Source organism: Streptomyces sp. NBC_00440 (assembly GCF_036014215.1).
Taxonomy (GTDB): Bacteria; Actinomycetota; Actinomycetes; order Streptomycetales; family Streptomycetaceae; genus Streptomyces.
Genome location: NZ_CP107921.1, coordinates 1781102 through 1838772, shown reverse-complemented (window position 1 = coordinate 1838772; position 57671 = coordinate 1781102). Strand labels below are relative to the sequence as shown.

The 57671-nt window shown below is 70.6% G+C and carries 51 protein-coding genes (2 of these 51 running past the window's edge); 35 read left to right on the top strand and 16 right to left on the bottom strand.

Annotation, left to right across the window (positions count from 1 at the left end; genetic code table 11):
* The 3 genes from OHB13_RS08250 to OHB13_RS08240 all read right to left on the bottom strand — a co-directional run.
* Window positions 1-920: the 5' portion of a DUF58 domain-containing protein gene (locus OHB13_RS08250; RefSeq protein WP_328376566.1), read on the bottom strand. Its footprint begins 514 nt before the window's first position; 920 of the gene's 1434 nt are visible here — the first part of the coding sequence; it begins with the start codon at window positions 918-920; its stop codon lies off the left edge, out of view.
* On the bottom strand, window positions 920-1915 hold the full coding sequence (locus OHB13_RS08245; RefSeq protein ID WP_266857906.1) for an AAA family ATPase: 996 nt from the start codon (window positions 1913-1915) through the stop codon (window positions 920-922). Before OHB13_RS08245 ends, OHB13_RS08250 begins: the two co-directional genes overlap by 1 nt.
* A 256-nt stretch (window positions 1916-2171) precedes the next feature.
* Window positions 2172-2753: a beta-class carbonic anhydrase gene (locus OHB13_RS08240; protein ID WP_328376564.1), complete on the bottom strand. Its 582-nt coding sequence runs from the start codon at window positions 2751-2753 to the stop codon at window positions 2172-2174.
* A 424-nt stretch (window positions 2754-3177) separates the two neighbouring features.
* On the opposite strand from OHB13_RS08240, the gene rsmH reads away from it, so the two are divergent.
* The 16 genes from rsmH to OHB13_RS08160 all read left to right on the top strand — a co-directional run bounded on the left by rsmH (window position 3178) and on the right by OHB13_RS08160 (window position 21013).
* Window positions 3178-4134 (top strand): 16S rRNA (cytosine(1402)-N(4))-methyltransferase RsmH, encoded by a 957-nt coding sequence (gene rsmH, locus OHB13_RS08235; protein ID WP_328376562.1) that lies wholly within the window; start codon window positions 3178-3180, stop codon window positions 4132-4134.
* Window positions 4131-4634, top strand: coding sequence for an FtsB family cell division protein (locus tag OHB13_RS08230; RefSeq protein ID WP_266857911.1), 504 nt, complete (start codon window positions 4131-4133; stop codon window positions 4632-4634). The genes rsmH and OHB13_RS08230 overlap by 4 nt, the downstream gene beginning before the upstream one ends.
* A 4-nt stretch (window positions 4635-4638) precedes the next feature.
* Window positions 4639-6591, top strand: a complete 1953-nt coding sequence (locus OHB13_RS08225; protein WP_328376560.1) for a peptidoglycan D,D-transpeptidase FtsI family protein — start codon at window positions 4639-4641, stop codon at window positions 6589-6591.
* A 13-nt stretch (window positions 6592-6604) separates the two neighbouring features.
* Complete coding sequence (locus tag OHB13_RS08220) at window positions 6605-8278, top strand: UDP-N-acetylmuramoyl-L-alanyl-D-glutamate--2,6-diaminopimelate ligase (protein ID WP_266857915.1); 1674 nt, start codon at window positions 6605-6607, stop codon at window positions 8276-8278.
* A gap of 4 nt (window positions 8279-8282) precedes the next feature.
* Window positions 8283-9704: a UDP-N-acetylmuramoyl-tripeptide--D-alanyl-D-alanine ligase gene (locus OHB13_RS08215; RefSeq protein ID WP_266857916.1), complete on the top strand. Its 1422-nt coding sequence runs from the start codon at window positions 8283-8285 to the stop codon at window positions 9702-9704.
* Window positions 9701-10771, top strand: a complete 1071-nt coding sequence (mraY, locus tag OHB13_RS08210) for a phospho-N-acetylmuramoyl-pentapeptide-transferase (RefSeq protein ID WP_266857918.1) — start codon at window positions 9701-9703, stop codon at window positions 10769-10771. The genes OHB13_RS08215 and mraY overlap by 4 nt, the downstream gene beginning before the upstream one ends.
* Window positions 10772-10803: 32 nt before the next feature.
* Window positions 10804-12177, top strand: a complete 1374-nt coding sequence (gene murD / locus OHB13_RS08205; protein ID WP_405945380.1) for a UDP-N-acetylmuramoyl-L-alanine--D-glutamate ligase — start codon at window positions 10804-10806, stop codon at window positions 12175-12177.
* A 182-nt stretch (window positions 12178-12359) separates the two neighbouring features.
* Complete coding sequence (gene ftsW / locus OHB13_RS08200) at window positions 12360-13688, top strand: putative lipid II flippase FtsW (RefSeq protein ID WP_328376557.1); 1329 nt, start codon at window positions 12360-12362, stop codon at window positions 13686-13688.
* Between the two features lie 6 nt (window positions 13689-13694).
* Window positions 13695-14789: an undecaprenyldiphospho-muramoylpentapeptide beta-N-acetylglucosaminyltransferase gene (gene murG / locus OHB13_RS08195; protein WP_266857922.1), complete on the top strand. Its 1095-nt coding sequence runs from the start codon at window positions 13695-13697 to the stop codon at window positions 14787-14789.
* Between the two features lie 17 nt (window positions 14790-14806).
* A complete protein-coding gene (locus OHB13_RS08190) occupies window positions 14807-15613 on the top strand; it encodes a cell division protein FtsQ/DivIB (RefSeq protein ID WP_328376555.1) in 807 nt (268 codons plus the stop codon).
* Window positions 15614-15887: 274 nt separating this feature from the next.
* Window positions 15888-17096, top strand: coding sequence for a cell division protein FtsZ (gene ftsZ, locus OHB13_RS08185; RefSeq protein ID WP_266857925.1), 1209 nt, complete (start codon window positions 15888-15890; stop codon window positions 17094-17096).
* Window positions 17096-17857 (top strand): peptidoglycan editing factor PgeF, encoded by a 762-nt coding sequence (gene pgeF, locus OHB13_RS08180; RefSeq protein ID WP_328376554.1) that lies wholly within the window; start codon window positions 17096-17098, stop codon window positions 17855-17857. The genes ftsZ and pgeF overlap by 1 nt, the downstream gene beginning before the upstream one ends.
* Before the next feature lie 6 nt (window positions 17858-17863).
* The gene (locus OHB13_RS08175) at window positions 17864-18583 is read left to right on the top strand and encodes a YggS family pyridoxal phosphate-dependent enzyme (protein ID WP_266857929.1); all 720 of its coding nucleotides are present in this window, start codon (window positions 17864-17866) and stop codon (window positions 18581-18583) included.
* Window positions 18584-18723: 140 nt separating this feature from the next.
* Entirely contained in the window at window positions 18724-19338 is a 615-nt protein-coding gene (locus OHB13_RS08170) for a cell division protein SepF (protein ID WP_164264969.1), read from the top strand.
* A gap of 72 nt (window positions 19339-19410) precedes the next feature.
* Complete coding sequence (locus OHB13_RS08165; protein ID WP_250303709.1) at window positions 19411-19695, top strand: YggT family protein; 285 nt, start codon at window positions 19411-19413, stop codon at window positions 19693-19695.
* 49 nt (window positions 19696-19744) lie between these two features.
* Entirely contained in the window at window positions 19745-21013 is a 1269-nt protein-coding gene (locus tag OHB13_RS08160) for a DivIVA domain-containing protein (protein WP_266857931.1), read from the top strand.
* A gap of 453 nt (window positions 21014-21466) precedes the next feature.
* Here the strand turns inward: OHB13_RS08160 and ileS are convergent, their stop codons facing one another.
* Window positions 21467-24610, bottom strand: coding sequence for an isoleucine--tRNA ligase (gene ileS / locus OHB13_RS08155; RefSeq protein WP_328376549.1), 3144 nt, complete (start codon window positions 24608-24610; stop codon window positions 21467-21469).
* Window positions 24611-25165: 555 nt separating this feature from the next.
* Between ileS and OHB13_RS08150 the strand changes: the two genes are divergently transcribed.
* The 4 genes from OHB13_RS08150 to OHB13_RS08135 all read left to right on the top strand — a co-directional run bounded on the left by OHB13_RS08150 (window position 25166) and on the right by OHB13_RS08135 (window position 28252).
* Window positions 25166-26014, top strand: coding sequence for a TraR/DksA family transcriptional regulator (locus OHB13_RS08150; RefSeq protein WP_328376547.1), 849 nt, complete (start codon window positions 25166-25168; stop codon window positions 26012-26014).
* A 62-nt stretch (window positions 26015-26076) separates the two neighbouring features.
* Window positions 26077-26757 (top strand): signal peptidase II, encoded by a 681-nt coding sequence (gene lspA, locus OHB13_RS08145; protein WP_328376545.1) that lies wholly within the window; start codon window positions 26077-26079, stop codon window positions 26755-26757.
* 38 nt (window positions 26758-26795) lie between these two features.
* Window positions 26796-27743: an RluA family pseudouridine synthase gene (locus tag OHB13_RS08140; RefSeq protein WP_266857939.1), complete on the top strand. Its 948-nt coding sequence runs from the start codon at window positions 26796-26798 to the stop codon at window positions 27741-27743.
* Window positions 27740-28252, top strand: a complete 513-nt coding sequence (locus OHB13_RS08135; protein ID WP_266857941.1) for a GNAT family N-acetyltransferase — start codon at window positions 27740-27742, stop codon at window positions 28250-28252. The genes OHB13_RS08140 and OHB13_RS08135 overlap by 4 nt, the downstream gene beginning before the upstream one ends.
* 43 nt (window positions 28253-28295) lie before the next feature.
* Here OHB13_RS08135 and OHB13_RS08130 read toward each other — a convergent pair whose 3' ends face one another.
* Both OHB13_RS08130 and OHB13_RS08125 read right to left on the bottom strand, forming a co-directional pair.
* Entirely contained in the window at window positions 28296-30608 is a 2313-nt protein-coding gene (locus OHB13_RS08130; RefSeq protein WP_328376544.1) for a glycosyl hydrolase family 95 catalytic domain-containing protein, read from the bottom strand.
* A gap of 75 nt (window positions 30609-30683) precedes the next feature.
* A complete protein-coding gene (locus OHB13_RS08125; protein WP_328376542.1) occupies window positions 30684-32474 on the bottom strand; it encodes a hypothetical protein in 1791 nt (596 codons plus the stop codon).
* Window positions 32475-32733: 259 nt separating this feature from the next.
* Between OHB13_RS08125 and OHB13_RS08120 the strand changes: the two genes are divergently transcribed.
* Window positions 32734-34320, top strand: coding sequence for a Na+/H+ antiporter (locus tag OHB13_RS08120; RefSeq protein ID WP_266857945.1), 1587 nt, complete (start codon window positions 32734-32736; stop codon window positions 34318-34320).
* Between the two features lie 38 nt (window positions 34321-34358).
* On the opposite strand, the gene OHB13_RS08115 is transcribed toward OHB13_RS08120, so the two are convergent.
* Window positions 34359-35459 (bottom strand): mechanosensitive ion channel family protein, encoded by a 1101-nt coding sequence (locus OHB13_RS08115; RefSeq protein WP_266861152.1) that lies wholly within the window; start codon window positions 35457-35459, stop codon window positions 34359-34361.
* A 30-nt stretch (window positions 35460-35489) separates the two neighbouring features.
* On the opposite strand from OHB13_RS08115, the gene OHB13_RS08110 reads away from it, so the two are divergent.
* Window positions 35490-36059, top strand: a complete 570-nt coding sequence (locus OHB13_RS08110) for a dienelactone hydrolase family protein (RefSeq protein WP_328376540.1) — start codon at window positions 35490-35492, stop codon at window positions 36057-36059.
* 34 nt (window positions 36060-36093) lie between these two features.
* Here OHB13_RS08110 and OHB13_RS08105 read toward each other — a convergent pair whose 3' ends face one another.
* The 3 genes from OHB13_RS08105 to OHB13_RS08095 are packed head-to-tail and all read right to left on the bottom strand — an operon-like array spanning window position 36094 to window position 39016.
* Window positions 36094-36903 carry a thioredoxin domain-containing protein gene (locus OHB13_RS08105; protein ID WP_328376538.1) on the bottom strand — a complete coding sequence of 270 codons (810 nt, stop codon included), beginning with the start codon at window positions 36901-36903 and terminating at the stop codon, window positions 36094-36096.
* A gap of 50 nt (window positions 36904-36953) precedes the next feature.
* Window positions 36954-37637: a hypothetical protein gene (locus OHB13_RS08100; protein ID WP_328376536.1), complete on the bottom strand. Its 684-nt coding sequence runs from the start codon at window positions 37635-37637 to the stop codon at window positions 36954-36956.
* Window positions 37638-37690: 53 nt separating this feature from the next.
* Window positions 37691-39016 carry a DUF2252 domain-containing protein gene (locus tag OHB13_RS08095; protein WP_328380240.1) on the bottom strand — a complete coding sequence of 442 codons (1326 nt, stop codon included), beginning with the start codon at window positions 39014-39016 and terminating at the stop codon, window positions 37691-37693.
* Window positions 39017-39161: 145 nt separating this feature from the next.
* On the opposite strand from OHB13_RS08095, the gene dnaE reads away from it, so the two are divergent.
* Entirely contained in the window at window positions 39162-42698 is a 3537-nt protein-coding gene (gene dnaE, locus OHB13_RS08090; protein WP_328376534.1) for a DNA polymerase III subunit alpha, read from the top strand.
* Between the two features lie 57 nt (window positions 42699-42755).
* Here the strand turns inward: dnaE and OHB13_RS08085 are convergent, their stop codons facing one another.
* On the bottom strand, window positions 42756-42944 hold the full coding sequence (locus tag OHB13_RS08085; protein WP_266857955.1) for a hypothetical protein: 189 nt from the start codon (window positions 42942-42944) through the stop codon (window positions 42756-42758).
* A 238-nt stretch (window positions 42945-43182) separates the two neighbouring features.
* On the opposite strand from OHB13_RS08085, the gene OHB13_RS08080 reads away from it, so the two are divergent.
* The 4 genes from OHB13_RS08080 to OHB13_RS08065 all read left to right on the top strand — a co-directional run bounded on the left by OHB13_RS08080 (window position 43183) and on the right by OHB13_RS08065 (window position 47124).
* Window positions 43183-44448: an NYN domain-containing protein gene (locus OHB13_RS08080; protein ID WP_266857957.1), complete on the top strand. Its 1266-nt coding sequence runs from the start codon at window positions 43183-43185 to the stop codon at window positions 44446-44448.
* Between the two features lie 99 nt (window positions 44449-44547).
* Window positions 44548-45519: an ABC transporter ATP-binding protein gene (locus OHB13_RS08075; RefSeq protein ID WP_328380239.1), complete on the top strand. Its 972-nt coding sequence runs from the start codon at window positions 44548-44550 to the stop codon at window positions 45517-45519.
* Window positions 45520-45611: 92 nt separating this feature from the next.
* Complete coding sequence (locus OHB13_RS08070; RefSeq protein ID WP_328380238.1) at window positions 45612-46397, top strand: ABC transporter permease; 786 nt, start codon at window positions 45612-45614, stop codon at window positions 46395-46397.
* Between the two features lie 34 nt (window positions 46398-46431).
* Window positions 46432-47124, top strand: a complete 693-nt coding sequence (locus OHB13_RS08065) for a hypothetical protein (RefSeq protein WP_266857959.1) — start codon at window positions 46432-46434, stop codon at window positions 47122-47124.
* A 10-nt stretch (window positions 47125-47134) separates the two neighbouring features.
* Here OHB13_RS08065 and ybaK read toward each other — a convergent pair whose 3' ends face one another.
* The 4 genes from ybaK to OHB13_RS08045 all read right to left on the bottom strand — a co-directional run bounded on the left by ybaK (window position 47135) and on the right by OHB13_RS08045 (window position 51327).
* On the bottom strand, window positions 47135-47659 hold the full coding sequence (ybaK, locus tag OHB13_RS08060; protein ID WP_266857961.1) for a Cys-tRNA(Pro) deacylase: 525 nt from the start codon (window positions 47657-47659) through the stop codon (window positions 47135-47137).
* 16 nt (window positions 47660-47675) lie between these two features.
* Window positions 47676-48419, bottom strand: coding sequence for an LON peptidase substrate-binding domain-containing protein (locus OHB13_RS08055; RefSeq protein ID WP_266857962.1), 744 nt, complete (start codon window positions 48417-48419; stop codon window positions 47676-47678).
* 5 nt (window positions 48420-48424) lie between these two features.
* Window positions 48425-49483, bottom strand: coding sequence for a hypothetical protein (locus tag OHB13_RS08050; RefSeq protein ID WP_328376531.1), 1059 nt, complete (start codon window positions 49481-49483; stop codon window positions 48425-48427).
* A 251-nt stretch (window positions 49484-49734) separates the two neighbouring features.
* Complete coding sequence (locus tag OHB13_RS08045) at window positions 49735-51327, bottom strand: oxidoreductase (RefSeq protein ID WP_328376529.1); 1593 nt, start codon at window positions 51325-51327, stop codon at window positions 49735-49737.
* Window positions 51328-51451: 124 nt separating this feature from the next.
* Between OHB13_RS08045 and hisD the strand changes: the two genes are divergently transcribed.
* From hisD to hisF, 8 genes are read left to right on the top strand one after another with little or no spacing between them, the layout of a single operon-like run.
* Complete coding sequence (hisD, locus tag OHB13_RS08040) at window positions 51452-52774, top strand: histidinol dehydrogenase (RefSeq protein WP_328376527.1); 1323 nt, start codon at window positions 51452-51454, stop codon at window positions 52772-52774.
* Window positions 52771-53877 (top strand): histidinol-phosphate transaminase, encoded by a 1107-nt coding sequence (locus OHB13_RS08035; RefSeq protein WP_328376525.1) that lies wholly within the window; start codon window positions 52771-52773, stop codon window positions 53875-53877. The genes hisD and OHB13_RS08035 overlap by 4 nt, the downstream gene beginning before the upstream one ends.
* A 5-nt stretch (window positions 53878-53882) precedes the next feature.
* Window positions 53883-54476 carry an imidazoleglycerol-phosphate dehydratase HisB gene (hisB, locus tag OHB13_RS08030; RefSeq protein WP_266861158.1) on the top strand — a complete coding sequence of 198 codons (594 nt, stop codon included), beginning with the start codon at window positions 53883-53885 and terminating at the stop codon, window positions 54474-54476.
* A 2-nt stretch (window positions 54477-54478) separates the two neighbouring features.
* A complete protein-coding gene (locus OHB13_RS08025; RefSeq protein WP_266857967.1) occupies window positions 54479-54646 on the top strand; it encodes a hypothetical protein in 168 nt (55 codons plus the stop codon).
* Window positions 54643-55284 (top strand): imidazole glycerol phosphate synthase subunit HisH, encoded by a 642-nt coding sequence (gene hisH / locus OHB13_RS08020; RefSeq protein WP_405944841.1) that lies wholly within the window; start codon window positions 54643-54645, stop codon window positions 55282-55284. The genes OHB13_RS08025 and hisH overlap by 4 nt, the downstream gene beginning before the upstream one ends.
* Window positions 55284-56027 carry a bifunctional 1-(5-phosphoribosyl)-5-((5-phosphoribosylamino)methylideneamino)imidazole-4-carboxamide isomerase/phosphoribosylanthranilate isomerase PriA gene (gene priA, locus OHB13_RS08015; protein ID WP_328376524.1) on the top strand — a complete coding sequence of 248 codons (744 nt, stop codon included), beginning with the start codon at window positions 55284-55286 and terminating at the stop codon, window positions 56025-56027. The genes hisH and priA overlap by 1 nt, the downstream gene beginning before the upstream one ends.
* The gene (locus OHB13_RS08010) at window positions 56024-56437 is read left to right on the top strand and encodes a RidA family protein (RefSeq protein ID WP_328376523.1); all 414 of its coding nucleotides are present in this window, start codon (window positions 56024-56026) and stop codon (window positions 56435-56437) included. The genes priA and OHB13_RS08010 overlap by 4 nt, the downstream gene beginning before the upstream one ends.
* Complete coding sequence (gene hisF / locus OHB13_RS08005; RefSeq protein WP_266857970.1) at window positions 56434-57189, top strand: imidazole glycerol phosphate synthase subunit HisF; 756 nt, start codon at window positions 56434-56436, stop codon at window positions 57187-57189. The genes OHB13_RS08010 and hisF overlap by 4 nt, the downstream gene beginning before the upstream one ends.
* A gap of 108 nt (window positions 57190-57297) precedes the next feature.
* Here hisF and OHB13_RS08000 read toward each other — a convergent pair whose 3' ends face one another.
* Window positions 57298-57671, bottom strand: the 3' portion of a protein-coding gene (locus OHB13_RS08000) for a TIGR03085 family metal-binding protein (protein ID WP_266857971.1). Its footprint extends 259 nt past the window's final position; 374 of the gene's 633 nt are visible here — the last part of the coding sequence; its start codon lies beyond the right edge, outside the window; its stop codon occupies window positions 57298-57300.

Below are 57671 nucleotides of genomic sequence, written 5' to 3'. Positions count from 1 at the left end.
TCGCCCGGCACCGAGCTGCCCGTGTCCGTCAGCAGCCGTACCGAGAAGCCCCGTTCGAGCACGTGCACCAGCGCCGACGCCGCCCCCGACACGGCCCATTCGAAGGCCGAGTCCGGCCCCGCGCCCTGATAGGCGGTCCGGCGGGTGTCGAGCAGCACCGTGCAGCGGGCCCGCTGCGGCTGCTCCTCGCGGCGCACCATCAGCTCGCCGTAGCGGGCGGTGGAGCGCCAGTGCACCCGGCGCAGATCGTCGCCGTGCCGGTATCCGCGCGGGATCACATCGTCCTCGCCGGCCAGCGCGAGCGAGCGCTGTCTGCCGTCCCCGTACCCGGCCGACTCACCGGTCAGCCGGACCGGCGGCAGCTGCTCGGTCCTGGGAATCACCGTCAGGGTGTCGTGCGCGCTGAACGACCTGGTCAGCTCGCACATCCCGAACGGGTCGGTGAGCCGCAGCTGGAGCGGGCCCAGCGGATACCGCCCGCGCAGATCGGAGCGGACCCGGTACGACACCTCGCGCCGCCCGCCCGCCTCCACCCGGTCCAGGACGAAACGGGGCCGCGGCCCCAGCACGTACGGCACCCGGTCCTGGAGCATCAGCAGCCCCGTGGGCAGCCGCGAGACGTTGTCCATCCGCAGATGGACGCGGGCCTCGGACCCGGCGGGCACCCGGGCGGGGGAGAGCCGCCTGCTGGCCGCGACGCGGTACCGCGTACGGAACAGCACGGCCACGCACACCAGCGGCAGCACGGCGAGCAGCAGCCCCACCCGCAACAGATCGCTCTGGCCCAGGACATACGCGCAGACCGCCGCGGCGACACCTGCCGCGATGAACGAGCGGCCCCGTGTGGTCAGCCCCGACAGCGCGGTCCGCAGCCCGCCGCTGTCCTCGTCGGCGGCGGCCGGAGCACCCCCGACGGCCATCACAGCCGCCGGGCGCCGGGCTGCTGGTTGTTGTACGCGGGAACGGGAGTCCGCTGGAGGATCTCCAGGACGACCTGCTCGGCGGTACGGCGGTTCAACTGGGCCTGGGCCGTGGGCAGCAGCCGGTGCGCGAGCACCGCGACGGCCAGCGCCTGGACGTCGTCGGGCAGCGCGTACTCCCGTCCGCTCAGCGCCGCCGACGCCTTGGCGGCCCGCAGCAGGTGCAGGGTGGCGCGCGGGGAAGCGCCGAGTCTGAGGTCCGGGTGGCTGCGGGTGGCTGTCACCAGCTGCACCGCGTACCGCCGCACCGCGTCGGCGACGTGCACCGCGCGCACCGCGTCGATGAGCTTCAGGATCTCGTGGGCGTGCGCCACCGGCTGGAGGTCGTCGAGCGGTGAGACACCGCCGTGCACGTCGAGCATCTGGAGTTCGGCCTCGGGGCTGGGATAGCCGATGGAGACCCGCGCCATGAACCGGTCGCGCTGCGCCTCGGGGAGCGGGTAGGTGCCCTCCATCTCCACCGGGTTCTGCGTGGCCACCACCATGAACGGGGCGGGCAGCTCGTACGTCTTCCCGTCGATGGTGACCTGGCGCTCCTCCATCGATTCGAGCAGCGCCGACTGGGTCTTCGGCGATGCGCGGTTGATCTCGTCGCCGATCACGATCTGCGCGAAGATCGCCCCGGGCTTGAACTCGAAGTCGCGCCGCTGCTGGTCGAAGATCGAGACACCGGTGATGTCCGAAGGCAGCAGGTCGGGCGTGAACTGGATGCGCCGCACCGAGCAGTCGATGGTACGGGCCAGCGCCTTGGCCAGCATGGTCTTGCCGACGCCCGGCACATCCTCGATGAGGAGATGCCCCTCGGCGAGCAGCACGGTCAGCGAAAGCCGTACGACCTCGGGCTTGCCCTCGATCACACCCTCCACCGACCCGCGGATACGCTCCGCCGTGGTCGTCAGATCCGCGAGGCTCGCTCGATCGTCATAGGTCGTCACCCGGCCCTCCTCGGCCCTACTCCCACGCTCCTGAGAAGCAGGGGATACCCGTCCACGGGCCTGGGCGCTGCGTACGGCCCCGGCCCAACCCCGAACAGCTGACGCCCCGCCCGGAGGGATCCGGACGAGGTGTCGCCCTCGCATTGTTGTTGCCGTTACCGCTTCGTGTCACTCGCATGTGGACAAGTGGGCCGGATATGTCGCAGGTTGCCGTGGTTTCGTCCTGCTCCGAGGGTGCGAACGGCAGCCCGGGACCTCACTCCTGAGGGTTCTGACCGGCCGGGTCGATCTCGCGCAGAAGCCCCGCCCGTACGTCGAAGACGAAGCCCCGGACGTCGTCGGTGTGCAGCAGGAAGGGCGAGGTCCGCACACGCTGCATCGACTGGCGTACGTCCTGGTCGACATCGCGGAAGGACTCCACAGCCCAGGGCGGACGCTGACCCACCTCTTCCTCCAGCTCGATCCGGAAGTCCTCGGTGAGGCTCTCCAGACCGCAGCTGGTGTGGTGGATCAGTATCACGCTCCGGGTGCCCAGGGCGCGCTGGCTGATGGTCAGGGACCGGATGACGTCGTCGGTGACCACACCGCCCGCGTTGCGGATCGTGTGGCAGTCACCGAGATCGAGCCCGAGAGCCTTGTGCAGGTCGAGTCGCGCGTCCATGCACGCGACCACAGCCACCTGGAGTACGGGGCGCGCGTCCATGCCAGGGTCCTTGAACGCCTCGGCGTAGTGGCGGTTGGACTCGACGAGCCGGTCGGTCACCGTTCCGCCGTCGGACACAGCCAGGTGCGGACGGGACGGGGTGGGCTCTGCGGGAGAGTGCGCAGCGGTCGACATGTGTATGACGGTAGCCGCCGTTGATCGAACGGTCCTGCCAGGGGGCCGGAAAAAAAGTGTCAACACGGGCGGTTGTGAGCTAATCCACAGCGGTGATGGCCAGTAACCCGTTCGGGTGAAAGCCGGGGTTCGCGGCGCGCTGGGCGGTTGATTGACCGGGGGGACGAGTGGACTAAAGTGGCGCGAAGTGGGAGGCGTGAGCGTCGTCACGTGCTGTACGGGCGCACTCCTCACGGTCACTCACCGCAGACACATCTGCTTGACGGACACATCCCGCACACCCGCGCATGCGCGGCGTACGTACGGCCCGGCCCTCTCCCGCTCGCCGGCCGGCCGACGCCCTTCCCGGCGCCGGCGGGCCGTCCCCTTCCGAGCGGGCGGGGACCCGGCAGTACGTCCGGCCGCGCCGTACCTGAGAGGGCGCATGAGCCAGTCCCGACATGTCCCGGTGATGCTCCAGCGATGCCTGGACCTGTTGGCCCCGGCGCTCGCCCAGCCCGGTGCGGTCGTCGTCGACTGCACCCTCGGCCTCGGCGGCCACAGCGAGGCGCTCCTTTCGACCTTCCCGGCGGCCCGGCTGATCGCACTCGACCGCGACAAGGAAGCCCTGCGGCTCTCCGGCGAGCGGCTCGCGCCGTTCGGCGACCGGGCCACCTTGGTGCACGCCGTCTACGACGAACTGCCCGAGGTCCTGGACCGGCTGGACGTCCCGCGCGTACAGGGAGTCCTCTTCGACCTCGGCGTCTCGTCGATGCAGCTGGACGAGGCGGACCGCGGTTTCGCCTATGCCCAGGACGCCCCGCTCGACATGCGGATGGACCAGACGACCGGCATGGGCGCCGCGGAGGTGCTCAACACCTACCCGCCCGGCGAACTGGTCCGGATCCTGCGCGCGTACGGCGAGGAGAAGCAGGCCAAGCGGATCGTCTCCGCTGTCGTACGGGAGCGCGAGAGGGAACCGTTCACCAACAGCGCCCGGCTGGTCGAGCTGATCCGCGACTCGCTGCCGCAGGCCGCCAAGCGCACCGGCGGCAACCCCGCCAAGCGCACCTTCCAGGCCCTGCGCATCGAGGTCAACGGCGAACTGACCGTGCTGGAGCGTGCCATTCCGGCCGCCGTGAAGAGCCTCGCCGTGGGCGGGCGCATCGCCGTCCTCTCGTACCACTCGCTTGAGGACCGGCTGGTCAAACAGGTCTTCGCGGCGGGCGCTGCCAACACGGCGCCGGCCGGTCTGCCGGTGGTTCCCGAGCGTTACCAGCCACGGCTCAAGCTCCTCACCCGCGGTGCGGAACTTCCCGCGGAGGAGGAGGTCGCGGACAACAGGCGCGCGGCACCCGCCCGGTTGCGGGGTGCGCAGCGCATCCGCGAGGAGGCGCTGTGAGCAAGCCGCCCCGGCAGTTGAAGGGCCGGGCCGCGCGGCTCGCCGCGCTGATGCCGGCCGGGCCCGGCAGAGCGGCCCGGATGCCCTTCGTGCTGCTGGTCGTGGTGCTGCTCGGCGGTGGCCTGATCACGCTCCTGCTGCTCAACTCGGCGCTGAACGAAGGTTCCTTCAAGCTCAGCAAGGACCAGAAGCAGATCACCGAGCTGACCGACGAGGAACAGGCGCTGCAGCGGGACGTCGACGGCCGCTCCGCACCCGGGGCGCTGGAGAAGCGGGCCCGCGAACTCGGCATGGTGCCGGGCGGCGGCCCCGCCTTCCTCGACCCGGACGGCAAGGTCCTGGGCCAGGCCGCCGAGTCCACGGCGCAGCCCGCACCGCCGCCCCCGGCCACGCCCAAGCCGTCCGCCACCCCTTCGGCACCGGCCGCGACCCCCTCGGGCGGCGCGCCCTCCGCGCCGGCCGGCACGACAGCGGCGCCGACCCATACCCCCGGCAGGTGACGCAGTGCCGTCCAAGGAACCCCCGCGCCGCCGCGTACCAGGACCCGCGCGTCCGGCACGGCCCGCCGCACGGAGCGCACGCCCGGGGCAGCGCCGCCCGCGCCCCGCACGCCGGCCCAGGACACTGCGGCTCGGCAGCCCGCGCCCCCGGCTGCGGCTCGTCAGCCTCGCCCTGGCCCTCGTGATGGCGGTCTTCGTCGTACGGCTGCTCCAGGTCCAGGCCATCGACGCGAGTGCCTACACGGCCAAGGCGGACAAGAACCGCTATCTCAGCCACACGCTGACCGCCGAGCGCGGGGAGATCACCGACCGCAGCGGTGTGGCCCTGGCCGCCAGCGTCGACGCGTACGACATCACGGCCGACCCCACGATGTTCAGCCGGGCCCAGAGCCACGCAACCGACGCCCCCGAGCAGGCGGGCGCTCTGCTCGCGCCGATCCTCGGTGAGGACGCCGAGGCGATCGCGCGGAAACTCAGGACGCCCGACACCCGTTACGTACTGCTGGCGAGCCGGCAGACCCCGCAGGTCTGGAACCAGATCAAGGACCTGAAGAACGTCTTCGCGCAGAAGGCGTCCGCGGACAAGGCCAAGGGCGGCAAGGGTGCCGATGTGATGGCCGGGGTCTTCCAGGAGCCGAGCACCAAACGCGTGTATCCGAACGGCGACCTCGCAGCCGGGGTGCTCGGCTGGGTCAACTCGGCGGGCCAGGGCGCCGGCGGCCTGGAGTCCTCGCTGAACAAGGAGCTGGCGGGCAAGAACGGCAAGATCACCTATGCCCAGTCGGGCGGCCGTACGGTGCCGACCGCCGGGACGAGCGAGAAGCCGGCCGTCCCCGGCTCGGACGTCGAACTGACCCTGGACCGCGACATCCAGTGGGCCGCGCAGAGCGCCATCGCCGCCCAGGTGAAGGAGTCCAGGGCCGACCGCGGCTATGTGGTGGTGCAGGACACCAGGAGCGGTCAGGTCCTCGCCATGGCCGACGCGCCCGGCTTCGACCCCAACGACCTGACCCACGCCGACCCCGCCGCACTCGGCAACGCCGCGGTCCAGGACGCCTACGAGCCGGGCTCCGTCAGCAAGATCATGTCCATGGCCGCCATCATCCAGCAGGGGGTGGCCACCCCGACGACCCATGTCACCGTCCCCAACCGGCTGCACCGCGGGGACCGGCTCTTCAAGGACGACGTCGACCACGACACCTGGTCGCTGACGCTCAACGGCGTACTGGCCAAGTCCAGCAACATCGGCACCATCGAGGCCGCGGGCCAGCTCGGCAAGACGCAGCCCGAGGCCAACAGGGTCCTCTACTCCTATCTGCACAAGTTCGGCATCGGAAGTCCCACCGGGGTCGGCTTCCCCGGCGAGACATCGGGGATCCTGGCCAAGCCGCAGGACTGGTCGACGTCCCAGCAGTACACGATCCCGTTCGGACAGGGGCTCTCGCTCAGCGCGCTCCAGGCGGCCTCCGTGTACTCCACGATCGCCAACGGCGGTGTACGCGTGCAGCCCTCGCTGATCAGCGGCATCAAGGGCCCCGACGGCCGCTTCACCCCGTCGCCGGCCCCGAAGGAGAGCCGGGTCGTGAGCGAGCGGACGGCGAAGACGGTCTCCCGGATGCTGGAGTCGGTCGTCAGCGATGTGGAGGGCACCGGCATCTCCGCCCGTATCCCCGGCTACCGGGTCGCGGGCAAGACGGGAACGGCCAACCGGGTGGACCCGAAGACAGGCCGCTACAGCGGATACACCGCCTCCTTCGCGGGCTTCGCCCCCGCCGACAAACCCCGGGTCACCGTCTACTGCGCCATCCAGAACCCCACCAGCGGAAGCCACTTCGGCGGCTCCACCTGTGGCCCTGTCTACAAAAAGGTCATGGAGTTCGCCCTCAAGACCCTCCAGACCCCGCCGACCGGCAAGAAGGCCGACCCGCTGCCGGTCACCTTCGGCCCTCACCAGTGACTGGGAACCATCAGTGACGACGATCACCCCCGAGCCGGGGAACCGGAACACCGCCGCACCCTCACTTCGCGGGGAGCCCGGTGCGCCCGGTACGCTCACCGCCGTGCCACACGCTGATCAGTACCAAATCGCCCAGAAAGACCTTTCTGTGACCTATCCGGGAGCACCCCGTCCGGCCGAGGTCCGACCGACCCCTCTGGGGGATCTGGCAGGACGAGTGGGCATCGCGTCACCCGGTGCCGCTGAGGTCACCGGCATCACCCATGACTCCCGGGCCGTGCGGCCCGGAGACCTGTACGCCGCACTCCCCGGCGCCCGGCTGCACGGCGCCGACTTCGTCGAGCAGGCGGCAGGCCTGGGAGCCGCCGCGGTGCTCACGGACCCCACGGGCACCGAACGGGCCGAGGCCACCGGGCTCCCCGTGCTGACCGTCCCCGACCCGCGGGCCGTCATGGGCGAACTGGCCGCGGAGATCTACGGCCACCCCGGCCGCGATCTCCTCCAGATCGGCATCACCGGCACATCGGGCAAGACCACCACGGCGTATCTGGTCGAGGGCGGCATCCGGGCGGCCGGGCACCTCAGCGGCCTCATCGGCACGGTCGAGATGCGGATCGGCGACGAGCGCATCAAGTCCGAGCGCACCACCCCCGAAGCCACCGACCTCCAGGCGCTGTTCGCGGTCATGCGCGAGCGCGGGGTCGACACGGTCGCCATGGAGGTCTCCAGCCACGCGCTGGTGCTCGGCCGGGTCGACGCCTGCGTCTTCGACGTCGCGGTCTTCAACAACCTCAGCCCGGAGCACATGGAGTTCCACTCCGGGATGGAGGACTACTTCCAGGCCAAGGCACAGCTGTTCACCCCGCTGCGCAGCAAGGTCGGCGTCGTCAACTACGACGACGAGTACGGCCGCCGGCTCGTCGACGAGGCGACCGTCCCCATCACCACCTTCTCCGCCGAGGGGCATCCGGACGCCGACTGGCGGGCCGAGGACGTCGAAGTCGCCCTGTTCACCAGCACCTTCACCGCCGTCGGCCCGCAGGGACAGCGCATCGCCGCCACCTCGCCGCTGGCCGGCCCCTTCAACGTGGCCAACACCCTCGCCGCGATCGTCACCCTCGCCGTCGCGGGCACCGACCCGCAGACCGCGGCCGACGGCATCGCCGCCGTCCCCGGGGTGCCGGGCAGGCTGGAGCGGGTGGACGCCGGGCAGCCGTACCTCGCCGTCGTCGACTACGCGCACAAGACGGACGCCGTCGAGTCGGTGCTGCGCGCTCTGCGCAAGGTCACCGAGGGCAGCCTGCACATCGTGCTCGGCTGCGGCGGCGACCGCGACAAGACCAAACGCGGCCCGATGGGCGCGGCGGCTGCCCGCCTCGCCGACACCGCCGTACTGACCTCCGACAACCCGCGCGGCGAGGACCCCCTCGCGATCCTCGCCGCGATGATCGCCGGCGCCGCCGAGGTCCCGGTGCACGAGCGCGGCGACGTGCTGATCGACTCCGACCGCGCGGCGGCCATCGCCGCGGCCGTGGCCCGCGCCCGCCCCGGCGACACCGTGCTGGTCGCAGGCAAGGGCCATGAGCAGGGCCAGGACATTGCCGGCGTGGTACGCCCCTTCGACGACCGCCAGGTCCTCCGCGCAGCAATCGAGCGCGCAGCAATCGAGAACAACAGTCAGGGATGACCAAGTGATCGCCCTTTCCCTCTCCGAGATCGCCGACATCATCGGCGGGCAGTCGCACGACATACCGGATCCGTCCGTCCTGGTCACCGGTCCTGTCGTCACCGACTCCCGCGCGGTGCGGCCCGGCAGTCTCTTCGTCGCGTTCGCCGGTGAGCGCGTAGACGGCCACGACTACGCGCGGAGCGCCGTCGAAGCCGGAGCGTCGGCCGTGCTGGCCACCCGGCCCGTCGGCGTGCCGGCCATCGTGGTGCCCGACGTGACCGCCGCGCTCGGGACGCTCGCGCGTACCGTCGTGGAGCGCCTGGGTACCGAAGTCGTCGCACTCACCGGTTCCGCCGGCAAGACGTCGACCAAGGACCTGATCGCCCAACTCCTGGAGCGCAAGGGTCCGACGGTCTACCCGGAAGGAAATCTGAACAACGAGATCGGCCTGCCCCTCACCGCGCTGCGGGCCGACGAGAACACCCGTTACCTGGTTCTCGAAATGGGTGCGCGCTACATCGGCGACATCCGCTACCTCACCGGCCTGGTGCCGCCGAAGACCGGTCTCGTCCTCAACGTCGGGACCGCGCACATCGGGGAGTTCGGCGGCCGCGAGCAGATCGCCCAGGCCAAGGGCGAGATGGTCGAGTCGCTTCCGGAGCACGGCGTCGCCGTGCTCAACGCCGACGACCCGCTCGTACGTGCCATGTCCTCCCGGACCAAGGCGCGCCTCCTGCTCTTCGGAGAGGCGGATGAAGCGGACGTACGTGCCGAGAAGGTCCGCCTGACCGACACCGGGCAGGCCGCATTTACGCTGCACACACCCACCGGGTGCAGCGAGGTGACCTTGCGCCTGTACGGTGAGCACCACGTGTCGAACGCGCTCGCCGCGGCCGCCGTCGCACATGAGTTGGGCATGTCCGCTGACGAGATCGCAACGGCGCTCTCCGAGGCAGGCACGCTCTCCCGCTGGCGCATGGAGGTCACCGAGCGTCCGGACGGTGTGACGGTCGTCAACGACGCCTACAACGCGAACCCCGAATCCATGCGAGCCGCGCTGCGTGCGCTGGCGGCCATGGGCAAGGCCTCACAGGCGAAGGGGGGACGCACGTGGGCGGTGCTCGGTCAGATGGCCGAGCTCGGAGACGAGTCACTCGCCGAGCACGACGCGGTCGGACGGCTGGCCGTCCGGCTCAACGTGAGCAAGCTCGTGGCAGTCGGGGGCAGGGAAGCGTCCTGGCTGCAACTGGGCGCCTATAACGAGGGTTCGTGGGGTGAGGAGTCGGTGCACGTGTCCGACGCGCAGGCGGCCGTCGACCTGTTGCGCAGTCAACTGCGTGAGGGAGACGTCGTGCTGGTGAAGGCGTCCAGGTCGGTGGGGTTGGAGCAGGTGGCGAACGCGCTGCTCGACGGTGGTACCGAGGGCGAGGTCGCCGCCCGATGAAGCAGATTCTCTTCTCGGGAGTCATCGGACTCTTCCTCACCCTGGTCGGCACACCGCTGCTGATCAAGCTGCTCGCCCGCAAGGGGTACGGGCAGTTCATCCGGGACGACGGACCGCGCGGCCACCACGGCAAGCGCGGTACGCCGACCATGGGTGGTATCGCCTTCATCCTGGCCACGATCATCGCGTACCTCGCCACCAAGCTGATCACCGGCGACCCGATGACGTTCTCGGGTGTGCTGGTGCTCTTCCTGATGGCGGGGATGGGTCTGGTCGGGTTCCTCGACGACTACATCAAGATCGTCAAGCAGCGCTCGCTGGGCCTGCGGGCCAAGGCGAAGATGGCCGGCCAGCTGATCGTCGGTATCGCCTTCGCCGTCCTGGCCCTGATGTTCAAGGACTCGCGCGGCTACACGCCGGCCTCCACGAAGCTCTCCTTCGTCTCGGACTTCGGCTGGTCGATCGGACCGGTCCTCTTCGTCGTCTGGGCGCTGTTCATGATCCTGGCCATGTCGAACGGGGTGAACCTCACCGACGGCCTCGACGGCCTCGCCACCGGTGCCTCCGTGATGGTCTTCGGCGCGTACACCTTCATCGGTGTCTGGCAGTTCCAGGAGTCCTGCGCCAACGCGGCGACCCTGACCAACCCCAGCGCCTGCTTCGAAGTCAGAGACCCACTGGACCTGGCAGTCGTCGCATCGGCCCTGATGGGCGCCTGCTTCGGCTTCCTGTGGTGGAACACATCGCCCGCCAAGATCTTCATGGGCGACACCGGGTCGCTGGCGCTGGGCGGCGCGCTCGCCGGGCTCGCCATCTGCTCCCGCACCGAGTTCCTGATGGCCATCCTCGGCGGCCTCTTCGTCCTGATCACCATGTCCGTCGTGATCCAGGTCGGCTCCTTCAAGATGACCGGCAAGCGCGTCTTCAAGATGGCGCCACTCCAGCACCACTTCGAACTCAAGGGGTGGTCCGAAGTCCTTGTCGTGGTCCGCTTCTGGATCATCCAGGGCATGTGCGTGATCGTCGGCCTCGGGCTCTTCTACGCGGGCTGGGCGGCCGCCAAGTGATCTGGCAGGGCAAGCGCGTCACCGTGGCGGGCATGGGCGTCTCCGGGCTTCCGGCGGCGCGCGCCCTGCACGGCCTCGGCGCCGAGGTCACCGTCGTCAACGAGGGCGCGGACGAGCGCGCCCGCGCCCAGGCCGCCGAACTCACCGCGCTGGGCATCACGGTGCGCCTCGGCGACGCGACGACCCTGCCGGACGGCACCGAACTGGTCGTCACCGCCCCCGGCTGGCGGCCGGACAAGCCGCTCTTCCTGGCGGCGGCCGAAGCAGGGGTGCCGGTCTGGGGCGACGTCGAACTCGCCTGGCGGCTGCGGCGTCCGGGCGCCGCGCCCTGGCTCGCGGTCACCGGCACCAACGGCAAGACCACGACCGTACGGATGCTCGCCTCGATCCTGCGCGCCGCCGGGCTGCGCACCGAGGCCGTCGGCAACATCGGCGTCTCGCTCCTGGACGCCGTCCTCGGCGACGAGGAGTACGACGTACTGGCCGTGGAGCTCTCCAGCTACCAGCTGCACTGGGCGCCCAGCCTGCGCGTCCACTCGGCCGCCGTGCTCAACCTGGCGCCCGACCACCTCGACTGGCACGGCTCCATGGCGGCGTACGCGGCCGACAAGGGCCGGGTCTACGAGGGCAACACCGTCGCCTGCGTCTACAACGCCGCGGACCCCGCCACCGAGGAACTCGTCCGCGCGGCCGACGTGGAGGAGGGCTGCCGGGCCATCGGCTTCACCCTCGACACGCCGGGCCCCTCGCAGCTCGGCGTGGTCGACGGGATCCTGGTCGACCGCGCCTTCGTGGCCGACCGCCAGAAGCAGGCCCAGGAGCTGGCCGAGATCGGGGACGTCAACCCGCCGGCCCCGCACAACATCGCCAATGCCCTCGCCGCGGCCGCGCTGGCCCGCGCGTACGGCGTGGCGCCGGCCGCCGTACGCGACGGACTCCGCGCCTTCCGGCCGGATCCGCACCGCATCGAGAAGGTGGCCGACGTCGCGGGTGTCGCGTACGTCGACGACTCCAAGGCCACCAACACCCATGCCACCGAAGCCTCCCTGGCCGCCTACGACCCGATCGTCTGGATCGCGGGCGGTCTCGCCAAGGGCGCGAGCTTCGACGACCTGGTCGGCGGGGCGGCGAAGCGCCTGCGGGCCGTCGTGCTGATCGGCGCCGAGCGGGCGCTCATCGCCGAAGCCCTGGCGCGACACGCCCCGGAAGTACCGGTGGTCGACCTCGACCGGACCGACACTGGGGCGATGTCGGCGGCGGTCCGGGAGGCGGCACGGCTCGCCCGGCCGGGGGACACGGTCCTGCTGGCTCCGGCCTGTGCCTCCATGGACATGTTCGCCAACTACAACAAGCGTGGCGAGGCATTCGCCGACGCGGTACGCGAGTTGGCCGCCGAGAGCGGCTAGTGCCGCGGCAGGCAAGGTTTGCCCGTCAAGGAGCGGCGTTCGGTGCGGCGAGAGTGCGTGCCGGGCGTCGCGACGGGGCAAACGTTGCCTGCCGTGGCACTAGGAGCATGTCTCCTGGCCGGCCGTACGGCCCCGCGCCGGGACCCGGCAGAAGAAGCCGGGCACGAGTGGAGGGGACAGGCATGCCGGTCAAGGACAGAGGCGGGCGTGGCGGTACGGGGACGGCGCGCCGCCCGTCGGCGGTCCGGCGCGGCTCCGCACCGCGCGGCGCGGGCGGCAGCCAGCTGCGCCGCACCTACGAGCAGGCGCGGAGCACCCTGGACCGCCCTCTGACGGCCTACTACCTGCTGGTGGGGTCGGCGCTCCTGATCACGGTGCTCGGCCTGGTGATGGTCTACTCCGCCTCGATGATCAAGGCGCTGGAGATCTCCGAACCCGGCTCCTTCTTCTTCCGTAAACAGCTCTTCGCCGCGGCACTCGGCGGCGGTCTCGCGTTCATCGCGACCCGGATGCCCGTCAAGCTGCACCGGGCCTTCGCCTACCCGCTGCTCGCGGCCACCGTCTTCCTGATGGTCCTCGTCCAGGTGCCGGGGATAGGGCGTTCGGTCAACGGCAACCAGAACTGGATCTCGCTGGGCGGCCCCTTCATGCTCCAGCCGAGCGAGTTCGGCAAGCTCGCCCTGATCCTGTGGGGCGCCGACCTGCTCGCCCGCAAGCAGGAGAAGAAGCTGCTCACGCAGTGGAAGCACATGCTCGTGCCGCTCGTCCCCGTCGCCTTCATGCTGCTCGGACTGATCATGCTCGGCGGCGACATGGGCACGGCGATCATCCTCACCGCGATCCTGTTCGGGCTGCTGTGGCTCGCGGGAGCGCCCACCCGGATGTTCGCGATGGTGCTCGGTATCGCGGCGTTCATGACGTTCCTGCTGATCAAGACCAGCCCGAACCGGATGGGCAGGCTCGCCTGCATCGGCGCGACCGACCCGGGCCCGCAGGACCAGTGCTGGCAGGCGGTGCACGGAATCTACGCGCTCGCGTCCGGCGGCTGGTTCGGATCCGGACTGGGTGCGAGTGTGGAGAAATGGGGCCAACTCCCCGAGCCCCACACCGACTTCATCTTCGCCGTCACCGGGGAGGAACTGGGCCTTGCGGGGACTCTGTCAGTACTCGGCCTCTTCGCGGCTCTAGGCTATGCGGGTATCCGCGTGGCCGGACGCACGGAGGACCCCTTCGTGAGGTACGCAGCGGGAGGTGTGACCACCTGGATCACGGTCCAGTCCGTGATCAACATCGGTGCGGTGCTCGGTCTGCTGCCGATCGCCGGTGTCCCGCTCCCGCTGTTCTCCTACGGGGGCTCCGCCCTGCTGCCGACCATGTTCGCCGTCGGGCTGCTGATCGCCTTTGCGCGGTCGGACCCCGCAGCGAGAACGGCTCTGGCCTTGCGGAGGCCCGGGGTGAGATGGAAGTCGATGAGACGGCGCGTCAAGAAGCGTCCGTCCGGAGAGCGGTGAATTTCGGTGCATGTCGTACTCGCCGGCGGGGGGACCGCCGGCCACATCGAGCCGGCGCTCGCCCTTGCGGATGCCCTGCGCAGGCAGGACCCGGCCGTGGGCATCACGGCCCTCGGCACGGAGCGCGGACTCGAAACCCGCCTCGTGCCCGAACGGGGTTACGAGTTGGGGCTCATCCCCGCCGTACCACTGCCCCGCAGGCCCACGCCTGAGCTGATCACCGTCCCCGGACGGCTGCGCGGGACGATCAAGGCCGCCGAGCAGATCCTGGAGCGGACCAGGGCCGACTGCGTCGTCGGCTTCGGCGGCTATGTGGCACTGCCCGGCTATCTCGCGGCCAAGCGGCTCGGGGTGCCGATCATCGTCCACGAGGCCAACGCAAGACCGGGGCTCGCCAACAAGATCGGCTCCCGGTACGCGGCCGCCGTGGCCGTCTCCACCCCGGACAGCAAGCTCCGCGGCGCCCGCTACATCGGCATCCCGCTGCGCCGCACCATCGCCGTCCTCGACCGGGCCAAGGTCCGCCCCGAGGCGCGTGCCGCCTTCGGGCTCGACCCCAACCTGCCGACGCTGCTGGTCTCCGGCGGCTCGCAGGGGGCCCGCCGCCTCAACGAGGTGGTCCAGCAGGTCGCCCCGGTGCTCCAGCGCTCCGGGATCCAGATCCTGCACGTGGTCGGCCCGAAGAACGAACTGCCGCGTGTCGACAACATGCCCGGAATGCCGCCTTACCTCCCGGTACCGTACGTGGACCGGATGGACCTCGCGTACGCCGCGGCCGACATGATGCTCTGCCGCGCGGGCGCGATGACCGTGGCCGAACTCTCCGCCGTCGGGCTGCCCGCCGCCTATGTGCCGTTGCCGATCGGGAACGGCGAACAGCGGCTCAACGCCCAGCCGGTGGTCAACGCGGGCGGCGGCCTGCTGGTGGACGACGCTCAGCTGACCCCCGAGTGGGTGCAGGGCAACGTCCTGCCGGTTCTCGCCGATCCGCACCGGCTGTTCGAGATGTCCCGCGCCGCCGCCGAGTTCGGCCGCCGGGATGCCGATGATCTGCTTGTCGGCATGGTGTACGAGGCGATTGCGGCGCGCCGCCAGGCGTGACGCCCGAAGGAGCGAGCGTGGCCGGACCGACGACCGCACAGCGCGGTGAGCGCCATCCAGCGGCGGAGTCCGGCCGCGGCCGCCCCAAGGGGCAGGGGAAGCCCCCCGGCCGTCTCCGGCCGCGCGGCAGGCGGCTGGTGATCCTGGTGCTTGTCGTCCTGTTGCTTCTGCTGGGCGGCAGCATTTGGGCGCTCTATGGCTCTTCCTGGCTGCGGGTGGAGCATATTCGGACCACGGGGATGCGGGTTCTGACCCGGGACCAGGTGGAGTCGGCCGCGGCCGTTCCGATCGGCGATCCGTTGATTTCTGTCGATACGGATGCGATGGAGAACCGGCTTCGGACGAAATTGCCCCGAATCGACTCGGTGGTTGTCGCCCGTTCATGGCCGCACGGCATCAGCTTGAAAGTAACCGAGCGAAAGCCGGTACTGCTCATGAAGTCGGGCGGTAAGTTCACAGAAGTGGACGCGAAGGGCGTGCGTTTCGCCACAGTGGAAAGCGCCCCCCGTGGAGTGCCGGTCCTCGAATTGACTGCCGGTCAGTCACCGAGCCTCCGCCGCTTCGGCGCGGACCGGCTGCGGGTCGAGGCGGTCCGGGTCGCCGGAGAACTTCCTTCCGCTGTCGCCCGGGACACCCTTTTCGTCCGGGTCAGTTCATACGACTCCATCTCGCTGGAGCTGACCGGGCACCGCACGGTGGCCTGGGGGAGCAGCGAGTTCGGCGCGGCCAAGGCACGCGCGCTCACCGCGCTGACGAAAGCAGCCCCCAAGGCGGCGCACTTCGACGTGAGCGCCCCCACCGCCCCTGCGGTGTCAGGGAGTTGACGCACATCCTTGCTGGCCAGCACCCTGGTTGGTCAGCGCAACGGCTGATCACATAGGGTGAAAAGAAAAACGGGAGGTTCGGCGTGTTCATTGAACGTGCGCCACTTGTCGACTTAGTGTCCTGTTCGGAGAGTCCAAGGAGCAGACACACTGGTAACCCTGAACTTCACAGTTAGGGTTCGGGTCGGCGTTCGGACCGTCCCATCGGCATCCGTCGTCGCGACGCGGCAAGCGCGCAGCGGCGACACGTAACTCGAGGCGAGAGGCCTTCGACGTGGCAGCACCGCAGAACTACCTCGCAGTCATCAAGGTCATCGGTGTCGGCGGCGGTGGTGTCAATGCCATCAACCGAATGATCGAGGTCGGCCTCAAGGGCGTCGAGTTCATCGCGATCAACACCGACGCACAGGCCCTGTTGATGAGCGACGCCGACGTCAAGCTCGACGTCGGCCGTGAACTGACCCGCGGCCTCGGCGCCGGGGCCAACCCGGCAGTCGGGCGCAAGGCGGCAGAGGACCACCGTGAGGAGATCGAGGAGGTCCTCAAGGGGGCCGACATGGTCTTCGTCACCGCAGGAGAAGGCGGCGGCACCGGCACCGGCGGCGCACCCGTCGTCGCCAACATCGCCCGTTCACTGGGCGCACTCACCATCGGCGTGGTCACCCGTCCCTTCACCTTCGAGGGCCGGCGCCGCGCCAATCAGGCGGAGGACGGCATCGCCGAACTCCGCGAAGAGGTCGACACCCTCATCGTCATCCCCAACGACCGCCTGCTGTCCATCTCGGACCGCCAGGTCAGCGTCCTCGACGCCTTCAAGTCGGCGGACCAGGTCCTGCTGTCGGGTGTCCAGGGCATCACCGATCTGATCACCACACCGGGCCTGATCAACCTCGACTTCGCCGACGTCAAGTCCGTGATGTCCGAGGCCGGATCGGCGCTCATGGGGATCGGCTCGGCCCGCGGCGACGACCGCGCGGTGGCCGCGGCAGAGATGGCGATCTCCTCGCCACTGCTCGAAGCGTCCATCGACGGCGCACGCGGGGTGCTGCTCTCCATCTCCGGCGGTTCGGACCTCGGTCTCTTCGAGATCAACGAGGCCGCACAGCTGGTCAGCGAGGCGGCCCACCCCGAAGCCAACATCATCTTCGGCGCCGTCATCGACGACGCGCTCGGTGACGAGGTGCGGGTGACGGTCATCGCGGCCGGCTTCGACGGCGGACAGCCGCCGACCCGCCGGGAGAGCGCCACGGGTTCCGGCACCGCCAAGCGCGAGGAGCCCGTTCCGGTACGGGCCGCGGAGACGCCCCGTTCGCTCGGCGGTCTCGGTGCGGTCACCCAGCGCGAGGAGACTCCGGCACCGGCCGACACGGAGCGTGTGAACGAGGCCCCGGCAGCGCCGGTCGCCCCGCCGCAGGTCCCGCCGGCCCGTCCGTACCAGGACAGCCAGGCCGAAGAGCTGGACGTACCGGACTTCTTGAAGTGATGCGGCGTCCCATAACCGCGTACGACACCGCGATGTCCACGAACGGCGCGCACTTCGCTTTCACCGACAGGTGGGGCGGGGTGAGCGCCGTTCCGTACGATGAGCTCAATCTCGGCGGAGCGGTCGGCGACGACCCGGCCGCGGTCGTGACGAACCGTGAACTCGCGGCGCGCTCGCTGGGCATCGACCCGGCGCGGGTCGTCTGGATGAACCAGGTGCACGGGCGCGAGGTCGCCGTGGTCGACGGCCCCTGGGCACAAACACTCGGCGACGGTGCGGAAATCCCCGCCACCGATGCCGTCGTGACAGCCCGCCGGGGGGTCCCGCTGGCGGTGCTCACCGCCGACTGCGTCCCCGTACTGCTCGCCGACCCGGTCGCGGGGGTGGTGGCCGCGGCGCACGCGGGCCGTCCCGGGCTTGTCGCCGGGGTGGTCCCCGCCGCGGTCGGCGCGATGGTGTCGCTCGGCGCCGACCCCGCACGGATCACGGCCCGCACCGGCCCCGCCGTCTGCGGCCGTTGCTACGAAGTGCCCGCCGATATGCGGGCCGAGGTCGCACGGACCGTTCCCGAAGCCTGGTCGGAGACGAGCTGGTCCACACCGGCGGTGGATGTCACCGCAGGAGTACTCGCCCAGTTGTCGGCGCTCGGCGTCGCGGACCGGCAGCACTCGCCGGTCTGCACTCTGGAATCGACCGACCACTTCTCCTACCGTCGCGACCGCACCACCGGGCGGCTCGCCGGATATGTCTGGCTGGACTGATAGGGCATGACGGACCGTAAGCGTGAACTCACCGCAAACCTGGCCCGCGTGGAGGAACGTATCGCTTCCGCGTGCGCGTCCGCCGGGCGCGAGCGGGAGGAGGTGACCCTGATCGTGGTCACCAAGACGTATCCCGCGAGCGATGTGCGACTTCTCTCGGAACTCGGCGTACGGCAGGTCGCGGAGAACCGCGACCAGGACGCGGCGCCCAAGGCCGCCGAGTGTGCGGATCTGTCGCTTTCCTGGCACTTTGTCGGTCAGCTTCAGACGAACAAGGTCCGCTCTGTGGCGAGTTATGCCGATGTAGTGCAGTCGGTGGACCGGGCCAGACTTGTTACATCTCTCTCAACCGCCGCCGTCCGGGCGGACCGTGAACTGGGCTGCCTGGTTCAGGTCGCGCTCGACGCGGAGGCCGGCGGGCGGGGTGAGCGGGGCGGCGTCGCACCCGACGGCGTCGGCGAGTTGGCCGATTCGGTGGCCGCCGCGCCAGGACTGCGGCTCGACGGGCTGATGACCGTCGCACCGCTGGCCGGACCGTACGCGGGACGGCAACAGGCGGCGTTCGAGCGGCTGATGGAAATCTCATCCCGCCTGCGCGCGACCCATCCTGCTGCCAACATGGTGTCAGCAGGGATGAGTACGGACCTCGAAGAGGCAGTGAAGGCGGGTGCGACACATGTCCGCGTCGGCACTGCGGTACTCGGCGTCCGTCCCCCGCTCGGGTAACGTCGCGAAGCAAGTCGGACCACAGCAGAAAATATGGTCATTCCCGCCGATCGGCGGGCAGACCCAGTGGATCGCGGGCACTTGGTGACGCTGCGAAATTGGCACAAGGGCGATCCACCACAGAGCGGAGGACTCAGAGCATGGCCGGCGCGATGCGCAAGATGGCGGTCTACCTCGGCCTCGTGGAGGACGATGGGTACGACGGCCCGGGGTTCGACCCCGATGACGAGTTCGAACCCGAGCCCGAGCCCGAGAGGGACCGACGGCGACACCAACCTCCGCATCAGTCGCACCAGTCCCAGCAGGACGAACCGGTGCGAATGGTGCAACCGCCCGCCCAGCGCGAGCCTGTTGCGCTACCGGCGGAAAGCGGACGACCCGCCCGAATCGCCCCCGTGGCGTCCATCACACCTGAACGCCCGAGTATGGAGAAGAACGCCCCGGTGATCATGCCCAAGGTTGTGTCCGAGCGGGAGCCCTACCGCATCACCACGCTGCACCCCCGGACCTACAACGAGGCCCGTACCATCGGGGAACACTTCCGTGAGGGCACTCCGGTGATCATGAATCTGACCGAGATGGATGACACGGATGCGAAGCGACTTGTCGACTTTGCCGCAGGACTTGTCTTCGGTCTGCATGGCAGCATTGAGCGGGTGACGCAGAAGGTGTTCCTGTTGTCGCCTGCTAACGTCGATGTCACGGCGGAGGACAAGGCCCGTATCGCAGAGGGCGGTTTCTTCAACCAGAGCTGAGAACGAGACACCGGGTACAACCCCGGCCGGGAGGCCGGAAGACGAGAACGTCAGGGGAGAGGGAAGCGTTAGATGGGCATCGCATTGGATGTGGTCTACATCGCGCTGATGTGTTTCCTCATCGTGTTGATCTTCCGGCTTGTCATGGACTACGTCTTCCAGTTCGCCCGTTCATGGCAACCTGGCAAGGCGATGGTGGTCGTTCTGGAGGCCACTTACACTGTCACCGATCCACCGCTCAAGCTTCTGCGGCGGTTCATTCCGCCGCTGCGTCTCGGGGGCGTGGCACTCGACCTGTCCTTCTTCGTTCTGATGATCATCGTCTACATCCTGATCAGCATTGTGAGCCGGGTGTGAACGATTCGGTCCTGCCGACTGCCGACGACTACGTAGAGGTGAAGAAGAGATGCCGCTGACCCCCGAGGACGTGCGGAACAAACAGTTCACGACCGTCCGCCTCCGAGAAGGCTATGACGAGGACGAGGTCGATGCCTTCCTCGACGAGGTCGAAGCCGAACTGACGCGACTGCTCCGCGAGAACGAGGATCTGCGCGCCAAGCTGGCAGCCGCCACGCGTGCCGCCGCGCAGAATCAGCAGCAGGGCATGCGCAAGCCGCCCGAGCAGCAGGACGGCCGCGGCGGTCCGAACGCTCCGGTGCCCGCCGCCATATCCGGTCCACCGCAGGGCCAGCAGCAGCCGCAGATGGGTCCGCCCCAACTGCCGGGCGGTCAGCCCCAGCTGCCTGCAGGTCCTGGCGGTCACGGCCCCGGTCCCCAGGGTCAGCACGGCCCGGGTCCGCAGGGTCAGCACGGCCCTGGTCCCCAGGGTCAGCACGGTCCGGGCCCGCAGGGTCAGCACGGCCCCGGTCCCATGGGCCAGCAGGGCCCGATGGGCGGCCAGGGTCAGCTCGGCCCGGGTCCCATGGGCCAGCAGGGTCCGATGGGTCAGGGTCCGATGGGCCAGCAGGGTCCGATGGGCGGTCAGGGGCAGCTCGCACAGGGCCCCATGGGCGGTCCGATGGGCGGCCACGGCGGTCCCCCGCAGATGCAGCAGCAGGGCCCCGGCGGCGACAGCGCTGCCCGCGTGCTCTCGCTCGCGCAGCAGACGGCCGACCAGGCGATCGCGGAGGCCCGTTCCGAGGCCAACAAGATCGTCGGCGAGGCGCGGAGCCGTGCCGAGGGGCTGGAGCGGGATGCCCGCGCCAAGGCCGACGCACTGGAGCGGGACGCTCAGGAGAAGCACCGCGTGGCGATGGGCTCCCTGGAGTCCGCCCGCGCGACGCTGGAGCGCAAGGTCGAGGATCTGCGTGGCTTCGAGCGTGAGTACCGGACCAGGCTGAAGTCCTACCTGGAGAGCCAGCTGCGTCAGCTGGAGACCCAGGCGGACGACTCGCTGGCCCCGCCGCGTACTCCGGCGACCGCTTCGCTGCCGCCGTCGCCCTCGATGGCTTCGGCCGGAGCGGGCGCGATGGGACACGCGCAGCAGAGCATGGGCGGGAACCCGTCCATGGGCAGTCAGCCGTCGATGGGCGGTGCCCCGTCGTACGGCGGTCAGCAGCAGATGTCGCCGGCGATGACTCAGCCGATGGCGCCGGTGCGGCCGCAGGCTCCGCAGCCGATGCAGCAGGCACCTTCGCCCATGCGGGGGTTCCTGATCGACGAGGACGACAACTGATCGTGAGTGCGTTGAGCGCTTGACGGTCGGCAGACTGAGGGCCGGGCCCCGGGGTTTTCCCTGGGGCCCGGCCCTTTTGTGTGGGTGGGTGGTTTGTGCGGTGGGTGCGGGTGCGTTCGGTGGTGCGGGTGGGTGGCGCCTGCGGCGGGCCTGTTCTCCCCTCCCCGCCCCTTCCCGTAACCGGGGCTCCGCCCCGGACCCCGCTCCTCAAACGCCGGAGGGGCTGGAGGTGGGGCTGGGGTTGGGGGTCCGAGTTGGACGCCGGAGGGGCTGGAGGTGGGGCTGGGGTTGGGGTCCGAGTTGGACGCCGGAGGGGCTGGAGGTGGGGCTGGGGTTGGGGGTCCGAGTTGGACGCCGGAGGGGCTGGAGGTGGGGCTGGGGTTGCGTTCCGCGAAAAGCCCGATGGGCCCGGCCGGGAAGTTCCGGCCGGGCCCATCGGGGGTGGTGCGGGTGTTACGCCTCTGTCCTGTGGAGGCGGAACGTCAGTGCGAGGCCCTCGTCCGTGAACGGGGCGCCGTAGGGCGCTTCGCCCTCGCCCTCCGCGTAGTCCAGGGCCAGCACCTCGTCCGCGATCAGGCCCGCGTGTTCGGTCAGGGCGTCCCTGGTCTCCGGGGCGGTGCTCGACCAGCGGACCGCGATGCGGTCCGCGACGTCCAGGCCGCTGTTCTTGCGGGCCTCCTGGATCAGGCGGATCGCGTCGCGCGCCAGCCCGGCCCTGCGCAGTTCCGGGGTGATCTCCAGGTCCAGGGCCACCGTCGCGCCCGAGTCGGACGCCACCGACCAGCCCTCGCGCGGGGTTTCGGTGATGATCACCTCGTCGGGGGAGAGCGTGACGGTCTCACCTTCCACCGTCACCGATGCCGTGCCCTCGCGCAGCGCGAGCGAGAGCGCTGCCGCGTCGGCCTCGGCCACCGCCTTGGCCACCGCCTGGACGCCCTTGCCGAAACGCTTGCCCAGCGCGCGGAAGTTGGCCTTGGCCGTGGTGTCCACCAGCGAGCCGCCGACCTCGGAGAGCGAGGCCAGGGACGAGACGTTCAGCTCCTCGGTGATCTGGGCGCGGAGCTCGGGCGTCAGTGACTCGAACCCTGCCGCCGCGACCAGTGCGCGGGAGAGCGGCTGGCGGGTCTTGACGCCCGACTCGGCGCGCGTCGCACGGCCCAGCTCCACCAGGCGCCGCACCAGCGCCATCTGCTGCGAGAGCTGCGGGTCGATCGCCGCCAGGTCGGCCTTCGGCCAGCTGGAGAGGTGCACCGACTCCGGGGCGTCCGGGGTGACCGGGGTGATCATGTCCTGCCAGACCCGCTCGGTGATGAACGGGGTGAGCGGCGCCATCAGCCCGGTGACCGTCTCGATCACCTCGTGCAGCGTGCGCAGCGCCGCAGCGTCGCCCTGCCAGAAGCGCCGGCGCGAGCGGCGCACGTACCAGTTCGACAGGTCGTCGACGAAGGCCGACAGGAGCTTGCCGGCCCGCTGGGTGTCGTACGCGTCCAGCGACTTGGTCACCTGGTCCACCAGCGCGTTGAGCTCGCTGAGCAGCCAGCGGTCCAGGACCGTGCGGTCGCCGGGCGCCGGGTCGGAGGCCGAGGGGGCCCAGCCGGACGTACGGGCGTACAGCGCCTGGAAGGCCACCGTGTTCCAGTACGTGAGGAGGGTCTTGCGGACCACCTCCTGGATCGTGCCGTGGCCGACGCGGCGGGCCGCCCACGGGGAGCCGCCGGCCGCCATGAACCAGCGCACCGCGTCCGCCCCGTGCCGGTCCATCAGCGGGATCGGGTCGAGGGTGTTGCCCAGGTGCTTGGACATCTTCCTGCCGTCCTCGGCGAGGATGTGGCCCAGGCAGACGACGTTCTCGTAACTCGACTTGTCGAAGACCAGCGTGCCGACCGCCATGAGTGTGTAGAACCACCCGCGTGTCTGGTCGATGGCCTCGGAGATGAACTGCGCCGGGTAGCGGCGCTCGAAGAGTTCCTTGTTCCGGTACGGGTAGCCGTACTGCGCGAACGGCATCGAACCCGAGTCGTACCAGGCGTCGATGACCTCCGGGACCCGGGTCGCGGTCTTCTCGCACTGCGGGCACGGGAAGGTGACCTCGTCGATGTACGGGCGGTGCGGGTCGAGCTCCGACTGGTCGGTGCCGGTCAGGTCGGTCAGTTCGGCGCGCGATCCGATGACGGTGAGGTGGTCGTCCTCGCAGCGCCAGATCGGCAGCGGGGTGCCCCAGTAACGGTTGCGGGAGAGCGCCCAGTCGACGTTGTTGTTCAGCCAGTCGCCGAAGCGGCCCTGCTTGACCGAGTCCGGGAACCAGTTGGTCTTCTCGTTCTCCCGGAGCATCGCGTCCTTGACCGCGGTGGTCCTGATGTACCAGGACGGCTGCGCGTAGTAGAGGAGCGCGGTGTGGCAGCGCCAGCAGTGCGGGTAGCTGTGCTCGTACGGGACGTGCCGGAAGAGCGCGCCGCGTGCCTGGAGGTCGGCTACCAGCGTCTCGTCGGCCTTCTTGAAGAAGACACCGCCGACGAGCGGGACGCCCTCCTCGAACGTGCCGTCGGGGCGGACCGGGTTGACGACCGGCAGGCCGTACGACCGGCAGACCTTGAGGTCGTCCTCACCGAAGGCGGGGGACTGGTGGACGAGTCCGGTGCCGTCCTCTGTCGTGACGTACTCGGCGTTGACGACGTAGTGCGCCTCGGCCGGGAAGTCGACCAGCGTGAACGGGCGCTGGTAGGTCCAGCGCTCCATCTCGGCGCCGGTGAAACGCTCGCCCGTGGTCTCCCAGCCCTCGCCGAGCGCCTTTTCGAGCAGAGGCTCGGCGACCACCAGCTTCTCCGTGCCGTCGGTCGCGACGACATAGCTGACGCCGGGGTGCGCGGCGACAGCCGTGTTGGAGACCAGCGTCCAGGGAGTGGTCGTCCAGACCAGCAGGGCGGCCTCGCCCGCGAGGGGCCCGGAGGTGAGCGGGAAGCGCACGAAGACGGAGGGGTCGACGACCGTCTCGTACCCCTGGGCCAGCTCGTGGTCCGAGAGGCCGGTGCCGCACCGCGGGCACCAGGGGGCGACGCGGTGGTCCTGGACCAGCAGGTCCTTGTTGAAGATCTCCTTCAGCGACCACCAGACGCTCTCGACGTAGGACGGGTCCATCGTCCGGTACGCGTTGTCCAGGTCGACCCAGTAGCCCATCCGGGTGGTCAGGTCGGCGAAGGCGTCGGTGTGCCGGGTGACCGAGGCGCGGCACTTGTCGTTGAAGGCGGCGATCCCGTACGCCTCGATGTCCTGCTTGCCGGTGAAGCCGAGTTCCTTCTCGACCGCCAGCTCGACGGGCAGACCGTGGCAGTCCCAGCCCGCCTTGCGCGGCACGTGGTAGCCCCGCATCGTGCGGAAGCGCGGGAAGACGTCCTTGAAGACACGGGCCTCGATGTGGTGCGCGCCCGGCATGCCGTTGGCGGTCGGCGGTCCCTCGTAGAACACCCACTCGGGGCGTCCTTCGGACTGCTCCAGACTCTTCGAGAAGACCTGTGCCTCCTGCCAGAAGTCGAGCACGGCGTGCTCAAGGGCGGGCAGGTCGACCTGGGCGGGCACCTGGCGGTACAGGGGCGGTGTCATCGAACTCCTCCAACGGACGTTTCTCTCTCCGTCGGAGGGACGAGAGCCCAGTCGCTCCCGCGGTACCACCCTCCTTGGCCCCGGCTGTCGTGCCGTGGCCCCCTCATTGGGGTCGCGGTGCCGGTTCTACTCGCCCCGTCCACTGGCTCACGGGCTTTCTTCCGACGGCTCAGGGGTGATCTTCACGCCGTGCCTGCCTCCGGGCTCACACCGTCCCCGGATCGCTCGTGGCCGCTTGCGCCGCTACTCGTCCCGTCCATGCCTTCCGCTGGGGCCAGTGTACGGGCCCGCATGGACGGGTTCCGACCGGTTTTCCCGCGGGCGCTCGCGGCCGCCGGGCTGACCCGAATGGCCACACGCGGCCCCGCGGGATACCGGGACTCCCGGTTGGCGGATTACCGGGCGGGGAGCTGGGCACAACGCTTGCAGGCTCGGCTTGTCCAGGACGTGAGGAGGGCTGAACCGGCGGCGTGCCCCGTTGCCGCGGGACTGGTGTCGATTTATCGTCCCAGCAGACTCGCGAGCAAGATCACAAAATGTGAAGGGGCCGCGGCCATGGTGGCGAAGAAGACCGCCGGATCGAGATCGGCGTCCGCAGAATCCACTGGGGCGACGGCCGGGGACGCGGCAGGCGAGCACGGAGCCGCCGCGGACGGGACCGTCGCCGGGAAACCCACCGCGAAGAAGGCCGCGGCGGGGAAGAAGGCAGCAGCCAAGAAGACCGCAGCCAAGAGGGCGCCCGCCAAGAAGGCGCCCGTGAAGAAGACCGCAGCCAAGAAGGCGGCTGCCAAGAAGACGGCCGCGAAGAAGGCCGCGTCCAGTACGTCACCGGGCCACCCGGCGCCGGACAGCACGGCCGCGACCGCGGCGCAGGGGGCGGCCGAGGCCGCGGAACAGACGGGAGCCAAGACGGTGGTTGCGAAGAAGAGCGCCGGCGGGAGCGCGGCGGCCGGCAAGCCCGCCCCCTCCGCCGTACCCAAGGCCCGGGTCGCCGCGCCCGTGGCCCCGGGGGAGCTGCCCGTACGGCCCGGCGAGGACCCCTGGACCCCGGAGGAGGTCGCCGACGCCCGGGCCGAGCTGCAGAGCGAGGACCTGCGGCTGGGAGCCGAGATCGCGGCGGCGGAGACGGCTCTCGCCGGTCTGATGCGGGACTCCGGCGAGGGCGCGGGTGACGACCAGGCCGACACCGGCACCAAGAACATCACCCGGGAGAGCGAGCTGGCACTCGCGGCCAACGCCCGCGAGATGCTGGAGCAGACCGAGCGGGCGCTGGAGCGGCTCGACGCCGGGACGTACGGGCTCTGCGAGAACTGCGGCAAGCCGATCGGCAAGGCGCGCATGCAGGCCTTCCCGCGCGCCACCCTCTGCGTCGAGTGCAAGCAGAAACAGGAGCGCAGGTCCTGAGAGCTTCGGGGGCGGTGTGTCGTACCCTCGTCCTCAGTCAGGTACTAGGGCGAGGGAATCACGTGGCAGAGGCGGAGCGCATCATCGGTACGCCGGACATTCCCGAGTCGGCAGGGGACGCACCGGAGCAGTCGCCCGAGGAGGAGACCTCCGCGGTGGACGCCCCCGGGGCGCATTCCGCCGACGGGCCGGCCGCGGACGAACCGGCCGCCGACGGGCAGGCCGCCGACGGGGAGAGCCCCGAAGAGCGGCCCCGGGGCAAGCGCAGGCTCACGGTGCTCTTCGTCGTGGCCGTCCTCGCCTATCTGCTCGACCTGGTGAGCAAGACGATCGTGGTGGCCAAGCTGGAGCACCACGCCCCCGTCAAGGTGATCGGTGATCTGCTGCAGTTCGACGCGATCCGGAACGCGGGCGCCGCCTTCGGGCTCGGGTCGGCGTACACCGTGATCTTCACCATTGTCGCGGCGTCCGTGATCGTGGTCATCGTCCGGCTGGCCAGGAAGCTCTACAGCGCGCCCTGGGCGGTCGCGCTCGGTCTGCTGCTCGGTGGCGCGCTGGGCAATCTGACCGACCGGATCTTCCGCTCGCCCGGTGTCTTCCAGGGCGAGGTCGTCGACTTCATCAGGCCCGCGCACTTCGCGGTGTTCAACCTCGCCGACTCCGCGATCGTCTGCGGCGGCATCCTGATCGTGCTGCTGTCGTTCAAGGGCCTCGACCCCGACGGGACCGTCCACAAGGACTGACGGACCGGCGGGTCCTCCGGGCAAGGCATACTCGACGGGTGAGTACCGTTCCCGAGATCCGCACCCTGCCCGTTCCCGATGGCCTGGAGGGCGAGCGCGTCGACGCCGCCATCTCCCGCATGTTCGGGTTTTCCCGCACCAAGGCGGCCGACCTCGCCGCCTCGGGAAAGGTCCAGGTCGACGGGTCAGTGGTCGGGAAGTCCGAGCGGGTCCGGGGCGGCGCCTGGCTGGAGGTTGAGATGCCCGCGGCCGCCGCCCCCGTGCAGATCGTCGCCGAGCCCGTCGAGGGCATGGAGATCGTCCATGACGACGACGACATCGTGGTGATCCTCAAGCCCGTCGGTGTCGCCGCCCACCCCAGCCCCGGCTGGACCGGCACCACCGTCATCGGCGGTCTCGCCGCCGCCGGGTACCGCATCTCCACTTCGGGCGCGGCCGAGCGCCAGGGCATCGTGCACCGGCTGGACGTGGGGACGTCCGGGCTGATGGTGGTGGCCAAGTCGGAGCGCGCGTACACCCTGCTCAAGCAGCAGTTCCGGGAGCGCACGGTCGACAAGCGCTACCACGCGCTGGTGCAGGGCCACCCCGACCCGATGAGCGGGACGATCGACGCCCCCATCGGGCGCCACCCCAACCACGACTACAAGTGGGCCGTGACGGCCGAGGGCAAGCCGTCCGTCACGCACTACGACCTGATCGAGGCGTTCCGGGCGGCCTCGCTGCTCGACATCAAGCTGGAGACCGGGCGCACGCACCAGATCCGGGTGCACATGTCCGCTCACCGCCACCCCTGTGTGGGCGACATCACCTACGGCGCCGACCCGACCATGGCGAAGCGGCTCGGTCTGACGCGGCAGTGGCTGCACGCGATGAGCCTGGGCTTCGAGCACCCGTCGGACGGCCAGTGGGTCCAGTTCCGGAGCGAGTACCCGGAGGACCTGCGCCACGCGCTGGAGGCGATCCGGGCGGAGAGCGAGCAGCGGTGACCAGCGGGTACGAGGTGCGGGTGGTGGCCGACAAGGCCGGTCTCGACGCCTGCTTCGCCGTCCGCAGGGACGTCTTCGTGACCGAGCAGGGCGTGCCGCCCGAGCTGGAGTACGACGCGTACGACGCCCTCGGCGCGGCCACCGTGCATGTACTGGCCGCCGGCGCGGACGGGCCGCTGGGGACCGGGCGGCTGCTGCTGCCCGCCGCCGGACCCGGGCGCGGGGTGGACGAGCCGGGCGTCGGCTCGCTCGGCCGGCTCGCCGTCGCCGCTGCCGCGCGGGGCAGGGGCGTGGGTGTCGCGCTGGTCCGGGCGATCGAGGACGCGGCCCGTGAGCGCGGGCTGACCGCGGTGGATCTGCACGCGCAGACCCATGCGCTGGGTTTCTACGAGCGCCTGGGGTACGTGGCGTACGGACCCGAGTTCCCGGATGCGGGCATCCCGCACCGGGCGATGCGCCGCACCGTCGGGGACAGCGCCGCGCATCGCACCGGCGCGGACAGCAAGTAAGGCGGACTGCGGGCAAGTCAGCGCCGGGCGAGGTGCAGCCCGGTCAGGACGGCAGCCCCCACGGCTCGGCCGGCCCGTTCGCCGGTACGTCCCTGGGCCCCCGGGACGCGCGGGCGCCGCGCGGGGTGACCACGGCCGTCGCGCCGCGCGGCAGCCGCACCGCGATCCGGCCGGGGCCCGTGCCGTGCCAGGACAGCGGACGACCGTGCTCGTCCCGTACGTCGACCGCGCCGGAGATCCCGTGGTCGAGCGTGAGCGGTTCGCCGGCCTCGCTCCGGATCCGTATCCAGCGGGTGGCGCCGCCCGCACGGTCCGCGTCCACCAGGAAGGCGCCCTCGGTGCGCAGGGAGGCGATCGACGCGTCCGCCCACCGCTCCGACACCGAGGGGAACACCTTCAGCACCCCGCCGTCGCCCTGCACCGCCATGTCCAGCATCGACTGGACCGCCGCCAGGGGGGATTCGAGTGCGAGGTTCTTGCCCTCGCGGTACATCGTGTTGGGCGTCATCTGACAGTCGGCGACGGTGTTCCCGTCGGTGAAGAAGGTCAGCTGGTCCAGCGCCTTCTCCGGCTCGCCCATCACCGAGTACATGGACGACGAGGTGGCGTAGCTGTAGCCGTGCCAGGCGCTCTGCATGCTCGTCCAGTGGGCCAGCGAGCGCCGCATCACATCCCGGTCGCCCTGCCTGTCCCACTTCCGCTCGCGCAGCGGATAGAGCCAGAGCAGATGGGAGTGGTGGCGGTGCGAGTCCGCCAGTGGCACGTCCTTGCCGATCATCACCCCGTCCGCCGGGTCCTCGGCGTACGGGGTGAGCCGCGCCGAGATGTCCCGCCACTGCCGGGCGCGGGGGTCGTCGACGCGCAGCAGCCGGGCCGAGTCGATGAGCGTACGGGCGCCCCAGCGGATCAGTGAGAGGTCGTAGGTGCAGTCCGCCGCGTTGGCGTACTCGGGGGAGCGGGTGGTCAGCAGGTGCAGCTTGCCGTCGCCGCCCTCGTGCAGGAAGTTGGCGTAGAAGTTGATGGCTTTCGCGAGGATCGGATACACCACGTCACGCAGGGTGGCGAGGTCCATCGAGTGCCGGTACGAGAGCCAGACGTTGTGCAGCGCCCAGGTGAGATTGCCGAAGTTGTCGGAGATGTGGTCGGAGCCGGGGACCCCGACGTCGTATGTGTCGCCCGCCCGCAGCTGCCAGTCGGACGGGTGGCCGAGCGCGTAGTTGTGGCCGTCGCGGTAGGCGGCCGGAACGGACGTCGGCAGGTTCTTCTCGAAACGGCGGAACGCCTGGGTCACCGAGTCCAGTTCGGGGTGGTTGGTGCCGTTGACCGCGGGCATCCCGATCTGGACGTTGAGGTTCCACCACACCGCCGTCCAGCTGTTGCCGACCTCCGGGTACCAGGGCCCCCACTCGGACAGGGTCGGGCCCTGGGCGCGGGTGGTCGAGGCCATCTTGTAGAGCTGGAGGACGTAGAACGCCTGGAGCCGCTTGTCCGGTACGGAGAGGAAGCTGCGCCGGTAGTAGGCGTGCCACCACTCGCGGTGCCGGGCGACCAGCCGGTCCGGGCCGGTGGCCAGCGCGCGGTCCACCGCCGCCACGGCGTCCGCGGTCGCCTGCCGCACATCGCCGGGGAAGCGGTAGACCAGTTGCGCGGCCAGCAGCCGCCCCGTCCCCTCGCGCTGCTCCCGCCAGGCCGTCGTCCAGCCGCCGCCCGCCAGCAGCGGCTGTTCGACGAAGCCGGCGCCGGCCCGCGGGTCCGGATTGGGCGTGTAGTCGGCCGGCTTGTCGATGAGCCGGGTACTGGCGGCCTGGAGCCACTGGAAGGCCCAGGCGGCGGACTCCTCGCCCGCGCTCGGCCGGGTCGAGACCAGCAGCGCGCCCGAGTCGTTCTGGACGAGCGCGGAGAAGGACAGGGAGCCGCGGGTGGTGGTGAGCGTGCCGCGCAGCTCCGCGTCGTACGGATCGAGCGTCCAGTCGACGGCGGTGATCTCCCCGGCCAGGGTAAGCGTGAAGTACCCGACGGGCAGCCGGGAGTAGCCGGTGCCGCCGCGCCACTGGCCGCGCTGGTCCTGCACCTGGGTGTGGCTGATCATCAGCTTCAGCGTGTTCGCGGACGCGCCCCGGTAGAGCTGTGCGCCGAGGTATCCGTTGGCGAGGAACGGGGCGTCCTGCCAGCCGGTGGGCAGCCGACGCCACTTCATGGCGGCGGCGCGGACCGTCCGTTCGTACACGTCGGGGCCGTGCGACCCGGGCCGGCCGTCGGCCGGGGCTGCCCAGGCGGTGCGGGACCCGGCCAGCCAGAGGGCGGCGGTCGCGCCCGCCGCCGTACCGGCGAAGTGTCTGCGGGAGAGCTCATGCACGGTGGAGGCTCCTGTTCGGTACGGGGGTGCGGTCCGGGGCGCCCCCGAGCGGGGCGCGGCGCGTGGTGACGTGCCTCATGAGGCGAGCAGTTTCCGGCAGGCGTCGACGGACGGGCCCATGCCGTGGTCGGGGTCGGCGCCGTACACCCCGTTCGCGTCCTTCTGGCCGAAGCCCAGCGGCTGGTAGAGCGTGGCGCAGGACGGCTCGCGGTCGGCGAGCCGCTGCCAGGAGGCCCAGGCGCTGTCGTACGCCCGCAGATGGGCGGCCATCAGGTGGCTCCGCTCGCCCGCGTAGGCACGCAGCATCACCTGCCAGCCGTGGTGGATGACCGAGTACAGATGCAGGCCGTAGCGGGACGAGACGCGCAGGAATTCGCGGTCGGCCCGGTCGCGCAGCGGAAGCCGCCCGGAGAGCGCGCTGATCTCCTGCCAGATCCGGGCCGCCTGCGCCTTCTCCGCCAGGATCCGCTCGACGCTGCCCGCCGCGACGATCGCCCGGTAGTCGTCGGTGAGGTCCTTGTCGGAGCCGCCGAGGTACTGGTCGCGGGTCCAGGTCAGCCGCTTGACCTGGGTGAGCGCGCTGTAGTGGCCGCGCAGGGTGCCGGCCGCGGAGAGCAGCGCCAGCCGGTGGAAGCTGTCGACGGCGCTGCCGGACAGCCCGGCGCGGTGGGCGTACGCGCGGAAGGCGCCCGCCTCGCCGAGCCCGGTGTCACGGGTCCAGCGGGCCATCACCCACATGTTCAGATCGCACCAGAGCTCGTTGGTGATGTACGGGCCGCGCCAGCCACCGCCGCGCGACCAGGTCCACACCCCGGCGAACAGCGGGTTGCCCGCGAGATCCGCGAGACCCTGCGGGCCGGGCAGACCGGCGTACTCCTCGAAGCCGTTGATGACGCCGTCACCGATGTAGTCCGGGCAGGCGCCCTTCGCCTCGTACTCGCGGGCGCACTCCACTTCGGCGATCTGCCGGTGGTTCCCGATGCCCAGGGTCGGGTTGAAGGCGACGGTCCGCCAGAAGTCGACCGCCGTGTGCTTCACCGAGAACAGCAGGTTCCGGTGCGGCTCGATCGCGTCGGTGACGGTGCGGTAGAACGCCGGGTCGTTGGTGAGCGGGTCGCCGCCGGTGGACCAGGTGCGGTAGAAGAGCCGCTTCCCCGCGCGGACGCACACCTCGTCGCGGAGCAGACCGATCAGCAGGTGGTGGCTGTCCTTCCCTTCGGTGATCGGGTTGTTGCCCGTGTGGTACGGCACGTTCTGCAGATAGGTCTCACCGGTCCGGATGACCAGACCGTCGATGCCGGGGAAGCGGGCGAAGACCTCACGGAGCATCAGCCGGTGGATCTCCAGGGTGCGCGGGCGGTGCAGGCTGATCCGGCCCTGGTCGTCCAGGACCTCGTCGCCGTACAGCTCGACCAGCCGTTTCGGCAGCACGATGATGTCGGTGAAGAAGTACGAGTCGATGCCCGCGGCGTGCGCGCGCCGGATGTGCTCGTCGATGCCCCTGGCGTTCTCCTCGACCCAGGCACGCGCCTCGGACCCCGCCGGAAAGATCCGATCGTCGACGGTGTCGAAGGTGACTCCGGTGTGCGGCGGGCGGAACTCGTTGATGACCTGGCCGTCATATCCGTACGAGGCAAGGGTGTGCGGGTCGTTGTAGCGGGACTCGGTCATCGGCTCGCCCGGGTTCGCCTGGACCATGTCCATGAGGAAGGGCAACCGCCTGCCGGGGGAGTGGGCGGGCGGCCGGGCCGGTGCGGTGGAGGCGTACGCGTGCGGGGCGGCGCCGAGGGCGAGCAGCGCGCCCGCACCGGTCGCCGCGGCGCCCAGGACTGCTCTCCTGGACGGCGGTTGATGCGCGGAGGGCATATGAGCTCCAGTCAGGTATGTGTCGACAGTTCTCGTCCCTGAATCCATGCACCCTGCATAGTGCCCGCGCCTCAACCGGACGGGAAGACCTCGCGCACCATAGACATCGGATGAAAGATGGAGTGCGGCCAAGGCGGAGGCGGAGCAGGCGGGGCTATTGGGCTGATACGCACGTATTGCATGGCACGCTTGAGCCACTGACCGTCAAGGTTTCGGCAGCGATGCCGACGGAGATTCCGACAGCCCCGGAGGGCAACCCGTGGACCAATTGGCACTGCTGCTCCTGCTGTTGATCGGGGCGGTGGTCTCCGTACCGATCGGTGAGCGGCTCGGGCTGCCCGCCCCGGTCCTGATGACGCTCCTCGGGATCTGCCTCGCCCTGCTGCCCTTCGTGCCGAATGTCGACATCCCCTCGGGCTTCATCCTTCCGCTGGTGCTGCCGCCGCTGCTGTACGCGGCCGTACAGCGCACCTCCTGGCGGCAGTTCACGGCCAACTTCCGGCCGATCCTGCTGCTCGCCGTCGCGCTGGTCTTCGTGACGACGGCCGCCGTGGCCGCGGTCGCGAGCGCGATGGTGCCGGGCCTGCCGATCGCCGCGGCCGTCGCGCTGGGCGCGCTGGTGGCGCCGCCCGACCCGGTGGCGGCGACCGCCGTCGCCGGCGCGCTCGGGCTGCCCCGCCGGCTCGTCTCGATCCTGGAGGGCGAAGGGCTGTTCAATGACGTGACAGCGATCGTGCTCTACCACGTGGCGATCGCCGCCGCCGTCACCGGAACCTTCTCCTGGCCGGTCGCGGCGGGCCAGTTGGTGCTCTCCGCGGTGGTGGCCCTGGTGGTGGGACTCGCCCTCGGCTGGCTCACCAACAAGCTGATGGGGCTGCTGGGCGACACCACCCTGCAGATCGGCCTGACCCTGCTGGTGCCCTTCCTCAGCTATGTGCTGGCCGAGGAGTTGATGGGGTCGGGCGTGCTGGCGGTGCTCACCTCCGCGCTGTTCCTCGCCGAACACACCGCCGACGCCGACGACGTACGCGGCCGGCTGGAGGGCAACGCCTTCTGGGAGATCGTCGACACCCTCGTCACCGGGGTGACCTTCGGTCTCATCGGGCTCGAACTGCATGTGGTGTTCGGCACCGCGAACGGGCATCTGGCCGAGATGATCGGCTGGGGCGCGGCAGCCGTGGGAGTCGTCGTCGCACTGCGCCTGGTGTGGCTGCTGCCCGCCACCTGGCTCGCGAAGAGACTGCACACCCTGCGGGACTACGACGAGGACATCCCCACCAGCTGGCGCGAGACCATCGTCATGTGGTGGGCCGGGATGCGCGGGGTCGCCTCGGTCGCGCTGGCCCTCGCCATCCCGATGACCAAGGACGACGGCAGCCCCTTCCCGGCGCGCAGCGAGATCATCTTCATCGCCTTCGCCGTGGTCATGGTCACCCTGGTCTTCCAGGGGCTGACCCTGCCCTGGCTGGTGAAGAAACTGGGCGTCCGCTCGGACGCCGGCGCCGAGCGCGAACTCGAACGGAGCCTGGCGGTACGGGCGGCCAAGGCCGCCAGACACCGGCTCAAGGAGATCCAGGACGTCGAGGAGCTGCCCGAGGAGGTCATGGAACGGCTGGCCCGCGGCGCCTTCGAGATCGGCGTCAGGATCAGCCCCGGGATGGTCGACGAGGAGCGGCACGCCGCGTATCTGAAGCGGGCCGAGCGGGTCAGGACCACCCAGCGGATCCAGCGGGAGATGATGTCGGCGGCCCGCCACGAAGTGCTCTCCGCGCGCAACGAGCCCGGCGCCGACCCGGAGATCGTCGACCGGGTGCTGCGCCACCTGGACGTGCGCAGCCTGCGGTAGCGCGCGCCGCTGCGGCGGCCCCGGCCGTCAGCTCCTGGTCAGCCCCGGCCGGTCCTGGGAGCGGGGTCGTGCTTGAACAGATCCGGTCCCCAGTGGTTCTTCGCCAGCTCGGCCGGTGCGGTCGCGACCTTGGGCAGGGCGTACGGGTGCTCGTCACGCAGCCAGGCGATCAGCTGCTCCCGTACGGCGCACCGCACGGTCCAGATGTCGTCCGAGTCCTTCGCGGTGACCACGGCCCGCACCTGGATGGTGCTCGGAGTGGTGTCCGTGACGGCGAGCGACCAGTTCCTGCCGTCCCACGACGGGATCTCGCTCAGGATCTCCCGCAGCTTCTCGCGCATCTGCGGGACCGGCGTCGAGTGGTCGAGCTGGAAGAAGACGGTGCCGGACATCTGGGCACCGCCGCGCGACCAGTTCTCGAAGGGCTTGCTGGTGAAGTACGACACCGGCATGGTGATCCGGCGCTCGTCCCAGGTGCGCACCGCGAGGAAGGTCAGCGTGATCTCCTCGACGGTGCCCCACTCGCCGTCCACGACCACCGTGTCCCCGATGCGGACCATGTCGCCGAAGGCGATCTGCAGCCCGGCGAACAGGTTGCCCAGAGTGGACTGGGCGGCGACACCGGCGACGATGCCGAGGAGCCCGGCGGAGGCCAGCAGCGAGGTGCCCGCGGTACGCATCGTGGGGAAGGTCAGCAGCATCGCCGATGCGGCCACTGTCCCGACGATCGCCGTCACCACCCGCTGGATGAGCGTGACCTGGGTGCGGACCCGGCGGAGCCTGGCCTGGTCGTGGGTGGTCGCCGCGTAACGGGCGTACGAGGAGTCGACGATCGCCGTGGCGATCCGCAGGGCCAGCCAGGCCGTGAAGCCGATCAGGACCAGGGTGAGGAACTGCCCGATCCCGGTGGAGTGGTGCTGCACCGGCTTGAACCGCACCTGCTGGTAACTGCCGCGCAGCAGCCCGGTGATCAGGACCGACTGCAGCGGTACCCGGCAGCGCCGCAGCAGGCCCCAGAGCGGGGTCTCGTGGTGGCGCTCGTCGGTCCGCTTGAGCGCGCGGTCGACCAGCCAGCCCACCGCGAGCGTCAGCAGCACCGAGCCGCCGATGACGATCAGGGGACGCAGTACGGTCTCCATGCTTCCGGCCGAAGCTGGCACCATGGCCACGTGAACATCATCCTTTTCCATTCGACGTACGGTTTGCGGCCCGCCGTCCGTGCGGCGGCCGACCGGCTGCGTGCGGCCGGTCATCAGGTGTTGGTGCCCGATCTTTTCGACGGTAAGACTTTCGGGACCGTCGAGGAAGGCATGGCCTTCAAGGAGGAGCTCGGCTCCGAAGAGCTGCTGAAGCGCGCCGTGACGGCCGCCGCTCCCCACTCGGACGAGGGCCTGGTCTACGCCGGGTTCTCGCTCGGCGGCTCCCTCGCGCAGAATCTTGCCATCGCGGACGAGAAGGCCCGCGGACTGCTGCTTCTGCACGGGACGTCGGACATCGCCGACGACGTGTCGGTGGACGAGCTGCCCGTACAGCTGCATGTCGCCGACCCCGACCCGTTCGAGCCGCACGACTGGCTGAACGCCTGGTATCTGCGGATGCAGCGGATCGGGGCCGATGTGGAGGTGCACCACTACGCGGGCGCGGGCCACCTCTACACCGACCCCGAGCTGCCCGACTACGACGCCGAGGCGGCCGAGCGGACCTGGCGGGTCGCACTCGGCTTCCTCGAAACGCTCTAGGGTCTTCCGCTGGATCAGGCCGGATCGGGCCGGATCAGGCCTTGAGGGCCTTGTCCAGCGCGGTGTTGAAGTCCGCGACGGTCATGGGCGCGTTGTCACTGCCCGGGGTGGTCAGCTTCTTGCCGTCCATCTTGAGGGTGGGCGTCCCCGTGACACCGCTCTTGTCGAACTTCGCGGACATCTTCATCGCCCACGCGTCGTAGGTGCCGCCGTTGACGGCCTTCTGGAAGGCCTTGTTGTCCTTCAGCTCCGGCACGGTCTGCGCGATCTTGATGAGATACGAGTCGTCCTTGAACGTGTCCGTGGTCTCATCGGGGTGCCACTTCGCGGAGTACATCGCGGTCTTGTAGTGCTCGAACGCGGTGGGGCTCACATTGAGCGCGGCGCCCAGAGCGCTCAGACCGTTCTTCGAGCCCTCGCCGCCGTTGTTGTCGATGAACGTAGCGCCGATGTACTGGATCTTGAACTTGCCCGCGTCGAGGTCCTTCTGCACCGTCGCGCCGACCGTCTGGTCGAACGTCGCGCAGATCGGGCAGCGCGGGTCCTCGTACATCTGGAGCGTCTTCTTGGCCGACGCCTTGCCGACGACGACCGTGGTGCCGTCCGTGCCCGTGGTGTTCTTCGGCGCGACGACCTTGGCGCTCTTCGCCGCCTCCCAGCCGGAGGGCTTGTTCAGCTGCATGACGCCGTAACCGACGCCCGCGGCGATCGCGAGGACGACGACGATGGAACCGCCGACGAAGAGCTGCCGGCGGGTCTTGTCCTTCTTCGCCTGGCGCTCGCGCTCGGCGCGCAGCCGCTCGCGGGCCGCTGCCTTGTTGGTCTGGTTGTTGCGTGCACTCATGGTGGGGTTCTCCGTGTGGGGCGTGGTCGGGGCAGGGCGGAACTGCGTACTCAGCTCGGAACGGGAGCCGGGTACGGAGGTCCGCGCAGTCCCACGGAGTGCACGAGGAGCAGGGTGCGCGAGGTGCGCGGGCGGTGCGCGGGGAGCGCCCCGTCCCGCACGGCGGTGCAGGCCGCTCCGACGACGGCCACCGCGACGCGCAGCGGCCGGAAGGCGAGGGCGCCGACCGAGCGGGCCACCGAGGCCAGCGCGCTCTCGCCGCGCCGCAGCCAGAGCGCGGCCAGCAGCCCGACCGCGACATGAGCGCCGAGCAGCAGCCAGGGCAGCGCCGGGGCCTGCGAGTCGAGCAGCGCCACCGCGTCCTTGCCGGGGCCGGTCACGGCAGCCAGCGGGGTGCCGACCTGGCCGCCGCAGAGCACGTCCACCCCGACCGAGCGCAGGGCGCCCGCGACGGGGCCGCCCGACGGGCCGTAACAGACATGCTGGCCGGTCGTGAAGACGGTGTCGGCGGCGAGTTCGAGCGGAATGAGGACGCCCGCTATCGCCCCGAAACCGCGCTCGCGGCCGGCCAGCGCGAAGGCCACGGTGAAGACGGCGGCGGCGAGCGCCGCCACCGTGACCGGCGGCAGCGGGACCTGTGAGAGGAGCACATGGGACGCAGTGGAGAGGGTCACGACCAGCGCTGTGAAAAGCGCCGCGCGAACCGCTCTGAGCTGTGTCCCTGATATGTCCATCGGCCCCGAGTGTGCCATGGGCGCAGGTAAGAGACCCTTAAAGGTTCCTGAGTCTAGAGACCGGGGATCTGGCCATTGCGGAACAATTCCACGAATATCGCGTGGTCACGCCGGGTCTGCGCCCCGTAGGCGTGTGCGAAGTCCACCAGCATCTTGGCGAAGCCGTCCTCGTCGGCGGCGATGGCCGCGTCGATGGCGCGCTCCGTCGAGAACGGCACCAGCGAGTGGCCGCTCTCGTCGTCCGCCGCCGCGTGCATGGTGGCCGTGGCCCGGCCGAGGTCGGCGACGACCGCCGCGATCTCCTCGGGGTCGTCCAGGTCCGACCAGTCGAGATCCACCGCGTACGGCGAGACCTCGGCCACCAGCTGCCCGGCGCCGTCCAGCTCGGTCCAGCCGAGCCACGGGTCGGCGTGCGCCTGCAGGGCGCGCTGCGAGATCACCGTGCGATGGCCCTCGTGCTGGAAGTACCCGCGGACCGCCGGGTCCGTGATGTGCCGGGAGACCGCCGGGGTCTGCCCCTGCTTCATGTAGATGATCACGTCGTTCTCCAGGGCGTCGCTGTGGCCCTCCAGGAGAATGTTGTACGAGGGCAGCCCGGCCGAGCCGATCCCGATGCCCTTGCGCCCCACGACGTCCTTCACCCGGTACGAGTCGGGGCGGCCCAGGCTCTCCTCCGGCAGCGTCTCCAGATAGCCGTCGAAGGCGGCGAGGATCTTGTACCGCGACGCCGCGTCGAGCTCCACCGTGCTGCTGTCGGTGGTGAAGCGCCGCTCGTGGTCGCGGATCTCCGTCATGGAGCCGAGGAGCGCGAATCTGGTGCGCGACCTGGCCGCGCGCAGCGCGCCGAGCAGCGGTCCCTCGGCGGTGTCCAGCGTGAACGGAGGCACGTCGTCGTCCCGGGCGCCGGACGCCAGGACCCGGATCCGCTCGCGGTAGGCGGCCGCATAGGTCTCCACCAGACCGGTGATCTGGTCGTCGCTGAGCGCCTTGGCGTGGCCGAGCAGCGCCAGCGAGGCCGCGAAGCGCTGGACGTCCCAGGTGAAGGGGCCCACATAGGCCTCGTCGAAGTCGTTCACATTGAAAATCAGCCGGCCGTTGGCGTCCAGATAGGTGCCGAAGTTCTCCGCGTGCAGATCGCCGTGCACCCAGACCCGGCCGGTCCGCTCGTCCAGATACGGGCCGCCCTCCGCGCTCCCGCCCAGGTCCTCGTAGAAGAGGCAGGCCGCGCCCCGGTAGAAGGCGAAGGCCGAGGCCGCCATCTTCCGGAACTTGACCCGGAAAGCAGCCGGATCGGCGGCCAGGAGCTCGCCGAACGCGGTGCCGAAAACGGCGAGAATCTGCTCGCCGCGCTCCTCGGAGCTGGGCTGCGGGACCGACATCGCGGGTGCCTCCAGGTGCATCACATAAGGGACAGCTGTTCCAACGGGCTCAACGCACGGAGCCACCCGGGAGTGCCCCGCCGCTGTCGGTGGGCCGACGTAGACTTCATCGCTGTTCCCCACTCGTCCCGCAGGAGGCATCCCCGTGACCAAGCCGCCTTTCACGCACCTTCACGTCCACACGCAGTACTCGATGCTGGACGGTGCCGCGCGGCTCAAGGACATGTTCAACGCCTGCAATGAGATGGGCATGTCGCATATCGCGATGTCCGACCACGGGAACCTGCACGGGGCGTACGACTTCTTCCATTCGGCGAAGAAGGCGGGTGTGACGCCGATCATCGGTATCGAGGCGTATGTCGCTCCGGAGTCGCGGCGGAACAAGCGGAAGGTCAAGTGGGGCCAGCCGCATCAGAAGCGCGACGATGTGTCCGGTTCGGGTGGTTATACGCATAAGACGATCTGGGCGGCGAACAGTACAGGTCTGCACAACCTGTTCAAGCTGTCGTCGGACGCGTACGCCGAGGGCTGGCTGCAGAAGTGGCCGCGGATGGACAAGGAGACGATCTCCCAGTGGTCCGAGGGCCTGATCGCCTCGACCGGCTGTCCGTCGGGTGAGGTGCAGACCCGGTTGCGGCTGGGGCAGTTCGACGAGGCGATGCAGGCGGCCTCCGACTACAAGGACATCTTCGGTGAGGGCCGGTACTTCCTGGAGCTGATGGACCACGGCATCGAGATCGAACGCCGGGTCCGCGACGGCCTGGTGGAGATCGGCCAGAAGCTCGGCATCCCGCCGCTGGTGACGAACGACTCGCACTACACCTACGCGCACGAGGCGAGCGCGCACGACGCCCTGCTCTGCATCCAGACCGGCAAGAACCTCTCGGACCCGGACCGCTTCCGCTTCGACGGCACCGGCTACTACCTCAAGACGACCGACGAGATGTACGCCATCGACTCCTCGGACGCCTGGCAGCAGGGGTGCGCCAACACCCTGCTGGTCGCGGAGCAGATCGACACCTCGGGCATGTTCGAGAAGCGCGACCTGATGCCGAAGTTCGACATCCCGGACGGCTACACCGAGATCACCTGGTTCCAGGAAGAGGTCCGGGTCGGCATGGAGCGCCGGTATCCGGGGGGTGTTCCCGAGGACCGCCAGAAGCAGGCGGCGTACGAGATGGACATCATCATCCAGATGGGGTTCCCGGGGTACTTCCTTGTGGTGGCCGACTTCATCATGTGGGCGAAGAACAACGGCATCGCGGTCGGCCCCGGGCGTGGTTCGGCGGCCGGCTCGATCGTCTCGTACGCGATGGGCATCACCGACCTCGACCCGATCACGCACGGGCTGATCTTCGAGCGGTTCCTCAACCCCGAGCGGGTCTCGATGCCCGATGTCGACATCGACTTCGACGAGCGCAGGCGCGTCGAGGTGATCCGGTACGTGACGGAGAAGTACGGCGCCGACAAGGTCGCCATGATCGGCACGTACGGAAAGATCAAGGCCAAGAACGCGATCAAGGACTCCGCGCGCGTGCTCGGCTATCCGTACGCGATGGGTGACCGCCTCACCAAGGCGATGCCCGCCGACGTCCTGGGCAAGGGGATCGACCTCAGCGGTATCACCGACCCCAAGCACCCGCGGTACAGCGAGGCGGGCGAGATCCGGGGGATGTACGAGAACGAACCGGACGTCAAGAAGGTCATCGACACCGCCACCGGCGTCGAGGGCCTGGTCCGGCAGATGGGTGTGCACGCGGCCGGCGTGATCATGTCCAGCGAGCCCATCGTCGACCACGCCCCGGTCTGGGTCAGGCACACGGACAACGTCACCATCACGCAGTGGGACTACCCGCAGTGCGAGTCGCTCGGCCTGCTGAAGATGGACTTCCTGGGCCTGCGCAACCTGACGATCATGGACGACGCCGTCAAGATGGTGAAGGCCAACAAGGGCATCGACCTGGAGATGCTGTCCCTCCCGCTGGACGACCCCAAGACCTTCGAACTGCTCTGCCGCGGTGACACGCTCGGCGTCTTCCAGTTCGACGGCGGCCCGATGCGCTCCCTGCTGCGCCAGATGCAGCCCGACAACTTCGAGGACATTTCCGCCGTCTCGGCCCTGTACCGGCCGGGCCCGATGGGCATGAACTCGCACACGAACTACGCGGAGCGCAAGAACAACCGCCAGGAGATCACCCCGATCCACCCGGAGCTGGAGGAGCCGCTCAAGGAGGTCCTCGGCCTCACCTACGGCCTGATCGTGTACCAGGAGCAGGTGCAGAAGGCCGCCCAGATCGTCGCCGGATACTCGCTCGGCGAGGCCGACATCCTGCGCCGTGTGATGGGCAAGAAGAAGGCCGACGAACTGGCCAAGAACTTCGTGCTCTTCGAGGCCGGGGCCAAGAAGGAGGGCTTCTCGGACGCGGCGATCAAGGCGCTCTGGGACGTCCTGGTGCCGTTCGCCGGATACGCGTTCAACAAGGCGCACTCCTCCGCGTACGGCCTGGTCACCTACTGGACCGCCTACCTCAAGGCCAACTACCCGGCCGAGTACATGGCGGCGCTGCTCACCTCGGTGCGCGACGACAAGGACAAGTCGGCGATCTACCTCAACGAGTGCCGCCGCATGGGCATCAAGGTGCTGCCGCCCAATGTGAACGAGTCCGAGTCCAACTTCGCCGCCCAGGGCGACGACGTGATCCTCTTCGGTCTCTCCGCGGTGCGCAACGTCGGTACGAACGTGGTGGAGTCGATCATCCGCTCCCGCAAGGCCAAGGGGAAATACAGCTCCTTCCCCGACTACCTCGACAAGGTCGAGGCCGTGGCCTGCAACAAGCGCACCACCGAATCGCTCATCAAGGCGGGCGCCTTCGACGAGATGGGACACACCCGCAAGGGCCTCACCGCGCACTTCGAGCCGATGATCGACAACGTGGTCGCGGTCAAGCGCAAGGAGGCCGAGGGGCAGTTCGACCTCTTCGGCGGCGGCGAGGAGGACAGCTCCGAGCCGGGCTTCGGGCTCGACGTGGAGTTCTCCGACATCGAGTGGGAGAAGTCGTATCTGCTCGCGCAGGAGCGGGAGATGCTCGGTCTCTACGTCTCCGACCACCCGCTCTTCGGGCTTGAACACGTGCTCTCGGACAAGAGCGACGCCGCCATCGCCCAGCTGACCGGTGGGGAGCACTCGGACGGCGCGGTCGTCACCATCGGCGGGATCATCTCCGGCCTCCAGCGCAAGATGACCAAGCAGGGCAACGCCTGGGCCATCGCCACCGTCGAGGACCTCGCGGGCACCATCGAGTGCATGTTCTTCCCGGCCACTTACCAGCTGGTGTCGACCCAGCTGGTCGAGGACACCGTGGTGTTCGTCAAGGGCCGGCTCGACAAGCGCGAGGACATCCCGCGCCTCGTCGCGATGGAGATGCAGGTCCCCGACCTGTCGTCCGCCGGGACCAACGCCCCGGTGACGATCACCATCCCCACCGTGAAGGTCACCCCGCCGATGGTCAGCAGGCTCGGTGAGATCCTCTCCCACCACCGGGGCAACTCCGAGGTGCGGATCAAGCTTCAGGGCTCCCGCAAGACCACGGTGCTCCGGCTCGACCGGCACCGGGTGCAGCCCGACCCGGCACTCTTCGGCGATCTGAAGGTGCTGCTGGGCCCGGCCTGCCTGGCGGGCTGAGCCGCTTGAGGGGCGCGCCGTGCACGGCGCGCCCCTCGAACATCATTACGGCGAAGATCAGTTGTGGCCGAAGCGCTTCTGGTGCTTACGTGCGACATCTGACGGGCTGCCCTGCGGCATCGACTGCGGCTGGGACTCATTCTGCGACTCGAACGAGCTGGACCGGGCGTCCTCGCCGCTGCGTTCGGCGGCGGACGAGCGGTCCTGCTGACTGCCGTGCTTATGGCGGTTCTTGTGCTTGGCCATGGTGATGCCTCCTTGAGGGGGACTAGGGGCCAGGGCCGCGACCAGATTCACATATCGCACAGACTGCCGCATTTTGGATCATTACCGTGCGTAATGAGGGCTTGTCCCGCGTTACTTCGGACCAACTTCGCGCTACGCCACGCCGATGATCGAGTTCCGGCCGTTAACCCTCGTACGGTCGGGCAGACTCGAAGGAAACCCGAAGTACTTCCCCTTCTCCCGAGGTACCCGAAAGAGGGTGGATCGCGTGGACCGCTGCGTCGTCCTGGTGGACGCCGGATACCTGCTGGGAGCCGCCGCGAGTCTTCTCGCGGGAGAACCTGCCCGCTCCCGCATCACTGTCGACCACGCGGCGCTCATCCAGGGCCTGCGCGAGCGAGCCGAGGACGACACGGAGCAGCCGCTGCTGCGGATCTACTGGTTCGACGGCGCCCCCGACCGGGTGCCGCAGCCCGAACACCGCAGGCTGCGGGTGATGCCGCGGGTGACCGTCCGGCTGGGCGCACTGACGAGGAGCGACGGCCGCTGGGCGCAGAAGGGCGTCGACGCCGCCATGCACGCGGAACTCACCGAACTGGCCAGAAATCGCGCCTGTTCGGACATCGTGCTGGTCACCGGCGACGGAGATCTGCTGCCCGGCCTGATGTCCGCGAAGGAGCACGGCGTGGCCGTGCACCTGTGGGCGGTGCAGGCGGCCGACGGGGACTACAACCAGTCCGAGGACCTGGTGGCCGAGGCCGATGAGCGCCGGGTGCTGGACCGGACCTGGATCACCAAGGCCGTACGGGCCAAGGAGACCGGCGGGGCCTGCGCACCGGCGTCCGCGCCCCGCCCGGAGATCGCCGCGATCCTCTCCGCCCCGCTCCCGGAGTCGGCGCTCGCCGCGTCGGCCGAGCGCGCGGCGCAGGCCGCCGCCGTGCACAACGTCGCGACGGCGGGCCCGGCCACCGAGCAGCCCACCGACGAGGAACGGGCGCACGCGGCGGCGGCCAGGGGAGGTGTCCCCACCCCCAAGGACCTCGCGGGCCTGCGCGGCCCCGGAGCGCAGCCCGCCGCCCAGCACCCGGCGAACGCGACGCTGCGCTGGTCGTCCGAGCGCGGCTGGATCGAGCGCCCCGGCGGCCAGGCCGGTGAACCGGCGGAGACCGCGTCCCTGCCGACGCTCGCCCAGGTCACCACGGCGGAGCAGCGGTGGGCGGACCGCGAGGAGGACATCACCACGGTCGGCGGTGACCCCTTCGAGGTGGGGCAGGTCTTCGCCAGGCGGTGGATGGAGCGGCTGCCGGACCCCGGCCATGTGCAGAAGCTGTCGGCGATGTACCCGCGGATCCCGCACCGGATCGACGGTGAGCTGCTGCGGTACGCGGCCCGGTTCGGGCTGCTCGCCCACAAGGACGACCAGATCGACGAGCACGACCGGTACGCGATCAGGGCCGGGTTCTGGCGGGAGATCGACGTACGGGCCGCGGAGCACGCGCCCGCCGGGGAGCAGACCGGGCGCTGACGTGTGCCGACGGCCGTCACCGGGAGCGGGCGCGATGGGCCCCGGCGCCCTTCCGGGCCGCCCAACCCCGTAGGCTCGTCCCTCGTGAGTACGGGCAATGTGTGCGTGGTGCGCGAGCTGGTGAAGACGTACCCGGCCGCGCGCGGCAGACGGGGGGCTCCCGCCACGCCCGAGGTGCGGGCCACCGACGGGATCTCCCTGGCCGTGCGCCGCGGCGAGATCTTCGGGCTGCTCGGACCCAACGGCGCGGGCAAGTCCACCCTCGTACGCCAGCTCACCGGGCTGATGCGGCCCGACTCCGGCCACGTCGAGGTGCTCGGCCACGATCTCGTACGCCATCCCGAACGCGCCGCGCGGCTGCTCGGCTATCTGGGCCAGGAGTCCACCGCGCTCGACGAACTGACCGTCGCCCTCGCGGCGGAGACCACCGGCCGGCTGCGCGGTCTCTCCGTGCCGGACGCGCGCCGGGAGCGGGACGCCGTACTGGAGGAACTGGGGATCACCGAGCTCGCCGGGCGGCCGCTCAAGAAGCTCTCCGGCGGCCAGCGGCGGCTCGCCTGTTTCGCCGCCACGCTCGTCGGGGACCGCTCGCTGCTCGTCCTGGACGAGCCCACCACCGGGATGGACCCCGTCGCACGGCGCGCCGTGTGGGCCGCGGTCGACCGGCGGCGGGCCGAGCGCGGCGTGACCGTCCTGCTGGTCACCCACAACGTCATCGAGGCCGAGACCGTGCTGGACCGGGTCGCCGTCATCGAACGCGGCCGGGTGATCGCCTGCGACACCCCGGCCGGGCTGAAGGCCCAGGTCGCGGGCGAGGTCCGGGTCGAGCTGGTCTGGCGGGAACGGGCGCCGCTGGACATCCCGGAGGTCGCAGCTCTCCGCGAGTCCGCGCAGGAGTCCGGGCGCCGCTGGGTGCTGCGGCTGGCACCCGACGAGGCACGGGCCGCCGTCGCCACGGTGACCGGCGGGCCCGCCTTCAGCGCACTCGACGACTTCACGCTGTCCACACCGAGCCTGGAGGACGTGTACATGGCGCTGGGCGGCCGTACGAAGGGGCTGGTGAAGGCGTGACCGCAGTGGTCTCCGCGCAGTCCCAGCCGAACCCGGAGATCCCGCCGCGCGGCGAGGCCCTCCCTCCTGGCGGCTCCGGCGCCCGGGGCGGCCTGCCCGGTGCCGCCGACGCGGCCACCGGGGCCGAGCCGCTCGCGCCGCGCGCCCGGCTGCTGCCGGCGCTCGCCGCGGTCTACCGGGCCCAGCTGTCACGGGCCCGGGTGGCGCGCATCCCGCTGCTCTTCGTGGCGACGTTCCAGTCCGTCGGGATCATGATCCTGATGCGCGGGGTCGTCGACGGCGGCGACGAGGCCCGCGCCGTGGTGGCGGGCTCGACCGTCCTGGTCGTGGCGTTCGTCGCGCTCAATCTGCTCGCGCAGTACTTCGGCCAGCTGCGTGCCAGCGGTGGACTCGACCACTACGCCACCCTGCCGGTGCCGCCCGCGTCCGTGGTGCTGGGGACCGCCGGGGCGTACGCCTCCTTCACGGTGCCCGGCACGGTCGTCACCGCCGTCGCAGGGTCCGTGCTCTTCCAGCTGCCGCTGGCGCATCTGTGGGTGCTCGCCGCCGTCGTCCCGCTCGCCGGGGCGGCGCTCGCCGGGCTCGGCGCCGCGCTCGGACTGCTCGCGCCGCGCCAGGAACTCGCCACCCTGCTCGGGCAGCTCGGGATGTCCGCCGCGCTGCTCCTCGGCGTGCTCCCGGCAGACCGGCTGCCGGGGCCGATCGCGTACGCCCGCGACCTGCTGCCGTCCACCTACGGGGTGGAGGCGCTGGCCCGTACCTTCGGCGACCACCCGGACTGGCCGGCGGTCGGCGCCGACCTCGCTGTGTGCGCCGCGGTCGGGGTGGTCTCGCTGGCCGTGGCCACCTGGGCCTACCGGCGGGCGGCGGTCCGGTGAGGCGGCACACAGGGCAGCCTGGCACGATGGCAGAGTGACCGCGCCACTGACACCTCCGCACCAGCCCCCGAACGACGACCCCTGGCAGAAGGGTCCTTCGGGAGCCACCCCCTGGCCGGGTCCGGAGCAGGCAGGTGACGACGACGGCCCGGGACTGCGGGCCGAGCTGGTGCAGGCCGCCGTCGTGGCGGTCGTGCTGGCGGTCCTGGGCGTGCTGCTCGGCCTGCTGTGGATGTGGCTCGCGCCGCGCGTTCCGCTGATCTCCGACGGCAAGGCCGTCTACCTCAAGGACTCGGAGGGTGAGCAGGCGATCGGCGGGGACGGCACGTTCGCGCTGCTCGGCCTGGCGTTCGGCGTGGTGAGCGCGGCCGCCGTCTTCCTCTTCCGCAGGCGCGGCGGGGTGCCGCTGGTCATCGCTCTCGCCGTCGGCGGCCTGCTCGGCTCGCTGCTCGCCTGGCGCGTGGGGATCTGGCTCGGCCCGTCGCAGGACGTGGTCGCGGCCGCGAAGCACGCGGGCAAGGGCGTCACCTTCGACGCACCGCTGAAACTGGCCGCGAAGGGCGCACTGCTCGCGTGGCCGGTGGCGGCGATGATCGTGCACCTGGGGGTGACCGCGGTGTTCGGACCGCGGGACCCCGAGCCGGAGTGGACCCCGCCGTCCCCGCCCGCCACGCTGCCTCCGCTGTCGTACGAGGACCCCGCTCCGGAGCCGGGCGAAAGGCGCTAGTGCCGCGGCACTAGACCGCCGGGTCGTACGGGCGGCCCGCCCGCCCCACCACGGCCAGCAGCGCCCCGGTGAGCCCGGCCAGGTCCGCAGGGGACAGCTCCACCTCAAGCCCCCTGCGCCCCGCCGATACGCAGATGGTCCCGTGCTCCGACGCCGATGCGTCAAGGACCGTACGGAGGCGCTTGCGCTGGCCCAGCGGGGAGATACCGCCGAGCACGTACCCCGTGGTGCGTTCCGCCACGGCCGGGTCCGCCATGGTGGCGCGCTTGCCGCCCACCGCTGCGGCCAGGGCCTTGAGGTCCAGGCTGCCCGCGACCGGGACGACGGCCACGGTCAGCTCGCCGTCCACATCGGCCACCAGCGTCTTGAATACCCGGTCGGGGGTGACCCCGAGCGCTTCGGCGGCCTCCCCGCCGTAGGAGGCGGCGGCCGGGTCGTGCTCGTACGTGTGCAGCGTGTACGCCGTGCCTGCCGCGGCCAGCGCCGCCGTGGCCGGCGTGCCCCCCGACTGCTTCTTCTTCGCCTTCTTCGCCACGTGCGCGCTCCTCGGGTCAGTTGAGGTGGGTCGGGGCCCGGGTCAGGTCCGTGGCGGGCAGCGACGGAAGATGCCGGATCACCGCGGTCTCCGACCGCAGCAGCTTCAGCTCCTCGCGCAGCCGGGTCGCGATGTCCGGCGCTTCGAGCAGCTTCTGCTTGGCGGGCACGTCCAGCACGGCGGCCGCCGCGACCAGGTACGAGACCACCGAGGGCTCGTCGGGAAGCTCGGCCCCCGTGGTGAGCGAGCGTTCGCGTGCACCGGCCAGCCGCTTCTGATAGGCGCGGAAGGCGCGCAGCACACCCTCAGCGAGGGCGCCCGCGTCGTCCCCGGCGTCCTCGGGCAGTTCCTCGACCTCGGCGGTCAGATACGGGCCGCTCGCGTCCAGCGAGTGGATCCGCACCCGCGCCGTGCCGGTGGCGAGCACCTCGAAACTGCCGTCGTCGCGCTCACGGATCGTCGCCGCGTCGGCGATGCAGCCGATGTGGTGCAGGGCGGTGGCCGGGTCGTCGCCGAAACCGGCGGCCGGGCCCGGCTCGGGCAGTGCGGCGCGGCCGGGCAGCCCTGGCAGCGTGGGCGCCACCTCGGAACCGTCGCGGATGGCGACGACGGCGAAGCGCCGTGGCTCGGCCTCGTCGTCCACCTTGAGCAGGTCGCGCATCATGGCGCGATAACGCTCCTCGAAGATGTTCAGAGGCAGCACGAGGCCCGGGAACAGCACCGAGTTCAGCGGGAAGAGAGGGAGGCGCGCGGTGGTCACAGCGGTCAAGCGTAATGGCCGCGGCCGCGGGCGCGCCCCGTCCTGTCCCGCCGCGCACCCCCGGGAGCGGCCAGCAGGCGGGCCGCGCCGCGCAGTTCGAGGAACCGGCCCAGCGGGTCGTCGCTCAGCCGGGCCCACGGGAACGAGGTCACGTCCGGGCCGATCAGCCGGAACTGCTCCACAGCTTCGGCCCACCTCTCCCGGCTGACCAGCACGTACACCAGCAGATTCCGGATCTCCGCGAGCAGCGCGTCGCCCGGCCGGTACCCGGCGGACAGCGCGACGGCGCGGTCGGCCGCCCCGTCGATCCGCTCGCGGACGGCGGCCGGCTGCCCGCCGCCGACGAGGTACGCGAAAGCCGCCCGTACCGGCAGTGCCCGCACCAGCGATCCGGGCGGTGCGTCGTCCGCGGCCTGCTCCGCGAAGTCGAAGCACTCGCGGTGCGAGCCGTGCCACTGCACCGACAGATAGCGCAGGGCGGCCACATGGCAGCCGTAGTGCCACGGGGAGCGGCGCAGCGCCTGCTCCCAGAGGGTTTCGAAGTCGGTGTGCGTGGCGTGCACTCCGCGGGCGTGGTCCAGAGCGATGCGCCACGGCACCGGGTCCCGGGGATCACCGTCGGCCGCCGCCTCGACCAGCGGGCCGACCTCCCGCAGCAGTTCGGCCCGGGCGGGGGAGTCCCAGGCCCTGAGGACCGCGAGGCCGGCGGCGAGGAGCAGCGCGTCCGGGTCGTGCGGCGAGGCCGCGAGCCAGCCGGAGAGCCATTCGTCCCTGCTGAGGGCGAAGGCGGCGAGCCGGGTGAGGTAGCGGTCGCGGTGCTCCCAGCCGGATGTCGCCCGTGTGGCGGCCAGCAGTGCGGCCGCCGGCCCGTGGTCCCCCTCGGCCGCCGCGACGAGCACGGGCGCCAGCCGGGCGTCGGGGACGTCGAGCAGCACCTCTTCGTCGCGGTGGCCGCCCGGCCCGTCGGCGGGCCGGTGCGGCGGGCGGCGCCCCGTCCCGGTCAGGGAGCGCAGGGAGCGCAGGGGCATGGTGCGGAGGGAGGGCAGAGAAGTAATGAGGGACATGGTGCGGACCATTGAAAACCGCAGGTGAGGAGGGCGCCAGGGGCAGGACGTGAAGCTTTCGTATCGGGGTGATGGTTGTACGCGGGGTGGTCAAGGAGCGGTAAAGAGGTAGGGGGAGCGGTAAAGAGGTAAGGGGGCGGACCGGACTTCCCGGACGCGGACTCACCCACCCGCCCCGCAGGACCCACCCACCGCACGGCACCCACCGCACGACGCACCCACCGCACGGCACACCCACCGCACCCGGCCCGTCAGCTCCGGCGCAGCAGGCGGGTGGCGCCCGTCGCGACCGTCGTGGCCAGGATCCAGCCGAGCACGATCAGCGCGGCGGCCGCCCACTGCCAGCCGCCGCACAGCTTCCAGTAGCCGTCCTGGCCGAGGTTGACCACCGGGATCAGCAGATCCAGTGCGTAGAGCGCCGCGTTCCACTGCGGATGCCCGTCCCGGCTCATCGGCTCCGGGTGGTAGCGCGAGAACGCGACCGTTCCCGCCGCCCACAGCACCGCCATCCAGAGCGCGGCCCGGCCCGGCCGGTAGCCGTACGCCACCGTCCAGTCCTGGAGGTACCCCCACACCTTGGCGGCCAGCGGCAGCGTCTCGCGCCGTCTGCGCTGCTTCGCGAGCAGCACCTCGCGGGCGTCCGCGTCCTCGCCGCTGTTGCGCAGCACCGACGCCAGCCGTTCGTACGGCTCCGGCGCGTACTCCGGAGTCGCCGCCGTCACCCACTCCAGCCGCTGCTCCAGCGGAAATCGGCCGACCGGGATGAGGTTCTCGTAGCTGAAGCCGCCCATCGCCAGACCGCCGGGACCCGGCCAACTGGTCGACATATCGACCAGGTTGACCACCTTGGCGCCCGAGAGCACCACCCGGCCCTGCTCGGGGCGGTCCCCGAGGAAGCGCAGTTCGGGGGTCTGGATACGGCGCAGTGACAGCTCCTGGTCGCTATGCATACGGAACTTCGCACTCCGCAGGTCGAGGGCGTCCCCGAACCGCCCGTCGTCAAGCCGTATCCCGCCGACGCACTCGAACGGCTGGATCCTCGTCCCGTACGGCGGGGTCGGCCCGGTGCCGTACGGGGGAGTGGTGCCGCCGCCGTCCGGTGTCACCCCGGCCGCCGACAGATAGAGCGTGCGCTCCACCGAGAGCTGCGGTGCGTTCAGCGCCCGCCGTCCGTCCGGATTGAGCAGCCGGCTGCCGTTGAAGCTCAGCGAGACCCCGATCCGCGCCGAGCGCAGACTCACCTCGCCGTGCGACTCGATCATCTCGGCCTGCAGATCCTGTGCCACGTACAGCCCGTCGGCCGCGATGGAGCGGCCCTTGCGGTCCGGGTGCACCACCATCATGTTGATCAGCAGATCCGTGCCGATCTGTGCGTCGGTCAGCCGGATGCCGCCCGCCACCCGGCAGCGCGGCAGATGCAGATCGCCCTCGCTGTGCAGCCGGGCCGCCTCAAGACGCGGCATCGCGCAGCCGACCATCCGGACCGTGGTCACCCGGCACTCCGGCAGCAGCACCTCGTCCTCGAACCGGCAGCCGGTCAGCTCCACGTACGGAGTGACCGTGCCGCCCGCGAGATCCAGCGCGCCGGTGATCTGCACCCCGGTCAGCTTGAGCGAGGAGACCCGGCCCGCCAGCGCCGGCGGCCCGCTGAGCAGCAGCAGGGCCACCACGCGCGCACGGACCGTGCGCTCGGGGCCCCAGGTGCGGGCCGAGAGCGGATTGTCCATGACCGGGTTGCGGGTGCGCAGATCGTAGGTGCTGCCGTTACGGAAGGCCTCCCACATGCCCAGCTCGGCGCCGGTCAGCCAGTTGGGCGCATGCTCGTCGTGCTGCGCCTCTGTCACTGCCGCCCCTCCCTGCCCACGAGTGATGGAGTGAACGCTAGCGGTCACCGTCAGGGGGCCAGTTGTGTATCAGCCACTGATACGGGCGACCGGAGGCCGTAACCGGTCTGAGAGAATTGGTGTCATGATCTCCCGAATCGATCTGCGCGGCGACGCCCTCCCCGAGGGTGGCGCCCTGCGCGACCTGCTGCCCCGTGCCGACTTCGACGTACAGGCCGCCCTGGAAAAGGTGCGGCCGATCTGCGAGGACGTGCACCATCGCGGTGACGCGGCGCTCATCGAGTACGCGGAGAAGTTCGACGGTGTGCGGCTGGAGCAGGTGCGGGTGCCCGCAGCCGCCCTCGCCGACGCTCTGGCCCGCCTCGACCCGGCGGTGCGGGCGGCCCTGGAGGAGTCGGTCAGGCGCGCCAGGCTGGTCCACCGCGCCCAGCGGCGCGCCGAGCACACCACCCAGGTCGTCCCCGGCGGCAAAGTGACCGAGAAGTGGGTACCGGTCGAGCGTGTCGGGCTGTACGCGCCGGGCGGACGCTCCGTCTACCCCTCCTCGGTGGTCATGAACGTCGTCCCCGCCCAGGAGGCCGGGGTCGAGTCGATCGCCCTCGCGTCCCCCGCGCAGAAGGAGTTCGGCGGCCTGCCGCACCCGACGATCCTGGCCGCCTGCGCGCTGCTCGGCATCGACGAGGTGTACGCGGCGGGCGGCGCCACCGCCGTCGCGATGTTCGCCCACGGCACCGAGTCCTGCCCCCCGGTCAACATGGTCACGGGCCCCGGCAACATCTGGGTCGCCGCGGCCAAGCGGTACTTCACCGGCCGGATCGGCATCGACGCCGAGGCGGGCCCGACCGAGATCGCCGTACTCGCCGACGACACCGCCGACCCCGCGCACGTCGCGGCCGACCTGATCAGCCAGGCCGAGCACGACCCGATGGCCGCCGCCGTCCTCGTCACCGACTCGGCCGAGCTGGCCGACGCGGTCGAGAAGGAGCTGGCGCCGCAGGTCGCCGCCACCAAGCACATCACCGAGCGGATCGTGCCCGCGCTGGAGGGCAAGCAGTCCGCGATCGTCCTCGTCGACTCGGTCGAGGACGGCCTGAAGGTCGTGGACGCGTACGGCGCCGAGCACCTGGAGATCCAGACCGCCGACGCCGCAGCGGTCGCCGCCCGGGTCCGCAACGCCGGAGCCGTCTTCGTCGGCCCCTGGGCCCCGGTCTCCCTCGGGGACTACTGCGCCGGGTCCAACCACGTCCTGCCCACCGGCGGCTGCGCCTGCCACTCCTCGGGCCTCTCCGTCCAGTCGTTCCTGCGCGGCATCCACATCGTCGACTACACCCGGGACGCGCTCGCCGAGGTCACCCACCACGTGGTGACGCTCGCCGAGGCCGAGGACCTGCCCGCGCACGGCGCGGCCCTCAAGGCGAGGTTCGGATGGAAGGTGCCCACCGCATGACAGGCATCGACGACCTGCCCGTACGGGACGAACTGCGCGGCCAGTCCCCGTACGGCGCGCCCCAACTGGACGTCCCCGTACGGCTGAACACCAACGAGAACCCGTACCCGCTGCCCGAGGCGCTGATCGACCGGATCACCGAGCGCGTACGGGAGGCGGCCCGCACGCTCAACCGCTACCCCGACCGGGACGCCGTCGAGCTCCGCACCGCGCTGGCCCGCTATCTCACCAGGACCGCGGGGCACCCGGTCGGCGCGGCCAACGTCTGGGCGGCGAACGGCTCGAACGAGGTCATCCAGCAGCTGCTCCAGACCTTCGGCGGCCCCGGCCGCACGGCCATCGGCTTCGAGCCCTCGTACTCGATGCACGCCCTCATCGCGCGCGGCACCGGCACCGGCTGGATCTCCGGACCGCGCAACGAGGACTTCACCATCGACGTGGCGGCGGCCGAACGCTCCATCGCCGGGAACCGGCCGGACGTCGTCTTCATCACCTCGCCCAACAACCCCACCGGCACCGCGGTCGACACCGAGACCGTCCTCGCGCTGTACGAGGCGGCGCAGGCGGCGGGCCCTGCGATGGTCGTGGTGGACGAGGCGTACGGCGAGTTCAGCCACGCGCCCTCGCTGCTCCCGCTGATCGAGGGCCGCCCCCACCTGGTCCTCTCCCGGACCATGTCCAAGGCGTTCGGCGCGGCCGGGCTGCGGCTCGGCTACCTCGCGGCCGACCCGGCCGTGGTCGACGCCGTCCAGCTCGTACGGCTGCCGTACCACCTGTCATCGGTCACCCAGGCCACCGCGCTCGCCGCCCTGGAGCACACCGATACCCTGTTGCGGTACGTCGAGCAGCTGAAGGACGAGCGCGACAGGCTTGTCAGTGAGCTGCGCTCCATCGGATACGACGTGACCCAGTCCGATGCCAACTTCATCCAGTTCGGCCGCTTCCAGGACGCCTCGGCTGCCTGGCGGGCGATCCTCGATCGCGGTGTCCTGATCAGGAACAACGGGGTCCCCGGATGGCTGCGGGTCTCCGTGGGCACTCCGGCCGAGAACGACGCGTTCCTCGAAGCGGCACGCACACTGCACAAGGAGATCACCGCATGACTCGCGTGGGCCGCATCGGACGGGTGGAACGCACCACCAAGGAGACCTCGGTCGTGGTCGAGATCAATCTCGACGGCACCGGCAAGGTCGACGTGTCGACGGGGGTCGGCTTCTACGACCACATGCTCGACCAGCTGGGCCGCCACGGCCTCTTCGACCTCACGGTCAAGACGGACGGCGACCTGCACATCGACTCGCACCACACCATCGAGGACACCGCCCTGGCGATCGGCGCCGCCTTCAAGCAGGCGCTCGGCGACAAGGTGGGCATCTACCGGTTCGGCAACTGCACGGTGCCGCTGGACGAGTCGCTCGCCCAGGTCACCGTCGACCTGTCGGGCCGCCCCTACCTGGTGCACACCGAGCCGGAGAACATGGCGCCGATGATCGGCGAGTACGACACGACGATGACCCGGCACATCCTGGAGTCGTTCGTCGCGCAGGCCCAGATCGCGCTGCACGTCCACGTGCCGTACGGGCGCAACGCCCACCACATCGTGGAGTGCCAGTTCAAGGCCCTGGCCCGCGCGCTGCGTTACGCGTCCGAGCACGACCCGCGGGCAGCGGGCATTCTTCCTTCGACCAAGGGCGCCCTGTAAGCATGACTGGCCTCAACACCATCCTCATCGTCGTCGGCCTCTTCCTGGCCGGCGGTATCTACTCCTTCGTCAAGCAGAAGATGCCCGCGAGCCTCATCGTGCTGCTCTCCATCGGAGCCGTGATGTGCCTGGCGGCGGGTGTGATGCGTATCCAGGGAATCTGGACATGACCGCCCGCAGGAAGGTCGTGGTCTTCGACTACGGCTTCGGCAACGTCCGCTCCGCCGAGCGCGCGCTCGCGCACGCCGGCGCGGACGTCGAGATCACCCGTGACTTCGACCGCGCCATGAACGCCGAAGGGCTGCTCGTCCCCGGTGTCGGTGCCTTCTCCGCCTGTATGAAGGGGCTCAAGGAGGCCCGCGGCGACTGGATCGTCGGCCGCAGGCTCGCCGGCGGCCGCCCGGTCATGGGCATCTGCGTCGGGATGCAGATCCTCTTCGAGCGCGGCATCGAGCACGGCGTGGAGACCGAGGGCCTCGACGAGTGGCCCGGCACGGTCGGCCCGCTCAAGGCCGACGTCGTACCGCACATGGGGTGGAACACCGTGGAAGCCCCGGCGGACACCGAGCTCTTCGCCGGGCTCGACGCGGCAGCGCGCTTCTACTTCGTGCACTCCTACGCGGCGCACGACTGGTCGCTCGAAGTCACCAACGCCAGGATCCGCGCCCCGCGCGTCACCTGGGCCACGCACGGCGAGCGCTTCGTCGCGGCCGTCGAGAACGGCCCCCTGTCGGCCACCCAGTTCCACCCCGAGAAGTCCGGCGACGCCGGCGCCCAGCTGCTGACCAACTGGATCGGAACCCTCTGATGTCCGCCTTGCAGAAGAAGCTCGAACTCCTCCCCGCCGTCGATGTCCGGGACGGCCAGGCGGTCCGCCTCGTCCACGGAGAGTCCGGCTCCGAGACCTCCTACGGCTCACCGCTGGAAGCCGCGCTCGCGTGGCAGCGGTCGGGCGCCGAGTGGCTGCACCTGGTCGACCTCGACGCCGCCTTCGGCACCGGCGACAACCGGAAGCTGATCTCCGAGGTCACCTCGGCGATGGACATCAAGGTCGAGCTCTCCGGCGGCATCCGCGACGACGCGTCGCTGGCCGCAGCCCTCGCCACCGGCTGCACCCGGGTCAACCTCGGCACCGCCGCGCTGGAGACCCCCGAGTGGGTCGCGAAGATCATCGCCGAGCACGGCGACAAGATCGCGGTCGGCCTCGACGTACGCGGTACGACCCTCAGAGGCCGCGGCTGGACCCGGGACGGCGGCGACCTCTACGAGACGCTCGCCCGCCTCGACTCCGAGGGCTGCGGCCGCTACGTGGTCACCGACATCGCCAAGGACGGCACGCTCCAGGGCCCCAACCTGGAGCTCCTGAAGAACGTCTGCGCGGCCACCGACAAGCCCGTCGTCGCCTCCGGCGGCGTCTCCTCGCTCGACGACCTGCGGGCCATCTCCTCGCTCGTCCCCTCGGGCGTCGAGGGCGCGATCGTCGGCAAGGCGCTGTACGCCAAGGCGTTCACCCTGGAAGAGGCCCTCGAAGCGGTAGCGGTGGCGGCATGAGCGAAGGCGCCACGGACGGCGGCGTACGCCGTATCGCCTCCGGCGGCCCGTGGGAGGAGGCCTTCGGCTACTCCCGCGCCGTGGAGCTGCCCAACGGCCTCGTCCTGGTCGCCGGCTGCACCGCCATGGCCAACGGCCGGATCGCGGAGGGCGGACCGTACGAACAGGCCGTCACCGCCTTCGGCGTCGCCGTCGACGCCCTCAAGGAGCTCGGCCTGGGCGCCGAGCACGTGGTCCGCACCCGGATGTACGTCACGCACGCCCGTGACGTGGACGAGGTCGGCCGCGCCCACAAGGAACTGTTCGACAAGGTGCGGCCCGCCGCATCCATGATCATCGTCTCCGGTTTCGTCGACCCCAGCCTGGTCGTCGAGGTCGAGGTCGAGGCGTACCGGGGGAAGCACGCATGACACTCGCCGTACGGGTCATCCCCTGCCTGGACGTGGACAACGGCCGCGTCGTCAAGGGAGTCAACTTCCAGAACCTCAGGGACGCGGGCGACCCCGTCGAGATGGCCAGGCTCTACGACGCCGAGGGCGCCGACGAGCTGACCTTCCTCGACATCACCGCCTCGTCCGGCAACCGCGAGACGACCTACGACGTGGTGCGCCGCACCGCCGAGCAGGTCTTCATCCCGCTCACCGTCGGCGGCGGTGTCCGTACCACCGAGGACGTCGACAAGCTGCTGCGCGCGGGCGCGGACAAGGTCGGCGTCAACACGGCGGCCATCGCCCGCCCCGAGCTCATCAGCGAGATCGCCGAGCGCTTCGGGCGCCAGGTGCTCGTCCTCTCGGTCGACGCCCGCCGCACCGCCGACGGCACCTTCGAGGTCACCACGCACGGCGGCCGCCGGGGCACCGGTATCGACGCCGTCGAGTGGGCGCACCGGGCGGCCGAGCTGGGGGCGGGCGAGATCCTGCTCAACTCCATGGACGCCGACGGCACCAAGGACGGCTACGACACCGAGATGATCGCGGCGGTACGCGCACACGTCACCGTCCCGGTCATCGCGAGCGGTGGCGCGGGCGCCCTGGAGCACTTCCCGCCGGCCGTCGGCGCGGGCGCCGACGCGGTGCTCGCCGCATCGGTCTTCCACTTCGGTGACCTGCGGATCTCCCAGGTCAAGGACGAGCTGCGGCAGTCCGGCCACCCGGTCAGGTAACACCGGACACCCGGCCGGGCAGCACCGGACACCGGCCGGGCAGCACCGGCCGCCGGTCAGGAAGAGCCGCCCGGCCGCCCTCCCGCAGGGGCGGCCGGGCGCTCGGACTCACAGACCGAGCTTGGCCTCGATCGCCTTGGCCGACGCCTCCGCGTCCCCGTCGACCTCCACCTTCGCCGCGTCCTGCCGGCCGAAGGCGAACATCGTCAGCTCGCCCGGCTCCCCGGTGACCGTCACCACCGGCGTGCCGCGGTGCGCGACCGCGGTCTGGCCGTCGGGCCGCCGCAGCACGAGCCCCACCGGCGCCCTGCGCCCCATCAGCCGGGCCCCCTTCTCAAGACGCCGCCACAGCGCCTCGGCGAAGACCGGGTCCACCTCACGGGGCGACCAGTCGGGCTGCGCCCGCCGCACGTCCTCGGCATGTACGAAGAACTCGACGGCGTTGGCGCCCTCGTCCACCTGCTTGAGCGAGTACGGCGAGA

Bases quoted from the DNA above. Each gene is read 5' to 3' on its own strand.
- OHB13_RS08150 (WP_328376547.1), top strand. From the start codon at position 25,166: ATGGTGGCGAAGAAGACCGCCGGATCGAGATCGGCGTCCGCAGAATCC.
- hisF (WP_266857970.1), top strand. From the start codon at position 56,434: ATGACACTCGCCGTACGGGTCATCCCCTGCCTGGACGTGGACAACGGC.
- murD (WP_405945380.1), top strand. From the start codon at position 10,804: ATGGGCGTCTCCGGGCTTCCGGCGGCGCGCGCCCTGCACGGCCTCGGC.
- ileS (WP_328376549.1), bottom strand. From the start codon at position 24,610: ATGACACCGCCCCTGTACCGCCAGGTGCCCGCCCAGGTCGACCTGCCC.
- OHB13_RS08050 (WP_328376531.1), bottom strand. From the start codon at position 49,483: ATGTCCCTCATTACTTCTCTGCCCTCCCTCCGCACCATGCCCCTGCGC.
- OHB13_RS08160 (WP_266857931.1), top strand. From the start codon at position 19,745: ATGCCGCTGACCCCCGAGGACGTGCGGAACAAACAGTTCACGACCGTC.
- OHB13_RS08010 (WP_328376523.1), top strand. From the start codon at position 56,024: ATGAGCGAAGGCGCCACGGACGGCGGCGTACGCCGTATCGCCTCCGGC.
- OHB13_RS08240 (WP_328376564.1), bottom strand. From the start codon at position 2,753: ATGTCGACCGCTGCGCACTCTCCCGCAGAGCCCACCCCGTCCCGTCCG.
- OHB13_RS08165 (WP_250303709.1), top strand. From the start codon at position 19,411: ATGGGCATCGCATTGGATGTGGTCTACATCGCGCTGATGTGTTTCCTC.
- OHB13_RS08100 (WP_328376536.1), bottom strand. From the start codon at position 37,637: ATGGACATATCAGGGACACAGCTCAGAGCGGTTCGCGCGGCGCTTTTC.
- OHB13_RS08175 (WP_266857929.1), top strand. From the start codon at position 17,864: ATGACGGACCGTAAGCGTGAACTCACCGCAAACCTGGCCCGCGTGGAG.
- hisD (WP_328376527.1), top strand. From the start codon at position 51,452: ATGATCTCCCGAATCGATCTGCGCGGCGACGCCCTCCCCGAGGGTGGC.
- OHB13_RS08035 (WP_328376525.1), top strand. From the start codon at position 52,771: ATGACAGGCATCGACGACCTGCCCGTACGGGACGAACTGCGCGGCCAG.
- rsmH (WP_328376562.1), top strand. From the start codon at position 3,178: ATGAGCCAGTCCCGACATGTCCCGGTGATGCTCCAGCGATGCCTGGAC.
- OHB13_RS08095 (WP_328380240.1), bottom strand. From the start codon at position 39,016: ATGTCGGTCCCGCAGCCCAGCTCCGAGGAGCGCGGCGAGCAGATTCTC.
- ftsW (WP_328376557.1), top strand. From the start codon at position 12,360: ATGCCGGTCAAGGACAGAGGCGGGCGTGGCGGTACGGGGACGGCGCGC.
- OHB13_RS08025 (WP_266857967.1), top strand. From the start codon at position 54,479: ATGACTGGCCTCAACACCATCCTCATCGTCGTCGGCCTCTTCCTGGCC.
- pgeF (WP_328376554.1), top strand. From the start codon at position 17,096: ATGCGGCGTCCCATAACCGCGTACGACACCGCGATGTCCACGAACGGC.
- mraY (WP_266857918.1), top strand. From the start codon at position 9,701: ATGAAGCAGATTCTCTTCTCGGGAGTCATCGGACTCTTCCTCACCCTG.
- OHB13_RS08170 (WP_164264969.1), top strand. From the start codon at position 18,724: ATGGCCGGCGCGATGCGCAAGATGGCGGTCTACCTCGGCCTCGTGGAG.
- OHB13_RS08085 (WP_266857955.1), bottom strand. From the start codon at position 42,944: ATGGCCAAGCACAAGAACCGCCATAAGCACGGCAGTCAGCAGGACCGC.
- priA (WP_328376524.1), top strand. From the start codon at position 55,284: ATGTCCGCCTTGCAGAAGAAGCTCGAACTCCTCCCCGCCGTCGATGTC.
- hisH (WP_405944841.1), top strand. From the start codon at position 54,643: ATGACCGCCCGCAGGAAGGTCGTGGTCTTCGACTACGGCTTCGGCAAC.
- OHB13_RS08105 (WP_328376538.1), bottom strand. From the start codon at position 36,903: ATGAGTGCACGCAACAACCAGACCAACAAGGCAGCGGCCCGCGAGCGG.
- OHB13_RS08125 (WP_328376542.1), bottom strand. From the start codon at position 32,474: ATGCCCTCCGCGCATCAACCGCCGTCCAGGAGAGCAGTCCTGGGCGCC.
- OHB13_RS08115 (WP_266861152.1), bottom strand. From the start codon at position 35,459: ATGGAGACCGTACTGCGTCCCCTGATCGTCATCGGCGGCTCGGTGCTG.